The sequence below is a fragment of the Pseudomonas sp. TUM22785 genome, from assembly GCF_028198105.1.
Taxonomy (GTDB): domain Bacteria; phylum Pseudomonadota; class Gammaproteobacteria; order Pseudomonadales; family Pseudomonadaceae; genus Metapseudomonas; species Metapseudomonas solani.
In genome coordinates, this window is record NZ_CP116239.1 from 1,959,877 (window position 1) to 2,017,547 (window position 57,671).

Below are 57,671 nucleotides of genomic sequence, written 5' to 3' on the forward strand. Positions count from 1 at the left end.
AGTGCAGGCTGCCGTCGGGCCAGCGGATGCGGTGGCGGAAGGCGCGGTCCGGGTGGGCGCCGGACAGCACCCGGGCGAAGAGTTCGAGCACGCCGGCGCGGTCTTCCTCGGGAATCAGTTCGATGTAGTCGACCTGGGTGCGCAGCGGGCGCTTGGGGTCCAGGCCGAACAGCGCCTGGGCGCCGCGGGACCAGTTGACCCGGCCGCTGGCGATGTCCCAGTCCCAGGCGCCCAGGCGCGCGCCATTGAGCGCGGCGAGCAGGCGTTGCGTGTCCTGCCAGCTCTGTTCGAACTCGCCGGGGTCGAGGGCGGGGATGAAGGGCAGTGGCGGGCGATCAGATGGCTTGGTCATGGCGGCCCTTTCCGGTCCGGAGGCTGCAGTGTGGCGCGGTGCGGGCGGAGAGTGGGCGGGGTGGCTGGGGCATGCACGGGCCTTTTCTTATCGTTATGCGGCTCACGTTAGCCCCTGGTTCGGGGACTACGCAAGATTGTCGCGCTGGGCGTCGAGCAGGGCCATGAAGGCCTTGGCTGCGTTCGACAGGGTGCGGTCGGTGTGCAGGATGTAGCCGAGCTTGCGGCTCAGCTGGATGTCCTGCAGCGGCAGGCGCACCACCTGCTCGTCGAGCATGGTGCGCGGCAGCACGCTCCAGGCCAGGCCGATGGAGACCATCATCTTGATGGTCTCCATGTAGTTGGTGCTCATGCCGATGTTCGGCGTCAGACCTTCGGCCTCGAACAGGCGCCGCACGATGTGGTGGGTGAAGGTGTTGCCGCCGGGGAACACCGCCGGGTGCTTGGCCACGTCGGCGAGGAAGATGGTCTTGTCGCGGGCCAGCGGATGTTCGGGGGCGGCGACGAAGTCCAGGGCGTCGTCCCAAACCGGCACCGCCTGCACGGGCAGGGCGGTTTCCGGGGCCAGGGTGATCACCGCCAGCTCGGCGCGGCCATGGAGGATCTCTTCATAGGCGACTTCGGAATCGAGGAACTGGATATCCAGCGCCACCTGCGGGTAGGCACGGGTGAAGGCCCGCAGCAGCGGCGGCAGGCGATGCAGGCCGATGTGGTGGCTGGTGGCCAGGGTCAGGCGGCCGCTGATGTCACCGGAGAGGTTGCTCAGGGCGCGACGGGTGTCGTCCAGCACATTGAGGATCTGGTAGGCACGCGGCAGCAGGGCGCGGCCGGCTTCTGTCAGGCCCACTTCGCGGCCGAGGCGGTCGAACAGGCGCACGTTCAACTGCTGCTCCAGGGAAGCGATGCGCTTGCTCACCGCCGGCTGGGTCAGGTGCAGGCGTTCGCCGGCCTCGGAGAAGCTGCCGGTTTCGGCGATGGCGATGAAGGCATTGAGGCTGGCGAGGTCCATTGGCGCTTGAGCTCCAGGCAGAGGGCGTGGCTGAGGTTATTCCTGAGGGGAATCCATTGGATGAAAAATATGAATTTGAGTTATTCATGTCAAATCCCTAGGATCATCCCCACAAGCCAAGGGGCCTTTTTATCCATGAGAGCCCCGGCATAGAAACACGCTGATGAGGACCCACCGATGGCCGGCAAGACGCTGTACGACAAGCTCTGGGAATTGCACGAGGTGAAGCGCCGCGACGATGGTTCGTCGCTGATCTACATCGACCGTCACATCCTCCACGAAGTGACCTCGCCCCAGGCATTCGAAGGCCTGCGTCTGGCCAGCCGCAAGCCTTGGCGCATCGACGCCAACATCGCGACCCCGGACCACAACGTGCCGACCACCCGCGCCGAGCGCCAGGGCGGCCTCGAAGCCATCGCCGACGAGGTGTCGCGCATCCAGGTGCAGACCCTCGACGAGAATTGCGACGACTTCGGCATCCTCGAGTTCAAGATGAACGACGTACGGCAGGGCATCGTCCACGTGGTCGGCCCGGAGCAGGGTGCCACCTTGCCGGGCATGACCGTGGTCTGCGGTGACTCGCACACCTCCACCCACGGCGCCTTCGGTGCGCTGGCCCACGGCATCGGCACCTCCGAGGTGGAGCACGTGCTGGCCACCCAGTGCCTGATCGCCAAGAAGATGAAGAACATGCAGGTGCGCGTGGAGGGCACGCTGCCCTTCGGTGTGACCGCCAAGGACATCGTGCTCGCGGTGATCGGCAAGATCGGCACCGCCGGTGGCAACGGCCACGCCCTGGAGTTCGCCGGCAGCGCCATCCGCGACCTGTCCATGGAAGGCCGCATGACCATCTGCAACATGTCCATCGAAGCCGGTGCCCGCGTGGGCATGGTGGCGGTGGACGAGAAGACCATCGCCTATGTCGAAGGCCGCCCCTTCGCGCCCAAGGGCGCCGACTGGGAAAAGGCCGTGGCCGCCTGGAGGGACCTGGTTTCCGACGCTGATGCGCACTTCGACACCGTGATCGAGATGCGCGCCGAAGACATCATTCCTCAGGTCAGCTGGGGCACCTCGCCGGAGATGGTGCTGCCAGTCGACCAGCGCGTGCCGGACCCGGCCGTCGAGGCCGACCCGGTCAAGCGTGATTCCATCACCCGTGCCCTGAAGTACATGGGCCTGGCCGCCAACCAGGCGATCACCGATATCCAGCTGGACCGCGTGTTCATCGGTTCCTGCACCAACTCGCGCATCGAAGACCTGCGCGCCGCTGCCGAAGTGGCCAAGGGCCGCAAGGTCGCCACCACCGTCAAGCAGGCGATGGTGGTACCGGGCTCCGGCCTGGTGAAGCAGCAGGCCGAACAGGAAGGGCTGGACAAGATCTTCATCGAGGCCGGCTTCGAATGGCGTGAGCCGGGCTGCTCCATGTGCCTGGCGATGAACCCGGACCGCCTCGAAAGCGGCGAGCATTGCGCCTCCACCTCCAACCGCAACTTCGAAGGCCGCCAGGGCGCCGGTGGTCGTACCCACCTGGTCAGCCCGGCCATGGCCGCCGCAGCCGCCGTCAATGGCCGCTTCGTCGATGTTCGCGAGATGCTCAAGTAAGGAGAGCGAGATGAAAGCCTTTACCCAACACACCGGTCTCGTCGCTCCGCTCGATCGTGCCAACGTCGACACCGACCAGATCATCCCCAAGCAATTCCTCAAGTCGATCAAGCGCACCGGCTTCGGCCCCAACCTGTTCGACGAGTGGCGTTACCTCGATGTCGGCCAGCCCAACCAGGACAACTCCAAGCGCCCGGTGAACCCGGACTTCGTCCTCAACTTCCCGCGCTTCCAGGGCGCCAGCGTGCTGCTGGCCCGTGAGAACTTCGGTTGTGGCTCCTCCCGCGAGCACGCACCCTGGGCCCTGGAGGAGTACGGCTTCCGCGCCATCATCGCGCCGAGCTACGCCGACATCTTCTTCAACAACAGCTTCAAGAACGGCCTGCTGCCGATCATCCTCAAGGATGAAGAGGTGGACGAGCTGTTCAAGCAGTGCGAAGCGGAGGAGGGCTACCAGCTCACCGTCGACCTCGCCGCACAGACCGTGACCCGCCCGGACGGCAGGCAGTACAGCTTCGAAGTGGACGCGTTCCGCAAGCACTGCCTGCTCAACGGCCTCGACGACATCGGCCTGACCCTGCAGGACGCGGACGCCATCCGCGCCTTCGAGGGCGGTCATCGCCAGGCGCAGCCCTGGCTGTTCCGCGACGCCTGAGGCAGGGGAGCGAGATGAGCGACAAGGCCCATGCCCAGGTGGTGCAGCGCCAGTTCGGCGAACAGGCCAGTGCCTACCTGAGCAGTGCCGTGCACGCCCAGGGCACCGAATTCGCGCTGCTGCAGGCGGCGGTCGATGGCCGGGGCGACGCCCGGGTGCTCGCCCTCGGCTGTGGCGCCGGGCATGTCAGCTTCCATGTCGCGCCGCTGGTCGGCGAAGTGGTGGCTTACGACCTCTCCGAGCAGATGCTGGAGGTGGTCGCAGCGGCCGCTGCCGAGCGTGGGCTGGGCAACCTGCGCGCCGAGCGCGGGGCGGCCGAGCGCCTGCCCTTCGCCGATGCCAGCTTCGATTTCGTCTTCAGCCGCTATTCCGCGCACCACTGGAGCGACCTGGGCCTGGCCCTGCGCGAGGTGCGTCGAGTGCTGAAGCCGGGCGGCACCGCTGCCTTCATCGACGTGGCGTCGCCGGGCAGCCCGCTGCTCGACACCCACCTGCAGGCCGTGGAAGTGCTGCGCGACACCAGCCATGTGCGCGACTATTCCGTCGCCGAGTGGCTGCGCCAGGTGAGCGAGGCCGGTCTGTTCGTCGATCGCCATGCGCGTCAGCGGCTGCGCCTGGAGTTCGCCTCCTGGATCACCCGCATGCGCACGCCGGATGTATTCCGCGACGCCATCCTTGCCCTGCAGAAGGCGGTGGGCGAGGAAGTGCGCGAGTATTTCGAAATCACCGAAGACGGCTCCTTCAGTACCGACGTGCTGGTGCTGTGGGCCACTAAATAACTGAGCGTCAGGCTGCAAGCTCCAAGCGACAAGTACTTGGGGCCTGCGACTTGGGGCTTGAAGCTTTTTTTTCCGAAGGAAAGACTCATGAGCAAACAGATTCTGGTTCTCCCTGGCGACGGTATCGGCCCGGAAATCATGGCCGAGGCGGTCAAGGTGCTGGAGCTGGCCAATGACAAGTTCCAGCTCGGCTTCGAGCTGACCCACGACGTGATCGGCGGCGCTGCCATCGACAAGCACGGCGTGCCCCTGGCCGACGAGACCCTGGAGCGTGCGCGCCAGGCCGACGCCGTGCTGCTGGGCGCCGTGGGCGGCCCGAAGTGGGACAAGATCGAGCGTGACATCCGCCCGGAACGCGGCCTGCTGAAGATCCGCTCGCAGCTGGGCCTGTTCGCCAACCTGCGCCCGGCCATCCTTTATCCGCAACTGGCCGATGCCTCCAGCCTCAAGCCGGAAGTGGTCGCGGGCCTGGATATCCTCATCGTCCGTGAGCTGACCGGCGGCATCTACTTCGGCCAGCCCCGCGAACAGCGCGTGCTGGAAAACGGCGAGCGCCAGGCCTATGACACCCTGCCCTATGCCGAAAGCGAAATCCGCCGCATCGTCCGCGTCGGCTTCGACATGGCCCGCGTGCGCGGCAAGAAGCTCTGCTCGGTGGACAAGGCCAACGTGCTCGCCTCCAGCCAGCTGTGGCGTGAAGTGGCCGAGGAAGTGGCCAAGGACTACCCGGACGTCGAGCTGTCGCACATGTACGTCGACAACGCCGCTATGCAGCTGGTGCGCGCACCCAAGCAGTTCGACGTGATGGTCACCGACAACATGTTCGGCGACATCCTGTCGGATGAGGCTTCCATGCTCACCGGCTCCATCGGCATGCTGCCTTCCGCCTCCCTGGATGCGCACAACAAGGGCATGTACGAGCCGTGCCACGGCTCCGCGCCGGACATCGCCGGCCAAGGCATCGCCAACCCCCTGGCGACCATCCTCTCGGTCTCGATGATGCTGCGCTACAGCTTCAACCAGAGCGCCGCCGCGGATGCCATCGAGAAGGCCGTGAGCCTCGTCCTCGACCAGGGCTTGCGCACCGGCGACATCTTCTCCGCCGGCACCACCAAGGTCGGTACCCAAGCCATGGGCGATGCAGTGGTCGAGGCCCTGCGTAATCTGTAATCTGTCGGGCTCGCCGGAATACCGGCGGTCCACTTTTTCCTGAAAGGTGTAGTTGTCATGAAGCGTGTAGGTCTGATCGGTTGGCGTGGCATGGTGGGTTCCGTGCTCATGCAGCGAATGCTTGAAGAGCGGGACTTCGACCTGATCGAGCCGGTTTTCTTCACCACCTCCAATGTTGGCGGGCAAGGCCCGGCGATCGGCAAGGACGTTGCCCCGCTGAAGGACGCCTACAACATCGATGAGCTGAAAAGCCTCGACGTGATCCTGACCTGCCAGGGTGGCGACTACACCAGCGAAGTCTTCCCCAAGCTGCGCGAAGCCGGTTGGCAGGGCTACTGGATCGATGCCGCTTCCAGCCTGCGCATGCAGGATGACGCGGTCATCGTCCTCGACCCGGTCAACCGTCGTGTCATCGACCAGCAACTGGACGCCGGCACCAAGAACTACATCGGCGGCAACTGCACCGTCAGTCTGATGCTGATGGCCCTGGGCGGGCTGTTCGAAGCCGGCCTGGTGGAGTGGATGAGCGCCATGACCTACCAGGCAGCCTCCGGCGCCGGTGCCCAGAACATGCGCGAGCTGATCAAGCAGATGGGCGCGACCCACGCGGCGGTCGCCGATGACCTGGCCAACCCGGCCAGCGCCATCCTCGACATCGATCGCAAGGTGGCCGAAGCCATGCGCGGCGAGGCGTACCCCACCGAGAACTTCGGCGTGCCCCTGGCGGGCAGCCTGATCCCCTGGATCGACAAGGAGCTGCCCAACGGCCAGAGCCGTGAAGAGTGGAAGGGCCAGGCCGAAACCAACAAGATCCTCGGTCGCTTCAAGAGCCCGATCCCGGTGGACGGCATCTGCGTGCGCATCGGCGCCATGCGCTGCCACAGCCAGGCGCTGACCATCAAGCTGAACAAGGATGTGCCCATCGCCGATATCGAAGGCATGATCAGCCAGCACAATCCCTGGGTGAAACTGGTGCCGAACCAGCGCGAGATCAGCATGCGCGAGCTGACCCCGACCGCCGTCACCGGCACCCTTAGCGTGCCTGTAGGGCGTCTGCGCAAGCTCAACATGGGCACGCAATACCTCGGCGCCTTCACCGTGGGCGACCAACTGCTGTGGGGCGCGGCCGAGCCGCTGCGCCGCATGCTGCGCATCCTCCTGGAGCGTTGATCGACAACGGGCGCCGACGAGGCTCGTCGGCGCCCGGTTTCCCTCGATTGCCTGCGTGCGGGGCGACGGTTAAAGTGCCGCTCCCGTTTCGCCAGAGGCAATGTCCATGAGCCAGTCCTTCGATATCGCCGTTGTCGGCGCCACCGGTACCGTTGGCGAAACCCTCGTCGAACTCCTTGCCGAGCGTGAGTTCCCCGTCGGAACCCTGCACGTGCTGGCCAGCATCGAGTCTGCCGGCGCCTCCGTGCAGTTCCGCGGCAAGAACCTGCGCGTGCGTGATGTCGCCGAATTCGATTTCTCCCAGGTGCGCCTGGCCTTCTTCGCCGCCGGCGAGGCGGTGAGCCGCAGCTTCGTCGTGCGCGCCAGCCAGGCGGGCTGCGCGGTGATCGATCTTTCCGGTGTTCTGGACGACGCCCAGCCGCTGGTGCCGGAAGCCAATGCCGGCCTGCTCGGCGAACTGGCCCCTCCTTATAAGTTGTGCAGCCCGAGCGCTTCTGCCGTCGCCCTGGCCTGCGCCCTGGCGCCGCTGGCGTCCCTGGGCATCGAGCGGGTCACGGTCACCGCCTGCCTGGCCGTTTCCAGCCGTGGCCGCGAGGGGGTCACCGAATTGGCCCGGCAAACCGCCGAGCTGCTCAACGCCCGTCCGCTGGAGCCGCGCTTCTTTGATCGCCAGGTTGCCTTCAACATCCTCGCCCAACCCGATGCGGTGGATGAGGCGGGCCACGCCCAGCTGGAGAAGAGACTGGCACGCGAATTGAAAGCACTGCTGGCTGCCCCGGCCCTGGATGTGGCCGCCACCTGCGTGTTGGCACCGGTGTTCTTCGGCGACAGCCTGAGCGTCTCGCTGCAGGTGCGCGAGGACGTCGACCTGGCCGTCGTGCTGGAAAAACTGGAGGCGGCGGAGGGCATCGAACTGGTGGAGCAGGGCGACTATCCGACGGCGGTAGGTGACGCTGTGGGGCAGGATGTGATCTACGTCGGCCGCGTGCGAAAAGGGCTGGAAGACCCGCGCCAAGTCAATTTGTGGATTGCGTCTGATAATGTGCGAAAAGGCGCTGCACTCAACGCCGTACAGTCCGGCGAGTTATTGATAAAACACTATCTGTAAAAGATACTTACCTGAAAATTTGAAGAACTTTTCTAGCTTGACAATACTGGTTTAGTTTTCATCGCTGACGGGGAACCGCTATGGCGTGTTGTGGCAGCGATCAAAATACTCTCTCGTTCGGCCGAGAAAAAAAGATAAAACAAGGGATTACGCTATGATTCGGGTTCGCAAACTGGTGCTGGCAATTGCGGCTGCTTCGGCGCTGACCTCCGGCATGGCTCACGCTTTGGGGCTCGGGGAAGTGACCCTGAAGTCCGCCTTGAACCAGCCGCTGGTCGCTGAAATCGAGCTGCTCGAGGTCCGTGATCTGGCCTCCAACGAAGTCGTTCCGAGCCTGGCTTCGGCCGAAGAGTTCAGCAAGGCCGGCGTCGATCGCCAGTACTTCCTGACCGACCTCAAGTTCACGCCGGTGCTCAAGCCCAATGGCAAGAGCGTGATCCGCGTAACCTCCAACAAGCCGGTGCGCGAGCCCTACCTGAACTTCATGGTGGAAGTGCTGTGGCCCAACGGTCGCCTGCTGCGCGAATACACCCTGCTGCTGGACCCGCCGACCTACTCCGCTGAAACCACCGCTGCCGTCGTGCCGAGCATGCCCATCGCCGCTCCGGCCCAGGCTCCGCGCCCGGCTGCTGCACCGCGTCCGAGTGCCAGCCCGGCTGCCCAGGCACCGCGTCCGTCCACGCCTGTCGCCTCGGCCGCTTCCACCGCCAAGGCGGGCGCCGAAGAATACAAGACCACCGGCAGCGACACCCTGTGGGAAATTGCCCAGCGCAACCGCTCCAGCGGTTCCGTGCACCAGGCCATGCTGGCCATCCAGGACCTGAACCCGGATGCCTTCGTCGGCGGCAACATCAACCGCATGAAGAGCGGCCAGGTGCTGCGCATGCCGACCGATGCGCAGATCGCCAGCCGTTCCCAATCCGAGGCTATTGCCCAGGTCGCAGCGCAGAACGCCGCCTGGCGTGATGGCAGCGCCGTAGCCGGTACCGCCGGCCAGCGCCAGCTCGACGCCACCAAGCGCGCCAGCGCCGGTGCCGCTCCGGCCAAGACCGAAAGCAAGGATAACCTGCGCCTGGTATCCGCCGAGAGTGGCAAGTCCACTGCCGGCAGCGAGAAGGGTGCTGGCAATGGCAACAACAAGGCGCTGGCCGAGAAACTGGCGGTGACCCAGGAAAGCCTGGACACCACCCGTCGCGAGAACGACGAGCTCAAGGGCCGGATGACCGACCTGCAGAGCCAGCTGGATAAACTGCAACGCCTGATCCAGCTGAAGGATGATCAGCTGGCCAAGCTGCAGGGCGACCTGGCGAAGAAACCCGAGGCCGCCGCTCCGGCAGCACCGGTCACGCCGACAGCGCCAGCCGCTTCCGCCACCCCGGCCACTCCGGCTGCCGAACAACCTGCAGCGGTGCCGGCTACTCCGGCACCCGATGCGACTCAGGCCACTCCCCCGGCCGGGCAGGCACCGGACTACAACTACAACGAGGAGCCGGCTGCACCTGATGCAGCCGCCCAGTCCCAGAACCAGCAGCCGGCCAGTGAGCCGGCTGATGCCGTTGAAAAACCTGCTGCTCCGGCAGAAGCCGCCAAGCCGGTCGAGCCCGCTCCGGCGGCCGTGGCGCCCGTGCAGCCGGAACCTGAAGCCGAACAGCCTGGCTTCGTCGACGACCTGATGGGCAACCCGATGCTGCTGGGCATCGCCGGTGGCGGCGCGCTGCTGCTTCTGCTGGTCGCACTGATGATCCTCTCCCGTCGCAACGCCATGAAGGAAGCCGAGCTGCAGAACAGCCTGGCCGCCCAGGATGACGACACCGGCTTCGACAACGACCTGGACATCCAGGACAACGCCTTCGCCGGCCTCGAGAACGAGCCTGCTGCGGTCGCCGCTGCTCCGGCCCAGGCCGAGGAGCGTGTCACCGCCCAGACCGGCGATGCCATCAGCGAAGCCGACATCTACATCGCCTACGGCCGCTTCAACCAGGCTGCCGAGCTGCTGCAGAACGCGATCAACGACGAGCCGCATCGTGCCGACCTGCGCCTGAAGCTGATGGAGGTCTACGCCGAACTGGGTGACCGCGACGGCTTCGCCCGCCAGGAAAGCGAGCTGCGTGAAATCGGTGGTGCCTATGCCGAAGTCGACCAGCTCAAGGCCAAGTACCCGGCCATGGCGCTGGCCGCCGCTGCCGGCCTCGGCTTCGCCGCCGGTTCCGCCAGCGACGACCTCGACAGCTTCAGCCTCGACGACCTGACCCTGGACGAGCCTGCTGCTCCGGCTGCCCAGGCGCCTGCCGCCCAGGACGACATGGACGATGCCTTCGACCTGAGCCTGGATGAGCTGGAAGCCGACCTCGACCGCGACCTGCAAGCTGCCTCCGGCAACGATGCCCTGGCCGGCCTGGACGAGATCGACCTGGATGCCGACCTCAACCTCGACGCTCCGAGCGCCCCGGCTGCCCGCAGCGACGACGAACTCGGCTTCGACCTGGAGCTGGACGACAAGCCGCTGGGCGAGCAATCGCTGGATCTGGGCGACGACCTGGCCGACTTCAGCCTGGAGCTGGAAGGCGACAGCAAGCCGTCCATCGCCGAGGAAGATGATTTCCTTCTCAGCCTCGACGACGACCTGAACCTGGGCGGCTCCCAGCCTGCTGCCGATCCGGTCGCCAAGGAAGAGCCCGCGTCGGCCTTCGAACTGCCGTCCGATTTCGACCTGTCGATGCCGGAAGACGAGCCCGCCGCCGAAGAGGCGCCGCTCTCCGACAGCTTCGCCGCCAAGCTCGATGAAGTGACCGCCGAGCTCGACCAGCTCGCCGAAAGCCTCGACCAGCCGCCGGCCGATAGCGCACCTGCCAGCACCGCCGCTCCGGCAGTGGACCTGGATGGCGACGATGATTTCGACTTCCTCTCCGGCACTGACGAAACCGCCACCAAGCTCGATCTGGCCCGTGCCTACATCGACATGGGTGACACCGAAGGCGCCCGCGACATCCTCGACGAAGTGATGTCCGAGGGCAGTGAAAACCAGCAACAGGAAGCGCGCGAGCTCATCGCCCGTATCAGCTGATCAATGACCCAAGCAGTACCCACAACGGCAGCCGACTCGGCTGCCGTTGGCATTTACAGAATCGCCCTCGGCATCGAGTACAAGGGCTCCCGCTACCGTGGCTTCCAGCGTCAACGCGCCGGGGTGCCCTCCGTCCAGGAAACCCTGGAAACGGCCTTGTCCAAGGTGGCCGGCGGTGCTCCCGTCACCCTCAGCTGTGCCGGGCGTACCGACGCCCTGGTGCATGCCAGTGGCCAGGTGGTGCATTTCGACACGCCGGTGCAGCGCTCCATGCATGCCTGGACCATGGGCGCCAACATGAACCTGCCGAACGACATCAGCGTGGCCTGGGCCCAGGAAATGCCCCGGCATTTCGATGCGCGCTTCAGCGCCATGGCGCGGCGTTATCGCTATGTCATCTACAACGACCAGATCCGCCCGGCGCACATGGCCGAGGAAGTCACCTGGAACCATCGCCCGCTGGATATCCAGCGCATGCGCGAGGCCGCCGCCCATCTGGTCGGCACCCATGACTTCAGCGCCTTCCGTGCCCGCCAGTGCCAGGCCAAGTCGCCGATCAAGACGGTGCACCACCTGCACCTCAGCGAGCACGGGCGCTTCATCGTGCTGGATATCCGCGCCAACGCCTTCCTTCACCATATGGTGCGCAACTTCGCCGGCGTGCTGATGACCATTGGTGCCGGCGAGCGCCCACCGGAATGGGCCCGTGAAGTGCTGGAAAGTCGCGTGCGGCGTGCCGGCGGTGTCACCGCCCATCCCTACGGGCTGTACCTGGTGCAGGTGGAGTACCCCGAGGAGTTCCAGCTGCCGCACCGTTACATCGGGCCGCATTTTCTATCCTGGTTACCGGAAAACCCGGGCTGACGCTCCGCCGAGCCTTTGCTACCATCCAGCATCTTTTACCCACCGGTGCCTGCAACTTGCCAGCCGTTCGCATCAAAATCTGTGGCATCACCCGCGTCGAGGACGCTCTCGCCGCGGCAGCGGCCGGTGCCGACGCCATCGGCATGGTGTTCTATGCCGCCAGCCCGCGAGCGGTGAATGTCGAGCAGGCCCGGGCGATAGTCGCGGCGCTGCCTCCCTTCGTGACCAGCGTGGGCCTGTTTGTCGATATGCCCGCCGCTGAACTGGCGGCGATTCTCGAAGCGGTGCCCCTCGACCTGCTGCAGTTCCACGGCGACGAGACCCCGGCAGCCTGCGAAGGCCATGGTCGTCCCTATATCAAGGCCTTGCGGGTCAAGCCCGGCGACGACGTGGCGGCCCGCGTAAGCGAGTACCCCGGCGCCTCGGGCGTGCTGTTGGATACCTACGTGCCCGGCATCCCCGGTGGTACCGGCGAAGCCTTCGACTGGAACCTGGTGCCGGTCGGCCTGGGCAAGCCGGTGATCCTCGCCGGCGGCCTCACCCCGGAAAACGTCGCCAGCGCGGTGGTGCAGGTCAGGCCCTACGCGGTCGATGTCAGCGGCGGGGTGGAGGCGAGCAAAGGCATCAAGGATCACGACAAGGTGCGAGCCTTCATCGATGCGGCAAGGGCGGCATGCTGAACCCGTCGTCCACAGATGTGACGGCGCCGCCTGCGCTGCCGTCCATAACCCAGTTGCCCGGGCACGCGCGTATGCGCACGGTGTCGGATCGGGCCGATTTTGCTTTTCGCGACGGCACCCTGGCGGTGCCCGTCGCCCAGATGGCCGGGGCCTTCCCGGCGTCACCGTGCGGGGCCGGGCGTACTGTCGCCATCCCGCCGATGCCGCCAACCCCGTCCGCAATCGTGAATTCGCTCAAGAACATGCGCAGGGCTCCGGGCCGCTAGCGCGTGTTCGGGCCTGAAGCTATGGAGAACGAGAGCATGAGCAACTGGCTGGTAGACAAGCTGATCCCTTCGATCATGCGTTCCGAGGTGAAGAAGAGCTCGGTTCCTGAAGGCCTCTGGCACAAGTGCCCGTCCTGCGAGGCCGTGCTGTACAAGCCCGAACTGGAGAAGACCCTCGACGTCTGTCCCAAGTGCAACCACCACATGCGTATCGACGCGCGTGCTCGCCTGGACATCTTCCTCGACGCCGACGGCCGCGAGGAACTGGGTGCCGAGCTGGAGCCGGTGGATCGTCTGAAGTTCCGTGACAGCAAGAAGTACAAGGACCGCATCACCGCGGCCCAGAAGGACACCGGCGAGAAGGATGCGCTGATCGCCATGAGCGGTAGCCTGGAAGGCATGCCCATCGTCGCCTGCGCCTTCGAGTTCTCCTTCATGGGCGGCTCCATGGGCGCTGTGGTCGGCGAGCGTTTCGTACGCGCTGCCAACGTGGCGCTGGAGAAGCGTTGCCCGCTGGTGTGCTTCTCCGCCTCGGGCGGTGCGCGCATGCAGGAAGCGCTGATCTCGCTGATGCAGATGGCCAAGACCTCCGCCGTGCTGGCGCGCTTGCGCGAAGAGGGCCTGCCCTTCATCTCCGTGCTCACCGACCCGGTCTACGGTGGCGTGTCCGCCAGCCTGGCCATGCTCGGTGATGTAATCGTCGCCGAACCCAAGGCGCTGATCGGCTTTGCCGGCCCTCGCGTGATCGAACAGACCGTTCGCGAGAAGCTGCCTGAAGGCTTCCAGCGCAGCGAGTTCCTGCTGGAGCACGGCGCCATCGACATGATCATTCCCCGCGATGAACTGCGTGCCCGCCTGTCGCGGCTGCTCGCGCAGTTCATGCATCTACCCTCACCGGCCACTGCATGACCCAACGAACCCTCGCCGACTGGCTCGCCTACCTCGAGCAACTCCACCCCACAGCCATCGACATGGGGCTGGAACGCAGTCACCAGGTCGCCCAGCGACTTGGCCTGCACAGGCCGGCGCCGCGGGTGGTCACGGTCACCGGGACCAACGGCAAGGGTTCGACCTGCGCCTTCCTCGCTTCACTGCTGAGGGCGCAGGGCCTCAAGGTCGGCGTGTACAGCTCGCCGCACCTACTGGCCTATAACGAGCGCGTGCAGATCGATGGCGTCGATGCCAGCGACGAAGCGCTCTGCGAGGCATTCGTGGCCGTGGAAGCGGCCCGTGGCGAAACCTCCCTGACCTATTTCGAAATGGGCACCCTTGCGGCCTTCTGGCTGTTCGAGCGCAGCGGCCTCGACGCCGTGGTGCTAGAAGTCGGCCTGGGTGGCCGGCTGGATGCGGTCAACCTGGTGGACGCCGACCTGGCGCTGGTCACCAGCATCGGCATCGACCACGCCGACTGGCTCGGCGATACCCGCGAAAGCGTGGCGTTCGAGAAAGCCGGCATCTTCCGTGCCGGCAAGCCGGCGCTCTGTGGCGATCTCGACCCACCTGCACCGCTCGCCGAGCGGGCTGCTGTCCTCAACGCTCCCTTCATCCTGCGTGGTCGTGACTACGACCTGGCGGTCGGGGAGGGTGCCTGGCACTGGCGTGGCCTGGACCGGAATGGTCAGGGTCGCCAGCTCCATGATTTGCCGCTGCTCGACCTGCCCCTGGAAAATGCAGCGCTGGCCCTGCAAGCCTATGCGCTGCTCGACCAGCCCTGGGACGAAGCCGTCATCACCCAGGCGCTGCAAGCCACCCGGGTCACCGGGCGCCTGGATCGCCGCGCGCTGAATTGGCGCGGCAAGTCACTCACGCTGCTGCTGGATGTTGGGCATAATCCCCACGCGGCCAGCTACCTGGCCGAGCGCTTGCGCAGCCGCCCGGTCGCCGGTCGGCGCCTGGCGGTGTTCGGCTTGTTGGCCGACAAGGACCTGGCCGGTGTGCTCGCGCCGCTCAAGGACGTGCTGCCGGACTGGGCCGTGGCCACGCTGCCGTCCACGCGCAGCCGGCCGGCGGCCGAACTGCAGGCCGCGTTGCTCGCGCTGGGCGTTACCGCCAGCAGCCATGGCGATATCGCCGCGGCGCTGGAGGCACAGTGCGAGAAAGCCGGGGAGGGCGATGAAATCCTGGCGTTCGGATCTTTCTATTGCGTGGCCGAGGCGCTGGCCTGGCTCGCGCATCAGGTTTAAGGGGGAGTGGCTGTGCTGGACAAGGGACTCAAGCAACGCATCGTCGGTGCCCTGGTGCTGCTGGCGCTGGCGGTGATCTTCCTGCCGATGCTGTTCACCCGCGAGGACGAGTTGCGCCAGGTGCGCATCGACGCGCCGGCCATGCCGCAGACCCCGGAGATGCCGCCGGTGGAGATGGAAACCGTCGAGGTGCCCGAGCCCCAGGTGCTGCCGGAAGAGCCGGTCCCGTCGCTGGATGCCAACGGCCAGGCCAGCGCCCTGCCCATTGCCCCCACCGAACAGCCCGCAGCACCCGCGCAGCCGGCCCAGCCCCAGGCTCCCGCACAACCGCCGGCCCAGCAACAGGCCCAGGCCGTGCCGCCGGCCGCCACGCCGCCCAAGGCCGATGAAAAGCGCCTCGACCCGAATGGCCTGCCGGTCAGCTGGTCCATCCAGCTCGCCAGCCTGTCCAGCCGCGCCGGCGCCGAGAAGCTGCAGCAGACCCTGCGCAGCCAGGGCTACAACGCCTACATCCGCAGTGCCGAAGGCATGAACCGGGTGTTCGTCGGCCCGGTGATCGAGCGCGCGGAGGCCGACCGGCTGCGGGATTCCCTGAGCCGCCAACAGAAGCTCAATGGCTTCATCGTGCGTTTCCAGCCTGAAAAGGGCTGATTCGCTCTCTCTATCAGAGCAATCTGATCCGCGGGTTACCGGAGCGACGGGGCTCTGCTAAAATGCAGCGCCTTTTCTGTTCGTGAGCTGCATACGTGGCATTCACCTGGGTCGATTGGTCGATCATCGCCATCATCGCCATTTCCAGCCTGATCAGTCTGAAACGCGGCTTCGTCAAGGAAGCGCTTTCACTGCTCACCTGGATCATCGCCGGCATAGTCGCCTGGATGTTTGGCGGGGCCTTGTCACAGCACCTCACCGAGTTCATCGAAATGCCGTCGGCGCGCGTGATCGCGGCCTGCGCCATTCTCTTCATCGCCACCCTGCTGGTGGGGGCGTTGGTCAATTTCCTGATCGGTGAGCTGATCAGGGTCACCGGCATGGACGGCACCGACCGCTTCCTCGGCATGGTCTTCGGCGCAGCGCGCGGGGCTTTGCTGGTGGTGGTACTGGTCGGCCTGCTGAGCCTGGCGCCGGTGCAACAGGATCCATGGTGGCAGCAGTCAACGTTGCTACCGCATTTTCTGATGGTCGCCGACTGGTCGAAGAACCTGATTCTGGGTTTCACCAGCCAGTGGCTCGCCGGCAGCGTCAGCGCACCAAGCTGAGCCGCCAAACAAAGGGTGGCGAGCGGGGCACCAACTGCCCGGCCCGTCGCCCGGTATTAGCCTGAACTACTAGCAGCAGGGGTTGCACCGCATGTGTGGCATCGTCGGTATCGTCGGTAAGTCGAACGTCAATCAGGCGCTGTATGACGCGCTCACCGTTCTCCAGCATCGCGGCCAGGACGCTGCCGGCATCGTCACCAGCCATGACGGCCGGTTGTTCCTGCGCAAGGACAACGGCCTGGTCCGTGACGTCTTCCAGCAACGCCACATGCAGCGCCTGGTAGGCCACATGGGCATCGGCCACGTGCGCTACCCCACTGCGGGCAGCTCCACCTCCGCCGAGGCGCAGCCGTTCTACGTCAACTCGCCCTACGGCATCACCCTGGCGCACAACGGCAACCTGACCAACGTCGAGCAGCTGGCCAAGGAAATCTACGAATCCGACCTGCGCCACGTGAACACCAGTTCCGACTCGGAAGTGCTGCTCAACGTGTTCGCCCATGAGCTGGCCCATCGCGGCAAGCTGCAGCCCACCGAGGAAGACGTGTTCGCCGCGGTCTCCGGCGTGCATGACCGCTGCCGTGGTGGCTACGCCGTGGTGGCGATGATCACCGGCTACGGCATCGTCGGCTTCCGTGACCCCAATGCCATCCGCCCGATCGTCTTCGGCCAGCGTCACACCGACGAAGGCGTGGAGTACATGATCGCCTCCGAAAGCGTCTCCCTCGACGTGCTCGGCTTCACCCTGATCCGCGACCTGGCGCCGGGCGAAGCGGTGTACATCACCGAAGACGGCAAGCTCTACACCCGCCAGTGCGCCAAGGCGCCGAAGCTCGCCCCGTGCATCTTCGAACACGTTTACCTGGCGCGCCCGGACTCGATCATGGACGGCGTCTCGGTCTACAAGGCACGCCTGCGCATGGGCGAGAAGCTCGCCGAGAAGATCCAGCGCGAGCGCCCGGACCACGACATCGACGTGGTCATCCCGATCCCGGACACCAGTCGCACCGCGGCCCTGGAACTGGCCAACCACCTGGGCGTGAAGTTCCGCGAGGGCTTTGTCAAGAACCGCTACATCGGCCGTACCTTCATCATGCCGGGCCAGGCCGCGCGCAAGAAATCGGTACGCCAGAAGCTCAACGCCATCGAGCTGGAATTCCGCGGCAAGAACGTGATGCTGGTGGACGACTCCATCGTTCGCGGCACCACCTGCAAGCAGATCATCCAGATGGCCCGCGAGGCCGGCGCCAAGAACGTCTACTTCTGCTCGGCCGCCCCGGCGGTGCGCTACCCGAACGTGTACGGCATCGACATGCCCAGCGCCCACGAGCTGATCGCCCACAACCGCACCACCGAGGAAGTGGCCGAGCTGATCGGCGCCGACTGGCTGCTCTACCAGGACCTGCCGGACCTGATCGAGGCGGTCGGTGGTGGCAAGGTGAAGATCGACCAGTTCGACTGCGCGGTATTCGACGGCAAGTACATCACCGGCGATGTCGACGAGCACTACCTGAACAAGATCGAGCAGGCGCGCAATGACGCCAGCAAGGCCAAGGTCAACGTGGTCAGCGCGATCATCGACCTGTACAACAATTGAGTTCGCGGCCTCGTGCCGCACGCTGAACGTTGCCAGCCCGGGCCCTGTCCCGGGCTTCGTTTCCAAGAGGTGGGGATATGACGCAGGAATGGGAAGCCGGCCGGCTGGACAGTGACCTCGAAGGCGCGGCCTTCGACACCCTGGCGGTACGCGCCGGGCAGCACCGCACGCCGGAAGGCGAGCACGGCGAGGCGATGTTCCTCACCTCCAGCTACGTGTTCCGCACCGCCGCCGACGCCGCCGCGCGTTTCGCCGGCGAGGTGCCGGGCAACGTCTATTCGCGCTATACCAACCCCACCGTACGGGCCTTCGAGGAGCGCATTGCCGCCCTGGAAGGTGCCGAGCAGGCCGTGGCCACCGCCTCGGGCATGTCGGCGATCCTCTCCATCGTCATGAGCCTGTGCAGCGCCGGCGACCATGTGCTGGTGTCGCGCAGCGTGTTCGGTTCGACCATCAGCCTGTTCGAGAAGTACCTCAAGCGCTTCGGTGTCGAAGTCGACTACCCGCCGCTGGCCGACCTGGCGGGCTGGGAAGCGGCCTTCAAGCCCAACACCAAGCTGCTCTTCGTCGAGTCGCCGTCCAACCCCCTGGCCGAGCTGGTGGACATCACCGCCCTGGCCGAGATCGCCCATGCCCGTGGTGCGCTGCTGGCGGTGGACAACTGCTTCTGCACCCCCGCGCTGCAGCAGCCGCTGAAGCTCGGTGCCGACATCGTCATGCACTCGGCCACCAAGTACATCGATGGCCAGGGCCGCAGCATGGGCGGCGTGGTCGCCGGTCGCAAAGCACAGATGGAAGGCGTGGTCGGCTTCCTGCGTACCGCCGGGCCGACCCTCAGCCCGTTCAACGCCTGGATCTTCCTCAAGGGCCTGGAAACCCTGCGTGTGCGCATGCAGGCCCATTGCGCCAGCGCCCTGGAACTGGCCCGTTGGCTGGAGCAGCAGCCTGGCATCGAGCGTGTCTACTACGCCGGCCTGGAAAGCCACCCGCAGCACGAACTGGCCAAGCGTCAGCAGAGCGCCTTCGGCGCCGTGGTCAGCTTCGAAGTGGCCGGCGGCAAGGAAGCGGCGTGGCGTTTCATCGACGCCACCCGGGTGATCTCCATCACCACCAACCTGGGCGACACCAAGACCACCATCGCCCACCCGGCCACCACGTCCCACGGGCGCCTGTCGCCGCAGGAGCGTGCCAACGCCGGCATCGCTGACAACCTGATCCGCGTCGCCGTGGGCCTGGAAGACATCGCCGACCTCAAGGCCGACCTCGCGCGTGGCCTTGCCGCGTTGTGATCGACTGGTCCATGGAATCGGCGCCTGCCCATAACGGCAAGGTCGCGCTGGTCACCGGCGCGGCCCGTGGCATCGGCCTGGGCATCGCCGCTTGGCTGATCGCCGAAGGCTGGCAGGTGGTGCTCGCGGATATCGACCGTGCTCGGGGCAGCAAGGTGGCCAAGGCACTGGGCGGCAACGCCTGGTTCGTCGGCATGGACGTGGCCCATGAAAGCCAGGTCGCCGTGGGCGTTGCCGAGGTCCTCGGCCAGTTCGGCCGGCTCGACGCGCTGGTGTGCAACGCCGGCGTCGCCGAAGCCCATGGCGCGCCGCTGGAAAGCCTCGAACTGATGCAGTGGAACCGCACCCTGTCGGTCAACCTCACCGGCCCGATGCTGTTGGCCAAGCACTGCGCGCCCTACCTGCGTGGGCATCGCGGGGCCATCGTCAACATCGCCTCGACCCGCGCCCATCAGTCCGAAGCCGATACCGAAGCCTATGCCGCGAGCAAGGGCGGGCTGGTGGCGCTGACCCACGCGCTGGCCATCAGCCTGGGGCCGGACATCCGCGTCAACGTGGTCAGCCCCGGCTGGATCGACTCCCGCGACCGCGCCGCCCGTGAAGAGGCGCCGTTGTCGGAATGGGATCACGACCAGCACCCGGCCGGCCGTGTCGGCAAGGTGGAGGATGTCGCTTCCATGGTCGCCTGGCTGCTCTCGGACGGCTGCGGCTTCGTCACCGGCCAGGAGTTCCTGGTCGACGGCGGCATGACCCGCAAGATGATCTACCTGGACTGATCCGCTTAGTAGGGTTCAGCCCACCGCTCCACGCTCCATTCCCCAAAACGAAAACGGGCGGCAGTGCCTGGCACTGCCGCCCGTTCGCTTTTCTGCGTCCCCTCAGGGCAGCGGAGCCTCCGGCGGGCGCACATCGATGGCCGGGGTGCCCTGGCCGCCGTCGAACAGCTGCGCCGGCGTGCGCGGCAGGATGCTCGGGCGGCTTTCCTTGTCGGTCTGGTCGCCGAGCACGCGGATGTCGCTGTACTTCTTGCCCGAGAGTGCGGCCAGCCCGGCGCGGTCGCGGACCACGGTCGGGCGCAGGAACACCATCAGGTTGCGCTTCACGTGGCTGTCCTTGGTGGAGCGGAACAGGCGGCCGAGGAGGGGGATGTCACCGAGCAGCGGCACCTTGGAGTCGGTGGTGGTGACGTCGTCCTGGATCAGGCCGCCGAGCACGATCACCTGGCCGTCCTCGGCGAGGATGGTGCTCTTGATCGAGCGCTTGTTGGTGATCAGGTCCACCGCCTGGGCAGTGAGCGTGGCGCTGGGGGCGATGGAGGAGATTTCCTGCTCGATCTCCAGGCGCAGGGTGGCGCCCTCGTTGATGTGCGGGGTGACCTTGAGGGTGACGCCGATGTCCTTGCGCTCGATGGTGGTGAAGGGGTTGTTAGCCCCGGCCGCATCGGTGGTGTAGGAGCCGGTCTGGAACGGCACGTTCTGGCCCACGAGGATCTCCGCCTTCTGGTTGTCCAGGGTCAGCAGGCTCGGCGTGGACAGCAGGTTGCTCTTGCTGTTGGCCGAGAGCGCGGTCACCAGCGCGGCGAAGTGGTCGGTACCGATGCCGATGATGGCGCCATCGGGCAGGGTGGTGGGCAGCTTTTCGTCCTTGATGGCGTTGAGCACGGTGCCCACCGAGAGCCCGGTGTTGCCGAAGTTGACCCCGCCGAGGCCGCCGGTCTTGCCGCGGGCATCCACGGCCCACTGCACGCCGAGGGCGTCGGTGATATCGCCAGAGATTTCCACGATGGCGGCTTCCACCATCACCTGGGCTCGGGGCACGTCGAGCTGGCGGACGATGTCTTCCAGCGCGTTGACCGTATCCGGCTCGGCCAGCAGCACCAGGGCGTTGAGGCTCTCATCGGCGCGGATCAGGATGTTCTGTGGCTTGCCTTGCTGCTCGCCGCCACCTTCCGGGGTCTTCAGGCCTTCGGAAATCTCGCCCAGGGTGGTGGCCAGGGCCTTGGCGTCGTTGTGGCGCAGGCGGATGACGCGCGTATTGGCCGAGCGCGAGGTCGGGGTGTCGAGGGACTGCGCCAGCGCCACCAGCTTGGCCCGCGCCGAGGGCGGGCCGACGATGATCAGGCGGTTGGTGCGGGCATCGGCGATCACCTGGGCGGCGTTGGTGCCTTTGGCCTGGCCCCGGCTGACGGCGCTGTTGAGCACCTCGGCGGCGTCCATCACCCAGGCGTTCTGCAGGTTGAGCACGGTGTAGTCGCGGTCGCCCTTCTGGTCCAGCTGGCGCATCAGGCTTTCGATGCGCGCGATGTTGGCGCTGCGGTCGCTGATGATCAGGGCGTTGGACGAGGTCACCGCCGCCAGGTGGCCGTATTGCGGCACCAGTGGGCGGATCAGCGGGATCAGCTCGGTCACCGGTGTGTGCTGGACCTGGATCACCCGGGTCTCCAGCTTGTCCGGCGCTGCCGGCCCGCCTTCGGCTTCGGCCTTGGCCTCGGCGTTGGGGATGATGCGGGCCTGGTCACCCTGGGTGACCACGGTGAAGCCGTGGGTGGCCATCACCGAAAGGAACAGCTGGTAGACCTCGGACAGGTTCAGCGGCGCCTTGGACACCACGCTGACCTGGCCCTTGACCCGGGGATCGACGATGAAGGTCTCGCCGGTGATGTCGGCCACCTGGTCGACGAATTCGCGAATGTCCGCGTCCTTGAGGTTGATGGTCCAGCCTTCCTGCTGGCTGTTTTCGGCCTGGGGTTGCGGATCGGCGGCCAGCAAGGGCAACGGCGCGGCAGCGAGGCCGGCGGCCAGCAGGGCGATACTCAGGCGCGAGAGAAGTGTGGGCATTGATTCATTCGCTTTCCAAGGGCTGTTCGGGCGGTGATTCCGGCGAGAGGCCGCCGGATTCTTCCATCTGTTTTCTCAGTGCTTCCATGCGTTCGCGCAGTTCGGCGGCGTTGTCCTCCTGGAGGCCGCCGAGGTCGTTGACAGCATCATTTGCCGGCTCCGCCTCCATGGCGGGCGAGCTGGGCACGGCGAGGCGTGCCCGGGGGAAGGTCAGGGTCTCGAGGCGGCCGCCCCGGTCGATTTCCACGCGATCACGGTAGATGGCATGGAGCTTCACGCCTGGGCTAAGTTCCTCACCGCTGTGCAGGCGCTTGGGTTTGTCGCCCTCGCTGCGGATGATCACGCTGGAGCGTGCCTCATCGGCGTTGATGAAGCTGCCCAGCAGGGTCAGGCGCAGGTTGGTCGCTGGTGGTGGCGCATCGCTCTGCGCGCGGTTCGGACCGAACAGCGGTTCGAGGCGTTCCAGGCTGGCTGGAACCACCGCCGTGCTGGTGGGGTCACTGCTGGTATCGGGGGAATTGCGGAGCAATCTGATCCAGTCGGCGGATTGCCAGGCGAGGCTCAGGCTCATGGCAATCACCAAGCCCGCGCCCAGAAGCGCGGGCGAATGCTGTTGCAGCCAGTGTCGAGCACCAGTTGTGGGCAAGTGGGGGTCTCCGCGAGTTGTTCTTGATTTTCTGATTCGGCGAAAGCTCTGAATCATAGCAGTACGACGCATTCACGCTACAACCCGACAGCAGGTGTATCGCGGAGGTCTATGTGCTAAAGATATTCCGGTTTTTTTACGGGTTTGCGTGCGTGCCCGATCACAACGACAAGAAAATGGCAGGGATCTGCTGCACAACGGTCAGACAGCGTTGTGATAATTGCCCCGGTGAATTCATGAAGGCATTACACGGATGAACTCTTCGATCGAGGCGCCTCTGCGGCGCCTGCCGTTCGGCTTTGCCAAGCGTCACGGCGTCTTCCTGCAGGATGGCGTCGAGCCCTGTCTGGCCCATCGCCAAGGCGCCGAACTGGTGGCCCTGGCCGAGGCGCGTCGCTTCGTCGGCCGCTCGCTGCCATTCCGGCCGTTGCCGGTCGAATCGTTCGACCAGGCGTTGGCCCAGGCTTACCAGCACGACTCCTCCGCCACCATGCAACTGGCCGAAGACCTCGGCGGCAGCCTCGACCTGGCCGCGCTGGCCGAGCAGATGCCCGAGACCACCGACCTGATGGAGCAGGAGGACGATGCGCCGATCATCCGCCTGATCAACGCCATCCTCGGCGAGGCGATCCGCGAGAACGCCTCGGACATCCACCTGGAGACCTTCGAAAAACGCCTGGTGGTGCGCTTCCGCGTCGACGGCATCCTGCGCGAGGTGCTCGAACCCAAGCGCGAGCTGGCGGCGCTGCTGGTGTCGCGGATCAAGGTCATGGCCAAGCTGGACATCGCCGAAAAACGCGTGCCCCAGGACGGCCGTATTTCCCTGCGCGTTGCTGGCCGCGAGGTGGATATCCGCGTCTCCACGCTGCCCTCCGCCAACGGCGAGCGCGTGGTACTCCGCCTGCTGGACAAGCAGGCCGGGCGCCTGACCCTGCAGCACCTGGGCATGAGCGCGCGTGACCGCGAGCTGATGGAGGCCACGGTGCGAAAGCCCCACGGCATCCTGCTGGTCACCGGCCCCACCGGCTCGGGCAAGACCACCACGCTCTACGCCAGCCTGGTCACCCTCAACGACCGCACCCGCAACATCCTGACGGTGGAAGACCCCATCGAATATCACCTGGAAGGCATCGGCCAGACCCAGGTCAACGCCAAGGTGGAGATGACCTTCGCCCGCGGCCTGCGCGCCATCCTGCGCCAGGACCCGGACGTGGTGATGGTGGGTGAGATCCGCGACCACGAAACCGCCGAGATCGCCGTCCAGGCGTCCCTCACCGGTCACCTGGTGCTTTCCACCCTGCACACCAACAGTGCCATCGGCGCCATCACCCGTCTGGTGGACATGGGCGTCGAGCCCTTCCTGCTGTCGTCCTCCTTGCTCGGCGTGCTGGCCCAGCGCCTGGTGCGCGTGCTCTGCAACCACTGCAAGGTGCCCTACAGCGCCGATGCCGCCGAGTGCACATTGCTGGGCGTCGACCCGGCGGCACCGCCGACCCTCTACCACGCCCGTGGTTGCCCCGAATGCCATCAGCAGGGCTATCGCGGCCGTACCGGTATCTACGAACTGGTGGTCTTCGACGACCACATGCGCAGCCTGATCCACAACTCCGCGGCGGAGCAGGAAATGACCCGCCACGCCCGCCGTTTCGGCCCCAGCATCCGCGATGACGGCAAGCGCAAGGTGCTCGAAGGCGTGACCACGGTGGAAGAGGTTCTGCGCGTGACCCAGGAAGAATAATGGCCGCCTTCGAATACCTCGCCCTCGACGCCCGTGGGCGTCCGCAGAAGGGTGTGCTGGAAGCCGACAGTGCCCGTCAGGTGCGCCAGCTGCTGCGTGAAAAACAGCTGGCACCCCTGGAGGTCAAGGCCACCCGCACCCGCGAACAGGCCGCCAGCGGTGGCCGTCTTGGTTTTACCCGTGGCCTGTCCGCCCGCGACCTGGCGCTGGTCACCCGGCAACTGGCGACCCTGGTGCAGGCCGCGCTGCCCATCGAGGAAGCGCTGCGCGCCGCTGCGGCCCAATCCACCTCGCCGCGCATCCAGTCGATGCTGTTGGCGGTACGCGCCCGGGTGCTGGAAGGTCACAGCCTGGCCGGCAGCCTGCGCGAGTTTCCCGCCGCCTTCCCCGAGCTGTACCGCGCCACAGTCGCGGCGGGGGAGCACGCTGGCCACCTCGGCCCAGTGCTGGAACAACTGGCCGACTACACCGAGCAGCGCCAGCAGTCGCGGCAGAAGATCCAGCTCGCGCTGCTCTACCCGGTGATCCTGATGTGCGCCTCCCTCGGCATCGTCTCCTTCCTCCTGGGCTACGTGGTCCCGGACGTGGTGCGCGTGTTCATCGATTCCGGGCAGACCCTGCCGCTGCTCACCCGAGGCCTCATCGCCCTCAGCGACCTGGTCAAGCACTGGGGCTGGCTGGCGGCCTTGCTCGCCATCGCCGCCTTCATCGGTGCCCGCGTGGCGCTGCGCGAGGAGGCGATACGCGCCCGTTGGCATGGCCTGGTGCTGCGCATTCCGCTGGTGGGCGGCCTGGTTCGCGCCACCGACACCGCGCGCTTCGCCTCCACCCTGGCGATCCTCACCCAGAGCGGCGTGCCGCTGGTGGAGGCGCTGGGTATCGGTGCCGAGGTGATCGCCAACCGGGTGATCCGCACCGACGTGATACTGGCCGCGCAGAAGGTGCGCGAAGGCGGCAGCCTGACCCGCGCGCTGGAGGCCAGCGGTCAGTTCCCGCCGATGATGCTGCACATGATCGCCAGCGGTGAACGCTCCGGCGAGCTGGACCAGATGCTGGCCCGTACCGCGCGCAACCAGGAGAACGACCTGGGTGCGCAGATCGCGCTGCTGGTGGGGCTGTTCGAGCCCTTCATGCTGGTGTTCATGGGCGCGGTGGTGCTGGTCATCGTCCTCGCCATCCTCCTGCCGATCCTTTCTCTCAACCAACTCGTGGGGTAATCGCGTGAAACTGCGCCGCAAACAGTCGGGCTTTACGCTCATTGAAATCATGGTGGTGGTGGTCATCCTCGGCATTCTCGCCGCGTTGGTGGTGCCCCAGGTGATGAACCGCCCGGACCAGGCCAAAGTCACGGTCGCCAAGGGCGACATCAAGGCCATCGGCGCCGCGCTGGACATGTACAAGCTCGACAACTTCGCCTACCCCAGCACCCAGCAGGGCCTGGAAGCGCTGGTGAAGAAGCCCAGCGGCAACCCGCAGCCGAAGAACTGGAACAAGGATGGCTACCTCAAGCGCCTGCCGGTCGACGCCTGGGGCAACCCCTACCAGTACCTGGCCCCCGGCACCAAGGGCCCCTATGACCTGTACTCCTTCGGCGCCGACGGCAAGGAAGGCGGCACCGACGCCGATGCCGATATCGGTAACTGGGAAAACTGATGCCCCCACGGTCGCGCTGCCCAGGCTGCCCGCCCGCCAAGGGGCAGGGCGGCTTCACCCTGATCGAGCTGCTGGTGGTCCTGGTGATCATCGGCTGCCTCGTCGGGCTGGCGGTGCTCAGCACCGGCGTGGCCGGCCCCTCCCGTGAGTTGAACAACGAAGCCGAGCGCCTGGCCGGGCTGATTGGCGTACTGGTGGACGAAGCCGTGCTCGACAACCGCGAATACGGCCTGCGCCTGGACGCCGATGGCTACCGCGTGCTGCGCTTCGACGAAGCCAAGGCCCGCTGGCAGGAAGTGGGGGAAGAAAGCCACAAGCTGCCGGCCTGGGCCGAGCTCAAGTTCGAGCTGGAAGGCGCCGCGCTGGCATTGCCCAGCCCGGTGGCCGATGACGACGAGAAACCCAAGGAACAACCCCGTGCACCGCAATTGCTGATCCTCTCCAGTGGCGAACTCAGCCCTTTCCGCCTGGAACTGGGGGAGCGTCGCAAGGACGGTGTGCGCCTGCAGATGAGCAGCGACGGCTTCCGCCTGCCCAAGGTCGAAGCCTTGGCCGGCAAGGGGCGGGCAGGATGAAGGCCCAGCGCGGTTTCACCCTGCTCGAAGTGTTGGTGGCCCTGGCGATCTTCGCCGTGGTCGCCGCCTCGGTGCTGGCCACCAGCGCGCGCAGCCTGCAGAACGCCGCACGCCTGGAAGACAAGACCCTGGCGATGTGGATCGCCGACAACCGCCTGGCCGAGATGCAGCTCGCCGCCACGCCGCCGAGCGAGGGACGTGACCAGGGTGAGCTGGATTTCGCCGGGCGCCGCTGGGAGTGGCAGAGCCAGGTCGATGCCACCTCCGACCCGGCTTTGCGCCGCGCCACCCTCTGGGTCGCCCAGCGCAACGACCGCGGCCCCCGGGGCAAGCTGGAAGACCGCGCCGCCGCGCGCCTGGTCGGCTTCATCGAGACCCAGCAATGAAGCGCAGCGCCGGCTTCACCCTGCTGGAACTGCTGATCGCCATCGCCATCTTCGCGCTGCTGGCCCTGGGCACCTACCGCATGCTCGACAGCGTGCTCGCCAGCGACCGCGCCACCCGCGCCCAGGAGCAGCAACTGCGTGAGCTGGTGCGGGCCATGGCCGCCATCGAGCGCGACCTGCAGCAGGTGAATCCGCGACCGGTGCGTGACGCCTATGGCGAATGGCGCGGCGCACTGGTGGGCGAGAGCGGCGACAACGACAGCGTCGAGCTGAGCCGTGGCGGCTGGCGCAACCCCCTTGGCGCACCGCGCTCACGCATGCAGCGGGTGCGCTGGCAGCTCTCCGGGGAGAAGCTCGAGCGGCGCTACTGGACGGTGCTCGACCAGGCCCAGGACAGCCAGCCGCAAGTGCAGCAGGCACTGGACGGGGTGACCCGCCTGAAGCTGCGTTACCTAGACAAGTCCGACAACTGGGTGGAGGTCTGGCCCGCCGACGGCGAGACCGGCGACAAGAGCCTGGAGAAGTTGCCCCGGGCCATCGAACTGACCCTCGAGCATCGCCGCTACGGCGAGCTGCGCCGGGTGCTGCGCCTGGTGGACGAGCCTCCGCAGCAACAGCCCCAGGTGCCCAATGGTGACGACAACAATGATGACGGCGGCGGCGACGTGCCGGCTGACGAAGGCGGTACGCCATGATGCGGCAACGGGGCATGGCCATGATCACGGTGCTGTTGGTGGTGGCCGTGGTGACCGTCGTCTGTGCCGGGATGATCGCCCGGCAGCAGCTGGCGATCCGTTCCAGCGCCAACCAGCTGCATGCGCGCCAGGCCCTGCAGTACGCCTTGGGCGGCGAGGCGCTGGCCCGTGGCATGCTGCTCCGCGACCTGCGCGCCGGTGACCCGCGCACGCCGGTGGATCACCTGGGCGAGGCCTGGGCCCGGCCGCTGAACAACTTCCCCCTGGACGATGGCGGCGAACTGCTGGTGCGCATCGATGACGCCACCGCGCGCTTCAACCTCAATTCCGTGGTGCGCCAGGGCAAGGTCAGCGAGCAGTCGCTGCTGCAGTTCCGCCGCCTGCTGCTGCGCCTGCAGATCGAGGCGCCCTATGCCGAGCGTCTGGTGGATTGGCTCGACAAGGACCAGGAGCCCACCGGTGCCAACGGCGCCGAAGACAACGAATACCTGCTCAACCAGCCGCCCTACCGGGCAGCCAACCGCGCCATGGCGGATGTCTCCGAACTGCGCCTGCTGGCAGGCATGACCGAGGCGGACTATCGTCGCCTGCTGCCTTACGTCGCAGCGCTGCCGGACAATGCCACGCTCAACGTCAACACCGCGGGCGCGATAGTGCTTTCCAGCCTGGCCGACACCCTGACGCCCAGCGTGGGTGAGGCGCTGGTGGCGGCCCGCGGCAAGGCCGGCTTCCAGACCCTGGACGCCTTCCTGGGGCAATCCGCCCTGGCCGGCATGGGCATGGAGGCACAAGGGCTGGCGGTGGGCAGCGAATATTTCCGGGTGACCAGCGAAGTGCACCTTGGCGGAAGACGCCAGGTACTGGTCAGCACCCTGCAGCGTGGCAACGACGGCCGCGTGCGGGTGCTTTCCCGCGACATGGGGCAGGGCGGCTTGCCGCCGGCCCTTCTCAAGGAAAAGGACGAAGAATGAAGCAGGCAAGTATTTTCCTGCCGGCGGCGGCGGTTACTCGCGTCGATGGCGAACTGGAGGTCTGGCTGGTGCAGGGCGGTGATGCCCGGCAACTGCCGTTCGCCGCTGCGGTAACGGCGCTCTCCGGTGATTGGCGCTTGGTGTTGCCGGTGGAGGCGGTGACCGCCTGCGCCGCGCGCCTGCCCACGCAAAAGGCGCGCTGGTTGCGCCAGGCCCTTCCCTTCGCCGTAGAAGAGTTGTTGGCCGAGGACGTCGACAGCCTGCACCTGGCACTGGGGGGGGAGCTGCCGGATGGCCTGCATCGTATTTTCGCCGTGCGCCGCAGCTGGTTGAGCGCCTGGGTCGACCTGGCCGCTGAGCTGGGCTCGGTGCCCGCCAGCCTGCAGGTGGATGCCGACCTGTTGCCGGAGGAGGGCACCCAGCTGTTCTGGCTGGACGGCCGCTGGCTGCTGGGCGGCGAACAAAGCGCCCGCCTCGGTCTGCAGGACGAGGATTGGCCACACCTGCGCGAGGCCTGTGCCTTGCCGCTGCATGGCCGGGCGCCGCGTGAACGCCAGGTGCTGGAAGGCATCGACGAATGGCAGGAGCAGGCGCAACCCTATCAATGGCTCGCCTCGCACCTTGGCAGCGAGTTGGCCCAGGCGGAATTCCAGGTGCGCCAGGAACATCGCCACCAGCGCTTCCTGCGTCCGGTGCTGGCCCTGGTGGGGCTCTGGGTGGTGCTGCAGTGGGGCTTCTACCTGGCCCAGGGCTGGCACCTGCGCCATGAGGGCGACAACTATGCGGCGGCCAACGAGGCGCTGTACCGGGAGCTGTTCCCCCAGGACAGCAAGCTGATCAACCTGCGCGCGCAGTTCGACCAGCATCTCGCCGCCGGAACTGCGACGGGGCAGGGGCGTTTGCTCGGCCTGCTCGACCAGGCGGCCGACGCCCTGCTCGCCGAGGGGGCGCAGGTGCGGGTGCAGCAACTGGATTTCAGCAACACACGGGGCGACCTGTCGATGCAGGTGCAGGCGCCGGGGTTCGATGCCCTGGAGCGCCTGCGCGAGCGATTGATCGCCGCCGGGCTCGCGGTGCAACTGGGGTCGGCCAGCCGTGAAGGCACTGCCGTGAGTGCGCGACTGGTGATCGGGGGATGAACATGACCATGGCTTTCAAGGATCGTCTGCAGACGCAATGGCAAGGGTCGGCCCTGGCCACCCGCTGGAAGGCGATGCCACCCCGGGATCGCCTGGCGCTGGCAATGCTGGGGGGCTTCCTGTTGCTGGTGCTGCTCTACCTCGCCCTCTGGCGCCCGGCCCAGCTGGGGGTGATCAGTGCCCGTGACTATTACGAGCAACAGCGTGCGCTGCATCAGTACATGCAGCAGCAGGCGCCCCGTGCCCGTGCGGCCGAGGAAGCGCCACAGGCCACCGTCGAGCCGGAGCGCCTGCAAGGGCTGGTGACCGCCAGCGCTGCCGAGCAGGGCCTGTCGGTGGAGCGCATGGACAGCGATGCCCCCGGGCAGGTGCAGGTCAGCCTGGAGCCCACCGCGTTCGCCAAGCTGCTGCGCTGGTTCGCCGGCCTCGAAGCGCAGGGTGTGCGCATCGAAGAGGCCGGGCTGGACCGTGGTGAGGATGGCCAGGTCGCTGCACGGCTGACCCTGCGCGTAGGCGGCTGAGCCTGCACCCTGTTGAGGCTCGCTGCCCCCGGCTGTGCACCAGCTTGGTGGGCGGCGCTCCTTCACCCGTCTCCCCAGGGCCATGCGTCGTCAGTGCGGAACGCTGCCAACGGAGCATTGGCGAAGGGCACGAAAATCAGCTTTTTAGAAAAAACTTCAAGCAGGGTGTTGACTTAGGTAAGCCCTCTGCGTAAATTGCGCGCCTCGCAAGGCGATGGGTGATTAGCTCAGCCGGGAGAGCATCTGCCTTACAAGCAGAGGGTCGGCGGTTCGATCCCGTCATCACCCACCATCCCTTGTGAATTCGGACGAAAGTCCGGCCGACGCGCAGCGGTAGTTCAGTCGGTTAGAATACCGGCCTGTCACGCCGGGGGTCGCGGGTTCGAGTCCCGTCCGCTGCGCCATATTTTCCATGTCAGGTTCAGGCCAGGCATGAGGTAACGAGTAGCTCGAAACGCTCGCTGCCAGACGAAGCAAAGGTTCCATCGGACGAAAGTCCAACCGACACGCAGCGGTAGTTCAGTCGGTTAGAATACCGGCCTGTCACGCCGGGGGTCGCGGGTTCGAGTCCCGTCCGCTGCGCCATATAAAGGAAAGCCCTCAGGTAGAAATACCTGGGGGTTTTTTCTTTGCCTGGAAAAAAGTGCGCCTCGCACCTGCTCATCGCACCGGGCATTGCCCTGGATTAATTTTTCGGTCACCCGCGCTCGTTACCCTATTGGCACGTTCCTTGTTTCATTCAGGGGACGACAGAAAAAGGAGAGCGACGATGGATGACTATCAGGAAGAGATTCTCGACTTCCACGCCAGCGAGCAGGACGCGGTGGAGCCGGCGGACGACGCCACCGAGATGTGATCAGCCCGCCTGGCGTTGGGCGCGGCGGAATTCCCCGGGGGTACTGCCACTCCAGCGCTTGAAGGCGCGCTGGAAGGCCTCGGCCGAGGCGAAGCCCAGCAGGTAGGCGATTTCCCCGAAGGCCAGCTCGGTGTCGCGGATATAGGCCATGGCCAGGTCGCGGCGGGTGTCATTGAGGATGCTGCGGAACTGCGTGCCTTCCTCGGCCAGCTTGCGCCGCAGGGTCCAGGTCGGCAGTTGCAGGCGTGCGGCCACTTCTTCGAGATCGGGTTCGCGCCCGTGCAGCAACGGCCCCAGCAACTGGGTGATGCGCTCGCGCAGGCTGCGGGTGCGGGTGCGCTGCTCCAGATCCTGTTCACAGAGCTCCAGCAACTGCCGCCAGGTGCTGGGGCAATGCTCGCGCCCGCGCAGGGCCAGGGTCGGTTGCGACAGGCGCAGCTGATTGGCATTGGCACCGAACTCCACCGGGCAGCCGAGCAGCTCCGTGTAGCGCTCGGCGTAGTCGGGGGCGGGAAACTCGATCTCCACCTTCTCCACCACCAGCGGCTGGCCCACCAGGGCGCCGAACTGGCAGGCCCAGCTGGCCAGCACGGAATCCACCACGAAGCGGTTGTAGGCGTTGTAGGGGCTGATGGAATAGAAGCGCAGCCAGGCACCGCCGGCGTCCTCGTGGAAGCTCGATTGGCCCCGGTAGTTGTGGGCATAGAGCGGTTCGAAGCGGATCAGCGTTCGCGCCGCCTCGCGCACGTTGGGCGCCTGCATGGCGGTGACGCCGGTGAGGCCGACCTGGCTGAGGCGGCTGATGCGCCCCATGAGCAGGCCCAGGGCCGGGTCGCCGATCAGTTGCATGGCGGCATGGCCCAGGCGCATGTAGCGGGGGATCGACAGGCGCCCACGTGGCTCGGCCAGGCGCGCGGCATCCAGGCCGTACTGGGCGAGCAGGGGGCTTGGGTCCTGGCCGGCCTCGCGCACCGCGTCGGCGAGGTTCTGCACGAAGCCCACCGAGAGGTCGCCGAGGCGAACCCGTGTCGGCTTCATAGCCAGATGTTCAACAGCCGGGCGCCACGCCCGGCATCGGCCACGCGGGTGCCGTTGGCATCGGTACCCAGGCCGGGGCCGTCGCTGCCAAGGTCCCACAGCTGGCCGCGGAGGAACACCGTCAACCCGGCACGGGCACCGCTGTCCGGCAGGCGCCCGGCCATGGCCAGGCGCTGCCAGGCTTCGCCTTCGCTGAGTTCGCCGGCGCGCAGCTTCACGTCGCTCGGTGCCGGTGCGCCGTTATAGCCGTTCCAGGGTTTGCTCCAGCTGCCGTTGCCGCTGAGGAAGGCCGGCACCGCCAGCAGCTCCACACCTTGTTCGCGCAGTGCTGCGTAGCCCGCCGGGTACCAGCTGTCGGCGCAGATCAGCACGCCCAGGCGCCCGGCCGGGGTGTCGAGCACCTTGAGTTGCTCGGCGCCTGCGGCGGCGGTGAAACCCTGTTCGTCGCGGATCGGGTAGAGCTTGCGCTGGGGCTGGCCGATGGGCAGGCCCTTGTGGTCGAACACCAGGCTGACGTTGTACAGCGGGCCGCTCTCGGCGAGCAGGTTGCCGCCTTCGATGCGTGGTTCGGGCAGGAGGATGGAGCCCGCCACCAGGGTGATGCCGAAGTCCCGGGCGAGGCCGCCGAACAGGGCCTGGTAGTCGCCCGCCATGCGCGTCGCCTTCATGCGGAAGAGTGCATCGACCAGGCGCTGTTCGCCTTCGGCCGCGACCAGCGCGCGAGCCAGTTTCATCGGGTTGGCGGCCGCCAGCCAGAGCATGGCGTCGTCGAGGCTGTGGGCGCTGTAGACCTGGTTCTTCTCGCCGGCGGCCACCAGCCAGGTGCCGATGTGCTCGGGCAGCACGACGATGGTCCGTTCGTTGAGCAGCCCTTCGCTGCGGGCCTTCTCCAGGTAGGCGGCGAGCTTCAGGCGCAGGCGGTCCACACTCTGGTAGTCGGCGGCGAAGAGTTCGGGCTGGATGCCCAGCAGGTTACCGCGCTCGCCGGGCTCGCCGAGGTTGAGGGCGACCTCGCTGCGCAGGTCGGAGAGGTAGTGGCCGACCGGGCGCTCGTCGGTCCAGATCGCATAGCTGACCAGCACGCCTGCGAACAGGGCGGAGGCCAGGACAATCAGCAGTTTGCGCATGGGATTCGGCATCGAGGAATGTGCCGGTCAGGGTAGGGGAGCGCATGGCGCTTGCCAAGTCGCCCTGTGCGTTTGGATCAATAAGTTGTCACTTTCGATCATTGAGCGCGCCCGGCTGGCTGACTATCGTCTGCCCCATAAACCGACCGTGGCCCAAGACGCTGCGGCATTCCGTGAATGCAACGCCCGCTGTGGAGACATCCATGACCGCTTCCGCCTACCCGAACCTGCTCGCGCCCCTCGACCTGGGCTTCACCACCCTGCGCAACCGCACCCTGATGGGCTCCATGCACACCGGCCTGGAAGAGAAGCCCAACGGCTTCGAGCGCATGGCCGCCTACTTCGCCGAACGTGCCCGTGGCGGCGTCGGCCTGATGGTCACCGGCGGCATCGGCCCGAACGAGGAAGGTGGCGTCTACTCCGGTGCGGCCAAGCTGACCACCGAGGAAGAGGCCGAGAAGCACCGCGTCGTCACCCAGGCGGTGCACGAGGCGGGTGGCAAGATCTGCATGCAGATCCTCCACGCCGGCCGCTATGCCTATAGCCCCAAATCCGTCGCGCCGTCCGCCATCCAGGCACCGATCAACCCGTTCAAGCCCCGCGAGCTGGACGAGGAAGGCATCGAGAAGCAGATCCAGGACTTCGTCACCTGCTCGGTACTGGCGCAGAAGGCCGAATACGACGGCGTCGAGATCATGGGTTCCGAGGGCTACTTCATCAACCAGTTCCTCGCCGCCCATACCAACCAGCGCAACGACCGCTGGGGTGGCAGCTACGAGAACCGCATGCGCCTGCCGGTGGAGATCGTCCGCCGCGTGCGTGAGGCCGTGGGCCCGAACTTCATCATCATCTACCGCCTGTCGATGCTCGACCTGGTGGAAGGCGGCAGCACCTGGGAAGAGATCGTCATCCTGGCCAAGGCCATCGAAGCCGCGGGCGCCACCCTTATCAACACCGGTATCGGCTGGCACGAGGCACGCATCCCCACCATCGCCACCAAGGTGCCGCGCGCGGCCTTCACCAAGGTCACCGCCAAGCTCAAGGGCGAGGTGTCGATCCCGCTGATCACCACCAACCGTATCAACACCCCGGAAGTGGCCGAGCAGGTGCTCGCCGAAGGCGACGCCGACATGGTTTCCATGGCCCGCCCCTTCCTTGCCGACCCGGACTTCGTCAACAAGGCCGCCGAAGGCCGCGCCGACGAGATCAACACCTGCATCGGCTGCAACCAGGCCTGCCTGGATCACACCTTCGGCGGCAAGCTCACCAGCTGCCTGGTCAACCCGCGTGCCTGCCACGAGACCGAGCTCAATTACATCCCGGTCACCCAGGCCAGGAAGATCGCCGTGGTCGGTGCCGGCCCGGCGGGCCTGTCCGCCGCCACCGTGGCCGCCGAGCGTGGCCACCAGGTGACCCTGTTCGACGCCGCCGCCGAGATCGGTGGCCAGTTCAACGTCGCCAAGCGCGTGCCGGGCAAGGAAGAGTTCTATGAGACCCTGCGCTACTTCAAGCGCAAGCTGGAAACCACCGGCGTCGACCTGCGCCTGAACACCCGCGTCAGCGTCGATGACCTGGTCAAGGGCGGCTACGACGAGGTGCTCCTCGCCACCGGCATCGCCCCGCGCACCCCGGAAATCCCCGGTGTCGACAACCCCAAGGTGATCAGCTACCTGGACGCCATCCTGCAGCGCAAGCCGGTGGGCCAGAAGGTCGCGGTGATCGGCGCCGGCGGCATCGGCTTCGACGTCTCCGAGTTCATCACCCATGAAGGCGAGGCCACCAGCCAGAACCGCGACGCGTTCTGGAAGGAGTGGGGCATCGATGGTGACCTGGAAGCCCGTGGCGGCGTTGCCGGGATCAAGGCCCAGCCGCACCCGGCGGCCCGCCAGGTGTTCCTCCTGCAGCGCAAGAAATCCAAGGTCGGCGACGGCCTGGGCAAGACCACCGGCTGGATCCACCGCACCGGCCTGAAGAACAAGAACGTGCAGATGCTCAACGCGGTCGAGTACCTGAAGATCGACGATGCCGGCCTGCACATCCGCATCGCCGAAGGCGAGCCGCAGGTGCTGCCGGTGGACACCGTGGTCATCTGCGCCGGCCAGGACCCGCTGCGCGAGCTGCACGACGGCCTGGTCGCCGCCGGCCAGAGCGTGCACCTGATCGGCGGTGCCGATGTGGCGGCGGAGCTGGACGCCAAGCGCGCCATCAACCAGGGCTCGCGCCTCGCCGCCGAACTCTGATGGAAAGACGCCCCGCCTCGTGCGGGGCGTTCTCTTTAAGGGCATCTCTAAAAACGTAGGCGATGACAACGCAGGTAGTTTTTGAGGTGCCCTTTACAGGCTGACAAAAACAAGGAGTAGCTGATGTCCCTCGAAGCCCGATTGAATCCCGCCGTGGTCGCCAGCCTGCAGCGCTGGCACCAGTTCATCGCCAGCCAGGACCTGAGCCAGTTGCCCGAGCTGCTGCACCCGCAGGCGGTGTTCCGCTCGCCCATGGCGCACACGCCCTACCCGGGCGCGCAGGCGGTGAACCTGATCCTCAACACCGTGATCAAGGTGTTCGAGGACTTCGCCTACCACCGCGAACTGGCCAGCGCCGATGGCCTCAGCGTGGTGCTGGAGTTCAGTGCCCGGGTCGGTGAGCGCGAGCTGAAGGGCATCGACATGATCCGCTTCGACGAACAGGGCAAGATCGTCGATTTCGAGGTGATGATCCGCCCGATGAGCGGTCTCGCCGCCCTCGGCGAGGAGATGGGAAGGCGTCTGGCGCCCTATCTCGCCGCGATGAAAAGCTGAAAGTCTCCAACCCCATCACATTTTCACTGTGCGCCCGGTCCGCTCCCCGATGGGGGCGGGTCGAGTGCCAACCCAGTCACATTGCCCGTTGCGCTTTTTCCCCTAGACTCCGTGAATCAGGATGTACGCCTGTCTCCCAGGCGTAGCACCACCGACAGGAATGTCACCCGTCCCGCCCAGGGACTCACCGCGTTGGCCTAGAGGGAAACCGATGAGCATGCAGAACAAGCCGCAGATGGTTGAAGCCGTGCTGTTCTTCAATGAGCGTGGCGTCTGCAAGGAAATGCTCTTCCCCGAATTCGAGGCGATGCTCGACGGTGTGGTGAACATGCCCGAGTACGCCGATGAGCAGATGCGCCTGGCGTATGTGCTGATCAACCCCCGTTTGCTGGTCCGTTCCCTGGTGTTCTTCTACCTGGACTTCGATGAGAAGGGCCAGGCCGACACCGGCTGGAACATGCCCCTGCGTCACCTCGCCGAGCGCGCCGGCCGTGGCCCCGACCTGGGTGCCGGGCCGATCCGCCTCGCCTGCCGCAGCCAGTGCCCGGTGTCCTGGCACCAGATGCACATGTGGGACCCGAACCTGGCCCCGGGCAGCAATGACCTGGCCCTGGTCCGGGATACGGTCAAGCGCAACGGCCTCGGCCTGATGGTGGAGGACGACCAGCCCCAGGCGGTCGAGCCCCAGCGCCTGCAGATGGCCCCCGAAGACAAGTGGTACGCGCCGCCGGATGCGTCCGCCGAAGTGGCCGAGCAACTGGCGCAGAAGCTGGAGCAGGAACATCGCCTGAAGACCGCGCAGCTGATCAAGCAGCAGCGCCTGCGCATCGCCAGCCTCGGCCAGCAGAACGAAGAGGCTTTGGCCAAATACCGCCTCTCCGCCGAAGAACAGGCGCGCAGCCTGCAGGAGCAGATCCAGGGCCTGCAGCAGAACCTGCGTCAGCAGGAAGAACTCAACGCCGACCTCAAGCGCCAGCTGCTCACCCAGACCGACGGCTTCCAGAAGTCCCGCGAGGAAATGAGCCAGCAGCTGCGTGCGCTGGAGCGTCACGGCCGCACCGAGGTGGACATCCTGCGCTCGCAGTTCGACAGCGAGATGCAGGCCAAGATCGCCGCTGCGGTGATGGACTACAAGGAGCAGATCGCCATCCGCGATGTCGAGCTCGCCTACCGCAACGAGCTGGACGCCCAGCTGCAGCAGGAGATCGACCGCCTCAAGCAGGAACGCGAGCAACTGGTGAACCAGGGGGGCGACCAGATCCTCGAGCGCCTGGCCCGTCTCGGCGTGGTCTTCGTGGTCTATCACCCGGGCGCCGGGCACCTGACCATCCCGCTGCAGGATGTCGCCCGCTACCAGGACAACCCGCTGGCCTACGCGGCGTCCAAGTGCTTCGTCTCCGAAGCCCAGTACCGCCAGTGGCTGACCCACTACCAGCAACCCACCTGCGAAGCGGCCCTGCCCAGCGGCGAGCGTTGCTCCATGCCCATCGACCGGGTGGATTCGCCCAGCCGCTTCGTCGCCGGTGATTCCAACTGCTGCGCGCGCCACAAGGCCAGCAGCCGCCTGCGCACCGTCAGTTGATCTCGCGGCGGGGCGGCGCCTGCCGTATCCTGCCGCTCTTCACCGCTCCGTTGCCGGACTCCGCCTTGCCCCTTCGCTTGCCCGACTGGACGCCCAGCGCCAGCCTCGACCCCATCCGTCTCGATTGGCTCGACCGCGCGTCGGTGAGCCTCGCTTTATTGCGCCTGGAGCGCATCGACCCGCTGGTGAGCGGCAACAAGTGGTTCAAGCTGGCGCCCCACCTGGCCCGTGCTGCCGAACAGGGCGCCGAGGGCGTGATCAGCCTGGGCGGCGCCCATTCCAATCACCTGCATGCCCTGGCGGCGGCGGGGCGGCGTTTCGGTTTCCCCTGTGTCGGTTTGCTGCGTGGCGAACCCGTGGAGACGCCGACGGTGAGCGACCTGCGCGAGCTGGGCATGGAATTGCACTGGCTCGGCTATGGCGGTTACCGCGCACGTAACCTGCCGGGGTTCTGGGAGCCCTGGACGGCGCGCTATCCGGGCTTCGTCCAGGTGCCCGAAGGGGGCGGCGGCCTGCCGGGCGCCCTGGGCTGCGCACCGCTGGTGACGATGATCAACCAACAATTGCCGAGCCTCGGCTGGGATGACTACGACGCGCTCTGGCTGGCGGCCGGCACCGGCACCACCCTGGCCGGCCTGGTGCTGGGGGAGAGCGGGCGCCACCCGGTGTTCGGTGCCCTGGCGGTGCCGCCCGACCATGGCGTCGCCGAGCAGGTGCGGGCGTTGCTGGCTGAGGCCGGCGCCACCGATACCGGCTATCGGTTGCTGGACGCCAGCCGTGGCGGTTTCGCCCGGGTGGATGCCGAGCTGGCGACGGCGCTGTTCGACTTCGAGGCCCGCACCGGCATCGAGCTGGACCCGCTCTACACCGCCAAGGCGTTAATAGCGTTGCGCCAGTACGTGGAGGCCGGTTACCTTGCCGCCGGCAGTCGCGTGATCATGTTGCATACCGGTGGCCTGCAAGGCCGTCGAGCCATGTTGCCGCGCCTGTTGCAACTGGCTGGCTACACTGCCACCTCAGCTGATTCCTCAGGATGATGGGATGACCGAACCGCTCAATCCGGACCAACTGCGCAGCCTGACGCCGCTCAATGCCTTGTCCGAGCAGCAGTGGCGCGAGCTGCGCAGCCAGCTGGTACCGCAGCCGCTGCTCGCCGGCCAGGCCCTGTTCCGCCGGGGCGACCAGGCGCGGCTGACCTATTACCTGCTGGCCGGTGAACTGCAGCTGCGCGATGCCGATGGCAGCGAGCAGCGCCTGGTCGCCGGCAGCGAAGCCAGCTGCCATCCGCTGTCCCCCAGCCTGCCGCGCCTGCAGGAAGCCCTGGCGCTGACCGAAGTCAGCGTGCTGGCCATCGACAGCGCCACCCTGGCGCGCCTGATCACCTGGCGCTCGGCTTACCAGGATCTGCTCCTGCAACTGGACCCGGACGGCGACCAGGAATGGCTGGAGCGCCTGCTGGAGAACCCGCTGTTCGCCAAGGTGCCGCCGGCCAACGTGCAGGAGATGGTGGCGCGCCTGCAGCGCGTCGAGATGCCCGCCGGCAGCGAAGTGCTGCGCGAGGGCGAAGCGGGGGATTGCTGCTACTTCCTGCAATCGGGCCGCGCCGAGGTGATCCGTGGTGCCGGCAGCGAGCATCAGGTGCTCGCCGAGCTGGAAGTGGGTGCCTGCTTCGGCGAGGAGGCGTTGCTCTCCGACCGGCCGCGCAACGCCACCGTCACCCTGCTCGAAGACGGCGTGGTGCTGCGCCTGGATCGCCAGGACTTCTTTGCCCTGCTCAAGGCGCCTGTGGTGGACGAAGTCTCCCTCGGCGAGGCGTCGCGTCTGCTGGCCGCTGGCGGCCAATGGCTGGATGTGCGCCTGCAGGACGAATACGAACGCGCCCATGCCCCCCAGGCGCTGAACATGCCCCTGCACCTGCTGCGCCTGAAGGCGCGCCTGCTCGACCGCGAGAAGGCCTACCTGTGCTACTGCGACAGCGGCAAGCGCAGCGCCAGCGCGTTGTTCCTCCTCTCCCAACTGGGCTTCAAGGCCTATGCCCTGCGCGATGGCCTGGATGCGCTTCCCGCCGTGCAGCGCGATGCCTTGCTCTGTGAAGACGGCGCCGGCTATCTGGCCCGTTCCGGCGGGCGGACCGAGCGCAGCCGGTAAACCCGGCTTGGGCTCACCTCTTCGCGAATGAATTCGCTCCCACGGGTGCAGGCCGGGCTCGCTTGCCGCAGGAGCGAGCTCTGCTCGCGAATAGCTGTCGGGTTGCTCCTGGCCTACATACTGGCAAGCTTCCAGCTTCCAGCTTCCAGCTTCTCGCTCTCAGCCTCCCACCGTCTGCGGCCAACGATCGCTGACCAGGAACACCCGCTCCCGCTCTTCCCATCGTTCCCCCGCATCCTCCAGGCTTACCAGCATGCGCGCGGGAGCGTCTGCGGGGAGTTCCAGCAGCCAGTGCTCCAACCGCTCGCGAGGCCAGAGGTCCGCAGGTCCGCACAGCGCGGGCGCCAGCCAGGATTGGCGCTCCAGGGGTTGCCAGACGGCCTCGGTGCTTTGAGCGAGAAAGTCGGTGATGTCGCTGCGTCGCAGCCAGCGTCCATGCAGGTGCTCGCCGTGGGCACCCAGGGGGGCGGTGCAGTCACCGGGCCAGGGGTAGAAGAGGTAGCCGCCTAGCCACAGTTCGGCGCTGGCCGGCCAGGCGCCGAGCTCCTCCAGCAGCGGGCGGCATTCCGGGTTGGAGGAGAGTGGCAGCTGGTGCTGGGCGAGGTGTTCCAGCTTGAGGTCGAGGCGGTCCAGGCTACCCGGGCCGAGCCACTGCGCGGCGTTCTCGCCCTGGCCGTGGCGTGGCCCCAGGTAGAGCTTGATGGCCAGCTCCAGGTGGTGGACGCCTTCCTCATCCTGCAGCAGCAGGTCCAGTTCGCCGAGGGTCTGGCCGGCCACCCGCACCGGCAGGTTGGCACCCAGCAGGCGGATGCCTGGTGCCCGGGCCAGGGCGAATTGCCAGAGGCGCTCGTAGTAGAGGCCGAGGCGCCGGCTGGAGCCCTGGCTCAGCCAGTGCTCCAGCTCGGCGGGCGCGGCGTCCTGCTGTTCCAGCCAGGCCACCAGGCGCGCCGGCTCGGCGGCCCAGGTGCTGGCGCTGAGCGGGTGGCGCTGGCACCAGGGCGCCTGGGCCAGCAGGGGCGGCGACAGCAGCACCCAGGCCAGGTCACGCACGACGTTCTGGCGCAAATGGCGGGGCAGGGCGGCGAGGGCGGCGAAGGGATGCATGCTGCGAGCATAGTCGAGGCTGGTTTGCCGCTGTCACGGGCTTTCGCCCATAATCCGAGCATTCCACCCCGTTGCAGAGCCCTGCTGGAGCCCCATGGAGCAATTCCGCAATATCGGCATCATCGGTCGCCTGGGCAGCCCCCATGTGCTCGATACCATCCGCCGCCTGAAACGATTCCTGCTGGACCGCCACCTGCATGTGATCCTCGAAGACACCATCGCCGAAGTCCTCCCGGGCCACGGCCTGCAGACCTCCTCGCGAAAAATCCTCGGTGAGGTCTGCGACATGGTCATCGTGGTCGGTGGTGACGGCAGCATGCTCGGCGCCGCCCGCGCCCTGGCCCGCCACAACGTGCCGGTACTGGGCATCAACCGCGGCAGCCTGGGCTTCCTCACCGACATCAAGCCGGACGAACTGGAGATCAAGGTCGCCGAGGTGCTCGACGGCCAGTACCTGGTGGAGAGCCGCTTCCTGCTGGAGGCCGAAGTACGCCGCCACGGCGAGGCCATCGGCCAGGGCGACGCGCTCAACGACGTGGTGCTGCACCCCGGCAAGTCGACCAAGATGATCGAATTCGAGCTGCACATCGATGGCCAGTTCGTCTGCAGCCAGAAGGCCGACGGCCTGATCGTCGCCACGCCCACCGGCTCCACCGCCTACGCGCTGTCCGCCGGCGGGCCGATCATGCACCCGAAGCTGGATGCCATCGGCGTGGTGCCCATGTACCCGCACACCCTGTCCAGCCGCCCGATAGTGGTCGACAGCAACAGCGAACTGAAGATCGTGGTCTCGCCGGACATGCAGATCTACCCGCTGATTTCCTGCGACGGCCAGAACCACTTCACCTGCGCCCCCGGCGACACCATCACGGTGGCCAAGAAGCCGCAGAAGCTGCGCCTGATCCACCCGCTGGACCACAACTACTACGAGGTCTGCCGCACCAAGCTGGGGTGGGGCAGCCGCCTGGGTGGTGGCGACTGATGAACCTCGATGCCGTGCGCGGCTACGACCTGATCGGCGATGTGCACGGCTGCGCGCACACCCTGGAGCGTTTGCTCGATCGCCTCGGTTACCGCAAACACGGCGATGTCTGGCAGCACCCTCGGCGCATGGCGCTGTTCCTCGGCGACATCATCGACCGCGGCCCGCGCATCCGCGAGGCGCTGCACCTGGTCCACGCCATGGTCGAGGCCGGGCAGGCGCGCTGCATCATGGGCAACCACGAGTTCAATGCCATCGGCTGGAGTACCCCGGCGACGCCTGGCAGCGGGCGCCAGTTCGTCCATGAGCACACGCCGCGCCACGCACGCTTGCTCAAGGAGACCCTGGAACAGTTCGAAGGCCACCCGGGCGACTGGCGTGACTTCCTCGGCTGGTTCCAGGAGCTGCCGCTGTTCATCGACGGCGGTCACTTCCGCATGGTTCACGCCTGCTGGGACAACGAGCTGATCGAGCCGCTGCGCGCCCTGCACCCCGATGGTCGGGTCGACGAAGCCTTCATCAAGGCCGCCGCCGAGCGTGGCAGCTTCGCTTTCCGCGTGTTCAACCGCTTGCTGCGCGGCACCGACATGCCCTTGCCCAGTGGCATGACCCTGACCGGCAGCGACGGCTTCACCCGCTCGGTGTTCCGCACCAAGTTCTGGGAGGAAGACCCGCAGACCTACGGCGATGTGGTCTTCCAGCCCGATGCGTTGCCCGAGCAGGTGGCCCGCCAACCGCTCTCGGCGGCGCAGAAGTCCGCGCTGCTCAATTACGGCGCCGACGAGCCGCTGCTGTTCGTCGGTCATTACTGGCGCCGGGGCCGCCCGGCACCGATCCGCCCCAATCTCGCCTGCCTCGACTACAGCGCGGTGATGTACGGCAAGCTGGTGGCCTACCGGCTGGATGCCGAAACCCGGCTGGACCCGGACAAGTTCGTCTGGGTCGAGGTGGAGCGCCCGGAAGCGCCGCATTGAGCGGCGCCCGCCCTGAATCGTTCAATGGAGTCCTCGCGCACTATGGATGACGCGACACTGGTTCAACTGGAGGCGGCGCTGTCCGCCTCGCCCGACAACGACGCACTGCTGGGGCTGCTGCTGCCGGCCTGGATCGAGCGCAACGAATGCGTCCGGGGCATGGCCTTCCTGCCCGAGGGGCTCGCCGCACGGCTCGATGCCACGTCGCTGCGCCAGCAAGCTGCGCGCCTGTGCCTGGGGGCCGGTGAGGCCGAGCGGGCATTGGCCCTGCTGGGCGGTGACGAGCCGGCCGAGCGCCTGCTGCGCGCCCGTGCCCTGGCCGACCTGGAGCGCCGCGAAGAAGGCCTGCGCGAGTACCGCGCCGCCGTCGAGGCCAGCCCGGCGCTGGAGGACGTCGCCCTGCAGCGTCGCCTCAGCGCCTCGGTGGTGGACTTCCGCGGCGGCGAGGGGCGCCCGCGCCTGCGGGTCATCTCCAACGACGACACCGACAAGGCCGAGACCACCCGCCTGCTAACGCCGAACGCCGAGACCCTGACCTTCGACGATGTCGGCGGCCTCGACGAGCTGAAGAAGACCATCCACAAGAAGATCATCCTGCCGTACCAGAAGCCGGGGCTGTTCCAGCGCTTCCGCAAGCGTGTCGGCGGCGGCATCCTGCTCTACGGTCCGCCGGGCTGCGGCAAGACCATGCTGGCCCGCGCCACGGCGGGGGAGTGCAAGGCCACCTTCCTCAACGTCGCCATTTCCGACGTGCTGGACATGTACATCGGCGAGTCCGAGCGCAAGCTCCACGCCCTGTTCGAGGAAGCCCGGGCCAAGGCGCCGGCGGTGCTGTTCTTCGATGAGGTGGAGGCCCTGGGCGGGCGCCGCACCAACACCCGCGAAGCCACCTCGTCCAAGCTGGTGAGCCAGTTCCTCACCGAGATGGACGGCTTCGCCCAGTCCAACCACGGTGTGCTGATCCTCGCCGCCACCAACGTGCCCTGGTCGGTGGATGCCGCCTTCCGCCGTCCCGGTCGTTTCGACCGGGTGCTGTTCGTGCCGCCGCCGGACCGCTCCGCACGTGCCAGCCTGCTGCGCATGCTGATGGCTGATCGACCCAGCGAAGGGGATATCGACTACGAGTTCCTCGCCCGCAGCACCTCGGGCTTCTCCGGCGCCGACCTGCGCGAGCTGGTGGAGACGGCGGTGGACGAGGCGATCGAGGAATCCATCGCCGAAGGCCGCGAGCAGCCGGTGACCGACCGCCACCTCAAGGCGGCCCTCAAGGAGGTGCGCGCCACCACCCTGGAATGGCTGACCACCGCGCGAAACTACGCGCGCTATTCCAACGAGGGCGGCCAGTACGACGAGGTGCTGGCCTTCCTCGACAAGCACGGCAAGGGGCGCTGATGGACAACCGCAACCTCTATCGGCTGGACGATGAGCCCCGCCCCGGCGCCCTGGCGCGCCTGGCGGTGGAGCCACTGTGGCCCTTGCTGGGCCTGATGCTGGGCGGCGCCTGGCTGGGCCTGCCCTGGTTCGTGCTCAACGGCATGGCCGTGGGCAGCCCGACACGTGTCCGTGAGGCGGCACTGGCCGCCATCGGCCTGCTGGGCAGCCTGGGCCTGGCCTTCGGCCTGCTCTACCTGTGGCAGGGCGGCATCCTTGACAAGGGCAGCCTGCAGTACGCGATGCTGGTGCTGGTGGTGTGGAAGCTGGCCATCGGCTACGCGCTGTTCGTCATGCAGGCCTCCACCATCGAGCTCTACCAGTACTACGGCGGCGTGCTCAATCGCTTCGGCCTGCCGGTGGTCCTGCTGGGCGCCTTCTTCCTGCGTGGAATGGTGCTCAACCTGCTGCCCTTCACCCTCTGGTTCCTGGTGCTCAGCTGATGAACGAAACCAACCTGCTGCACCTGGCTTATCAGCGCCTGCAAAGCGGCCATGCCGAGGGTGCGATCAACAGCCTGCGACAACTACTCAGCGATGACCCGGAGCACGCCGAGGCCCATGCGTTGCTCGCCCTGTGCCTGCTGCTGATGCGCCGTGCCTACGCCGCCGAGCGCGAAGCCGGGTTGGCCCTGGCCGCTGACCCGCAACTGGAATTCGCCCATTACGTTGCGGCCCGTGTGGCCATGGCGCGGCGGCGCTTCAAGCTGGCCGAGAAGCACCTGGACCAGGTGTTGGAGATGAACCCCCAGGAAGCCGGCTACCACCTGGCCCGTGCCGAGCTCGCCGACCTGATGGGCCGTCGCGCCCAGCAACTACCCAGCCTGCAGCGGGCCCTGGAGCTGGCGCCGGACAACCCCGACTGCCTGGCCGCCCTGGCCCACTACCATCGCCTGCGCGGCGAGGTGGAACCGGCGGAGCGCTACGCCCGCGAGGCGCTGCAACTGCGCGCCGACCACCCTGGTGCCATCGTCACCATGGGCCACCTGCTGCTGCGCCGGGGTGACCTGCAAGGTGCGCGGGAGCATGCGATCTGGGCCCTGCGCGAGAACGCCAACGACGTTGCCGCGCTCTACCTGATGTCCGCCGTCAAGGCGCGCAGCAACCCCTTCATGGGGCTCTGGTGGCGCTACAACTCGTGGATGTCCGAGCTGGGGCCGACCCGTTCGATCATCGTGCTGCTGGGCATGTTCGTGCTTTACCGGGTGGTGGTGATCGCCAGCAACCAGCATGGCCACGAGACGCTGGCCCAGGCCATCGAATGGGTCTGGCTGGGCTTCGTGGTGTACAGCTTCGCCGGGCCGCAGATCTTCCGCCGCTCGCTGGAGACGGAACTGGAGCAGGTGAAGCTGTCACGCGACTTCTAGGACTCGCACAAAAAGTGCCTGCGCTCGGTGATGCGGCGTTGAAATTGCCCTCAGAATGCTCATTTACAGCACGTAAACTGCGCTTCTTCGGCCAATTTCGCCTTGCCTGACCTTCGCTCGGCGACTTTTTGTACGAGTCCCTTCTTTAGGTGTTGGCGCTCTGACCGGCGTCGATGCGCAACACCGGCAGTGTCGCTAGAATGTGCGCTCGTTTTCGCCGCCCTTCAGGAAACCGCCGTGTCCGATTTCGCCAAGCTAATCAGCAACATCACCGAGGATGTCTACCAGAGCCTCAAGCTCGCCGTGGAGATCGGCAAGTGGTCCGACGGCCGCAAGCTGACCCAGGAGCAGAAGGAGCTCAGCCTGCAGGCGGTCATCGCCTGGGAGCTGAAGAACCTGCCGGAGGAAGAGCGCACCGGCTACATGGGCCCGCAGGAGTGCGGCTCCAAGTCCGAGAAGATCGAGAACATCCTGTTCAAATCCGACTCGATCCACTGATGAGCGAGTCCACCATGCAGGAACTGGGGCGCGGTGCGCTGAGCAAGATGTCGGCGCAACTGGGGTCCCCGGTCGTGCAGTACGCCTTCCGCCTGGGCGATGAACAGGTGGCGGTCAACCCGCTGCTGGGCCGGCGCATCCGCCTGGAGTTCCTCGGCGCCATCCATTGCTCCCATTGCGGGCGCAAGACCAAGAAGAGCTTCGCCCAGGGCTATTGCTACCCCTGCTTCACCAAGCTGGCGCAGTGCGACAGCTGCATCATGAGTCCGGAACGCTGCCACTACGACGCCGGTACCTGCCGCGAGCCGGCGTGGGGCGAGTCGTTCTGCATGACCGACCACGTGGTCTACCTGGCCAACTCCTCGGGCATCAAGGTGGGGATCACCCGTGCCACCCAGGTGCCGACCCGCTGGATCGACCAGGGTGCCCGCCAGGCGCTGCCCATCATGCGCGTCGCCACCCGCCAGCAGTCCGGCCTGGTGGAGGACCTGCTGCGCAGTCAGGTGGCCGATCGCACCAACTGGCGCGCCTTGCTCAAGGGCGAGGCCGAGGCGCTGGACCTGCCCGCGGTGCGTGAGGCGATATTCGAGGCCTGCGATGCCGGCATCCTGGCGCTGCAGCAGCGCTTCGGCCTGCAGGCGGTGCAGAAGATCGAGGACATCGAGCCGCTGGAGATCAGCTACCCCGTCGAGGCCTACCCGACCAAGGTGGTGAGCCTCGATCTGGACAAGACGCCGGTGGTGGAGGGTACCCTGCGCGGTATCAAGGGCCAGTACCTGATCCTCGACACCGGGGTCATCAACATCCGCAAGTTCACGGCCTACCAGGTGGTGGCGAGCTGCGAGTCGTAAGGCTGCACCGCCCCGCCCGGCAGGGTCACACACCGCAGCCGGGGCATGGCGCCCGGGCTGCCTCGGAGAGGCAAGCATGCGAACCGAACAACCGAAAGTCATCCACCTCAAGGACTATCAGGCGCCGGACTACCTGATCGACGAGACCACCCTGACCTTCGAGCTGCACGAGGACCACACCCTGGTCCACGCCCAGCTGGTGATGCGCCGCAACCCGGAGCGCGCCAACGGCAGCCTGCCCGCGCTGGTGCTGGACGGCCAGCAGCTGGAGCTGCTGGCGCTGTCCATGGACGACCGTGAGCTCGGCGCCGCCGACTACCAGCTGACCGACAGCCACCTGACCCTGCAGCCCGTCGCCGACGCCTTCACCCTCGACAGCACGGTGCGCATCCACCCCGAGAGCAACACCGCGCTGGAAGGCCTGTACAAGTCCGGCAGCATGTTCTGCACCCAGTGCGAGGCCGAGGGCTTCCGCAAGATCACCTACTACCTCGACCGCCCGGACGTGATGAGCACGTTCACCACCACCCTGAGCGCCGAACAGCATCGCTACCCGGTGCTGCTGTCCAACGGCAACCCGGTGGCCAGCGGAGCGGAGGAGGGCGGTCGCCACTGGGCGACCTGGGAAGACCCGTTCAAGAAGCCGGCCTACCTGTTCGCCCTGGTGGCTGGCGACCTCTGGTGCGTGGAGGACGTCTTCACCACCATGAGCCAGCGTGAAGTCACCCTGCGCATCTACGTCGAGCCGGAGAACGTCGACAAGGTGCAGCACGCCATGGACAGCCTGAAGAAGTCCATGCGCTGGGACGAGGAGGTCTACGGCCGCGAGTACGACCTGGACATCTTCATGATCGTCGCGGTCAACGACTTCAACATGGGCGCCATGGAGAACAAGGGGCTCAACATCTTCAATTCCAGCTGCGTGCTGGCCAGGGCGGAAACCGCCACCGACGCCGCCCATCAGCGAGTCGAGGCCGTAGTGGCCCACGAGTACTTCCACAACTGGTCGGGCAACCGCGTCACCTGCCGCGACTGGTTCCAGCTGTCGCTGAAGGAAGGTTTCACCGTGTTCCGCGACGCGGAGTTCTCCGCCGACATGAACTCGCGCACGGTCAAGCGTGTCGAGGACGTAGCTTTCCTTCGCACCCACCAGTTCGCCGAGGACGCCGGCCCCATGGCCCACCCGGTGCGCCCGGACTCGTTCATCGAGATTTCCAACTTCTACACCCTGACCGTCTACGAGAAGGGTTCGGAAGTGGTACGCATGATCCACACCCTGCTGGGCGCCGAAGGCTTCCGCAAGGGCTCCGATCTGTACTTCGAGCGCCACGACGGCCAGGCCGTGACCTGTGATGACTTCATCAAGGCCATGGAGGACGCCAACGGCGTCGACCTCACCCAGTTCAAGCGCTGGTACAGCCAGGCCGGCACCCCGCGCCTCGCCGTCGAGGAAGCCTTCGACGCCGCCGCCAAGACCTACAGCCTGACCTTCCGCCAGAGCTGCCCGGCCACCCCCGGCCAGACCGAGAAGCTGCCCTTCGTCATCCCCGTGGAACTGGGCCTGCTGGACGCGACGGGCAGCGACCTGCCGCTGCGCCTCGCCGGCGAAGACAAGGCCCAGGGCGGCAACCGGGTGCTCTCGGTGACCGAGGCCGAGCAGACCTTCACCTTCGTCGACATCGCCGAGAAGCCGCTGCCCTCGCTGCTGCGTGGGCTGTCCGCCCCGGTGAAGCTGAGCTTCCCCTATGGCCGCGACCAACTGATGTTCCTCATGCAGCACGACAGCGACGGGTTCAACCGCTGGGATGCGGGCCAGCAGCTCTCCGTGCAGGTGCTGCAGGAGCTGATCGGCCAGCACCAGCGTGGCGAGGCCCTGGCGCTGGATACCCGCCTGCTGCATGCCTTCCGCACCCTGCTGGAGGACGAATCGCTGGACCAGGCGATGGTCGCCGAGATGCTCTCGCTGCCCAGCGAGGCGTACCTGACCGAGATCAGCGAGGTGGCCGACGTCGATGCCATCCACGCCGCCCGCGAGTTCACCCGTCGTTCGATCAGTGACGCGTTGTTCCCGCAGCTGCTGGCGCGCTACCAGGCCAATCGCGCCCTCTCGCGGGAGACACCCTATGTCGCCTCCGCCGAGCATTTCGCCCGTCGCGCCCTGCAGAACATCGCGCTGTCCTACCTGATGCTCAGCGGCAAGGCCGAGATCCTCGACGCCTGCCTGGAGCAGTTCGAAGCCTGCGACAACATGACCGAACGCCTCACCGCGCTCTCGGTACTGGTCAATTCCAGCTTCGAGGAGGAGAAGGCCAAGGCCCTGGCGAGCTTCGCTGACCACTTCAAGGACAACCCGCTGGTGATGGACCAGTGGTTCAGCGTCCAGGCCGGCAGCACCCTGCCAGGTGGCCTGGAGCGGGTGCAGGCGCTGATGGGCCACAAGGCCTTCACCCTGAAGAACCCCAACAAGGTGCGCGCGCTGATCGGGGCCTTTGCCAACCAGAACCTGGTGAACTTCCACCGGGCCGATGGTGCCGGCTATCGCTTCCTCGCCGACCACGTCATCACCCTCAACGCGCTGAACCCGCAGATCGCCTCGCGCCAGCTGGCGCCGCTGACCCGCTGGCGCAAGTACGACGAGGCGCGGCAAAAGCTGATGCGCGCCGAGCTGGAACGCATCCTCGCCTCCGGCGAACTGTCCAGCGACGTCTATGAAGTGCTGAGCAAGAGCCTGGCCTGACCCCTCCCGGAACCACGCTCGTGGTTCCGCTGCCGTTTCCCTGGCGTCAACAAGTGTTACTGGCAATCTGCCGGTAACACTTTTTTGTTACTCAAAGGAATATCCCCTCGAACGTTGAGGCGTAAATGGCCTGTTCCGTGGCATTTCCTGCTTGACGGGGTGATCGAGGTATGAGCGCGCAAGCGCTATAGGTGTGGTTTTGAGTGACAAATCGAGCCAGCTTGTAGGACAAAATCGGCCGATTCGTCGGTTTTGATCAGTGGATGATCAGTCACTCGTTTGAAAATTATCTGGCCCTTCGTTCAGAAAAATATAACGCCCCGGAAATGTGCACTTGGCACCATGGTTGCAGGTCTCGACGCCGTTCCAGGCCCTTTCAATGCGAGCAATCGCTGGAGGGCGCGGTTCAGACGCGTTGGGGCCAGCCCCACGCCACTAACAAGGTCGCTCGAGCGGCTGAACAGCGTCCCTGCCAGACGGGGCCGTAATAACAAATGAATGATCTGTCCACGGAGTAAAGTCTCGATGGAACTCAAGTCCCGCAAGCCCCTGTTGCGCTTCGCGCCGGCCAAGGCCGGTTTCGCCCTCGCCGGTCTCCTGCCCCTGATGTGCGCCGTCCAGGCCCAGGCGGTCGAATTCAGCTTCGCCGACGATGAGATCAGCGGTTCCATCGACACCACCGTCTCCTACGGTCAACTGTGGCGCGTCCAGGGCCAGGACAAGACCAACAACGACATCAACACCAACGACGGCAACCGCAACTTCGACACTGGCCTGGTTTCCGAGGTGTACAAGATCACTTCCGACCTGGAAGCGACCTACAAGAACTACGGTCTGTTCGTCCGCGGCACCGCTTTCTATGACACCCAGATCATGGACAAGCGCAACGACTATTACGACAACAACAGCCCGCGCCAGCCCAGCCAGAACTATCCGAATGATGACAGCTTCACTCACGGCACCCGCCACAAGGCCGGTCGCGATGCGCAGATCCTCGATGCCTATGTCTATGGCAACTGGGATGTAGCGGACATGCCGCTGACTGCTCGTTTCGGTAAGCAGGTATTCAACTGGGGTGAGGGCATCTTCTACCGCGGCGGCATCAACACCACCAACCCGGTCGATGCTGCGAAATTCCGCCTTCCGGGCTCTGAGCTGAAAGAGGTTCTGGTGCCGGTCGAAGCGTTGAGCTTCAACTTGGGCCTGACCGACAACCTGTCGATGGAAACCTTCTACCAGTTCAACTGGAAGGAAACCGCTGTCGATCCGGTCGGTACCTACTTCTCCGAGACCGATCTTTTTGCAGAGGGCGGAGATCAGGCATATACCACCAGTACTGCTCTGATTCCTGCGTTCGCCGGCTATAACAACATTGCGGGTAACGCGACCCTTGCCGGGCTTACTGGCCTTGGCCGTGGTCCGAACGGCCGCAACAGCTTCATGGATGCCTCGACTGGCGTATTCAAGGTGGCGAACGTTGGGTCCGACCTGAATGCCAAGAATGATGGTCAGTATGGCGTTGCCTTCCGCTATATCGCCGAAGAGCTCAACTCCAGCGAGTTTGGTTTCTATTTCGTCAACTATCACACCAAAGAGCCGCAAATCGCCGTCGATTTCGAAGGGTATCAGGGCGTCAATATGACGACTCTCGGCGGCATTGCAGGCGCGAACGCTGGTGCTATTGCAACTCTCGACGCTGCTAGTAACGCAGTGGCTCGCCGTGAGTACGTAGAAGACGTTCGCATGTACGGTTTCAGCTTTAACACCACTATCGGTGATGCATCCGTATTCGGTGAGTTGGCCTATCGTCCGAACATGCCCATCGGCATCAGCACCACCAACGATATTCTTGGCGACCTGCTGGGGCAGGGTGTGACTGGTCAAACCAACCTGTATAACGGCGCAGTTCCGGGCTCTCAGGCTTGTGCGCGTGTTTCGGGTGGGCAAATGTGCCGTGGCAGCGTCTTCCACAACTATGAGCGTGTAGAGGCGTTTAACACCTCGCTCGGCACCATCTACAACTTCGGGCCTTCTCTGAGCTTCGATTCCCTGATTGGTGTGGCTGAACTGGCATCCGAGCACATTCGTGGCAGCAGCCTGAAATACATGGGCTTCAACCCGCTGACAGGTGGTCTGCAGGAACGTACCTATGCTGGGCGCGCTAACAACTCCTATGTTTCCGGCTTCGGTAACGAAGACCAGATCGACCGTGACTCGTACGGTTACACCCTGGTTCTTTCTGGTACATGGAACGATGTATACGCCGGCGTGAACGTGTCTCCGTTCGCCATCTACAAAGACGACTTCCAAGGCAACTCCCACCAGACCGGCAACTTCATCGAAGGTCGCAAGGCCTACACCGTCGGCCTCAAGGCGAGCTACCTGAACAGCCTGGAAGGCGAGATCCAGTACACCGAGTTCTATGGCGCCGGCCAGAACAACTCCAGCCGCGATCGCGACAATATCGGCGTCAACGTCAAGTACTCCTTCTAACTAGAAAGAATGCGGGCACCTGCGGGTGCCCGCCGCTGAACCCTCACGGAGAACCAACATGCTGAAAAAGCTTTCGCTGGTTGGCGCGGCAGTCGCGTTCGCACTGTCCGCCGGTAGCGCACTGGCCGCGGTGTCGGCTCAGGAAGCCGCCAAGCTGGGCACTAGCCTGACCCCCTTCGGTGCCGAGAAGGCCGGCAACGCTGCCGGCACCATTCCGGCCTGGACCGGTGGCATCACCCAGGCCCCGGCCGGTTACAAGGCAGGCCAGCACCATGTCGATCCGTTCCCGGAAGACAAGCCGCTGTTCACCATCACCAAGGCCAACCTGGACCAGTACAAGGCCAACCTGACCCCCGGTCAGATCGCCCTGTTCAACGCCTACCCGACCACCTTCCAGATGCCGATCTACCCGACCCGTCGTTCCGGTTCGGCGCCGCAGTGGGTGTATGACAACACCGTCAAGAACGCCACCACCGCCAAGCTGCTGGATGGCGGCAACGGCTTCGCCGACGCCTACGGCGGCATCCCGTTCCCGATCCCGCAGAACGGTGTCGAGGCGCTGTGGAACCACATCGTTCGCTACCGCGGTTCCTACATCGTGCGTCGCGCCTCCGAAGTGGCCGTGCAGCGCAACGGCGACTACTCGCTGGTCACCTCGCAGCAGGAAGCCCTGTTCAAGTACTACAACCCGAAAGGTTCGTACGCCGACCTGAACAACATCCTGTTCTACTACCTGTCCTTCACCAAGAGCCCGGCACGCCTGGCCGGTGGCGCGGTACTGGTACACGAGACCCTGGACCAGGTGAAGGAGCCGCGTCAGGCCTGGGGCTACAACGCCGGCCAGCGCCGCGTTCGCCGTGCGCCTAACCTGGCCTACGACACCCCGATCGCTGCCGCCGACGGCCTGCGCACCGCCGACGACACCGACATGTTCAACGGTGCCCCGGATCGCTACGACTGGAAACTGGTGGGCAAGAAGGAAATCTACATCCCGTACAACAACTACAAGGTCTCCAGCCCTGAAGTTAAGTACAAGGACCTGCTGCAGCCCGGCCACCTGAACCCGGCCGTGACCCGCAACGAACTGCACCGCGTGTGGGTCGTCGAGGGCACGCTGAAGTCCGGCGCCCGCCACATCTACTCCAAGCGCACCCTGTTCCTCGACGAGGACAGCTGGCAAGCTGCCGTGGTCGACCAGTACGACGGTCGTGGCGAGCTGTGGCGCGTATCGATGGCCTACCTGAAGAACTACTACGACCTGCCGACCACCTGGTCCGCGCTGGACGTGTTCCATGACCTTCAGGCCCGTCGTTACCACGTGCAGAACCTGGACAACGAAGAACCGACCACCATCGACTTCACCCAGGCCATCCCGGACGACGGCTACTTCAAGCCTTCGGCACTGCGTCGCCGCGGTACCCGATAAGGGATTCGCAGCGTGATCGAAAGGCCGCTACCCAGGTAGCGGCCTTTTTGCTATCAGGGCTTCTGATAAGGCCTCAATCACGCGGGTTTGCCTTAACAAAACATAACGTCCAGCCGATTGTCAGGGCTTTCCAAAGCTGGATAGCATAGGCGGCCTGCCAAAAGGCAAGGTCCACCTATAACAATAAGGGGGAAAGGTGTATGAGTGAGCCCGTCCTGCGGCGCACCCAGTCCGGTCATGACGTGCAGTCCCTGGCGCAACCGGCGTTCCGCTTCCACTCGCCGCTGGCCAAAGCGCTCTCGCTGTTCAGTGTGCTCTCCGTCCTGACTCTCGGTGCCGCGCCTCTCGCGCAAGCCGCCGAATCAGCACCCGTGTTCTCCATCGAATCGCCCAAGGCGGCGAGCAGCCTGCTGCTGGATATCGCCCATGCGGGCAAACGCCTGGTCGCCGTCGGTGACCGTGGCCACATCCTTTACTCCGACGACGACGGCAAAAGCTGGACCCAGGCCAAGGTGCCGACCCGGCAGATGCTGACCGCCGTCTATTTCGTCGACGACAACAAGGGCTGGGCCGTCGGCCACGACGCGCAGATCCTCGCCAGCGAAGACGGTGGCGCCACCTGGACCCAGCAGTTCGAAGACCTGGAGCGTGAGGCTCCTCTTCTCGATGTCTGGTTCAAGGACGCCAACACCGGCTTCGCCGTCGGCTCCTACGGCGCCCTGCTGGCCACCGAAGACGGTGGCAAGAACTGGGAAGACGTCAGCGACCGCCTGGACAACGAAGACCAGTACCACATCAACGCCATCACCGCGGTGAAGGACTCCGGTCTGTTCATCGTCGGCGAAATGGGCAGCATGTTCCGCTCGCCCGACTGGGGCCAGACCTGGGAGCGCCTCGAAGGCCCCTACGAGGGTTCCCTGTTCGGCGCCACCGGCACCAACGAGCCGGGCGTGGTCGTCGCCTATGGCCTGCGCGGCCACCTGTTCCGCTCCGCCGACTTCGGCAAGACCTGGGAAACCATCGCACTCAAGAATGCCCGTGGCGGCACCCTCGAGTTCGGCCTTTCCGGCGGCACCCTGCTCGATGACGGCACCCTGCTGGTGGTCGGCCATGGTGGCAGCGTCCTGAAGAGCACCGATGCCGGTCGCACCTTCAGCGTGGTCAACCGTTCCGATCGCCTGTCGCTGGCCAGCGCCACCGCAGATACCAAAGGCAACCTGATCCTGGTGGGACAGGGCGGAGCGCGCGTCGCCTCGCCGACTGGCGCCGAGCTGGGCCAACAATAACAAGCCGGGGGAGTTTCGATGAGTAACCATCACCAGGACAAGGCGACCTTCCTGGAACGCCTGATCTTCAACAACCGGCCGGCCGTGATCGTCATCTGCCTGCTGGTCAGCATCTTCCTCTTCTGGCAGGCCACCCAGGTGCGCCCGTCCACCAGCTTCGAGAAGATGATCCCGCTGCACCACCCCTTCATCCAGAAGATGATGGAGCACCGCAACGACCTGGCGAACCTGGGCAACACCGTGCGCATCTCGGTGGAAGCCAAGGACGGGGACATCTTCAGCAAGGAGTACATGGACACCCTGCGTCAGATCCACGACGAGGTGTTCTACATTCCCGGCGTCGACCGTTCCGGCCTGAAGTCCCTGTGGAGCCCCAGCGTGCGCTGGACCGAGGTCACCGAGGAAGGCTTCGCCGGTGGCGAGGTGATCCCGCAGACCTACGACGGTTCCGACGACAGCCTCGACGAGCTGCGCAACAACGTGCTCAAGTCGGGCCAGATCGGCCGCCTGGTGGCCAACAACTTCAAATCCAGCATCGTCGACGTGCCGCTGCTCGAGTCCTACCCGGACCCGAACGACCAGGGCAAGCTGCTGAAGCTCGACTACCGCCAGTTCTCCCATGAGCTGGAAGCCAAGATCCGCGACAAGTACCAGGCCCAGAACCCCAATGTGCAGGTGCACATCGTCGGTTTCGCCAAGAAGGTCGGTGACCTGATCGACGGCCTGATCATGGTCGTGGCCTTCTTCGGTATCGCCTTCCTCACCACCCTGGTGCTGCTGTACTGGTTCACCTGGTGTATCCGCAGCACCATCGCCGTGCTCTCCACCACCCTGGTGGCGGTGATCTGGCAGCTGGGCCTGATGCACTCGGTAGGCTTCGGTCTCGACCCCTACTCGATGCTGGTGCCGTTCCTGATCTTCGCCATCGGCATCTCCCACGGGGTGCAGAAGATCAACGGTATCGCCCTGCAATCCAGTGATGCGGACAACGCCTTGACCGCTGCGCGGCGTACCTTCCGCCAGCTGTTCCTGCCGGGCATGATCGCCATCCTGGCCGACGCCGTGGGCTTCATCACCCTGCTGATCATCGACATCGGCGTGATCCGCGAGCTGGCCATCGGCGCCTCCATCGGTGTGGCGGTGATCGTGTTCACCAACCTCATCCTGCTGCCGGTCGCCATCTCCTATGTCGGCATCAGCAAGAAGGCCATCGAGCGCAGCAAGAAGGACGCGACCCGTGAACACCCGTTCTGGCGCCTGCTGTCCAACTTCGCCCATCCGGTGGTGGCCCCGATCTCCGTGGTCATCGCCCTGGTCGCCTTCGGTGGTGGCCTCTGGTACGGCCAGAACCTGAAGATCGGCGACCTCGACCAGGGCGCGCCGGAACTGCGTCCTGACTCGCGCTACAACAAGGACAACAACTTCATCATCAGCAACTACTCGACCAGCTCCGACGTGCTCGTGGTGATGGTCAAGACCAAGCCGGAAGGCTGCTCCACGCACGAAGCGCTGGCGCCGATCGACGAGCTGATGTGGACGATGGAGAACACCCAGGGCGTGCAATCCGCCATTTCGATGGTCACCGTTTCCAAGCAGGTGATCAAAGGGATGAACGAAGGCAACCTGAAGTGGGAAACCCTGTCGCGCAACCAGGACGTGCTGAACAACTCCATCAGCCGTGCCGATGGCCTGTACAACACCGACTGCTCCCTGGCGCCGGTACTGGTGTTCCTCAACGACCACAAGGCCGAGACCCTGCAGCGCGCGGTCAAGGCGGTGGAAGGCTTTGCCAAGGAGCACAACAAGGAAGGGCTGGAATTCATGCTCGCCGCCGGTAACGCCGGCATCGAAGCGGCCACCAACGAGGTGATCGCCCAGTCCGAGCTGACCATCCTGATCCTGGTGTACATCTGCGTGGCGGTGATGTGCCTGATCACCTTCCGCTCCGTCGCCGCGACCATCTGCATCGTGCTGCCGCTGATCCTCACCTCGGTGCTGGGTAACGCGCTGATGGCCTTCCTCGGCATCGGCGTGAAGGTGGCGACCCTGCCGGTGGTGGCGCTGGGTGTGGGTATCGGTGTCGACTACGGCATCTACATCTACAGCCGCCTGGAAAGCTTCCTGCGTGCCGGCCTGCCGCTGCAAGAGGCCTATTACCAGACGCTGAAGTCCACCGGTAAGGCCGTACTCTTCACCGGCCTGTGCCTGGCCATCGGCGTGGCGACCTGGATGTTCTCGGCGATCAAGTTCCAGGCCGACATGGGCCTGATGCTGACCTTCATGTTCATCGTCAACATGTTCGGTGCGCTCTGGCTGCTGCCTGCCCTGGCACGCTTCCTGATCCGCCCCGAGAAGCTGGCGGGCAAGACCGGCGGTTCGCTGCTGGCCCACTAAGCCTCAAGGCAATGAAAGAACCGCGGCCCAGGCCGCGGTTTTTTTATGGGCGATCGACTACCCGCAAACCACGCGTACAACCCTGTAGGGGCAAGCCTGTAGGGGCGACTTCAGTCGCCCAGCAACCCCAAGGGTTGCCGCTCCATTGGGGGCGGGTGAAATCCGAAAGGGGTCGTCCCAACACGCGGGTTCCACCCGCCCTACGCGAATGCCCTCGGCACCGTAGCCCGGGAGTGCGGCCCACACCTTCCCCGCGCTGAAGCACGGGCTACGAGGCGGTCACAGGTTTTAGGTGGGTCGGGTGCAACCCGACAGGCTTGGCACGAGATTTCGGCGGGTTCCACCCGCCCTACGCGAACACACCCGGCACCGTAGC

The 57,671-nt window shown here is 65.9% G+C and carries 50 protein-coding genes and 3 tRNA genes (1 of these 53 running past the window's edge); 46 read left to right on the plus strand and 7 right to left on the minus strand.

The window, feature by feature from the left end; genetic code table 11:
• Both PI990_RS09215 and PI990_RS09220 read right to left on the minus strand, forming a co-directional pair.
• On the minus strand, positions 1-352 hold the 5' end (the start) of the coding sequence (locus PI990_RS09215; RefSeq protein WP_271660437.1) for a sensor domain-containing protein. The gene continues 3,332 nt to the left of window position 1, outside the view; the window shows 352 of its 3,684 coding nt (coding positions 1-352); it begins with the start codon at positions 350-352; its stop codon lies beyond the left edge, outside the window.
• 126 nt (positions 353-478) lie between these two features.
• Positions 479-1,360: a LysR family transcriptional regulator gene (locus tag PI990_RS09220; protein ID WP_021218583.1), complete on the minus strand. Its 882-nt coding sequence runs from the start codon at positions 1,358-1,360 to the stop codon at positions 479-481.
• Between the two features lie 177 nt (positions 1,361-1,537).
• Between PI990_RS09220 and leuC the strand changes: the two genes are divergently transcribed.
• The 16 genes from leuC (at position 1,538) to PI990_RS09300 (ending at position 19,822) form a co-directional block, all read left to right on the plus strand.
• Positions 1,538-2,962, plus strand: coding sequence for a 3-isopropylmalate dehydratase large subunit (leuC, locus tag PI990_RS09225; RefSeq protein WP_271660438.1), 1,425 nt, complete (start codon positions 1,538-1,540; stop codon positions 2,960-2,962).
• Between the two features lie 10 nt (positions 2,963-2,972).
• The gene (leuD, locus tag PI990_RS09230) at positions 2,973-3,617 is read left to right on the plus strand and encodes a 3-isopropylmalate dehydratase small subunit (protein ID WP_271660439.1); all 645 of its coding nucleotides are present in this window, start codon (positions 2,973-2,975) and stop codon (positions 3,615-3,617) included.
• Positions 3,618-3,631: 14 nt separating this feature from the next.
• Entirely contained in the window at positions 3,632-4,396 is a 765-nt protein-coding gene (locus tag PI990_RS09235) for a class I SAM-dependent methyltransferase (RefSeq protein ID WP_271660440.1), read from the plus strand.
• A gap of 87 nt (positions 4,397-4,483) precedes the next feature.
• Positions 4,484-5,566, plus strand: a complete 1,083-nt coding sequence (gene leuB / locus PI990_RS09240; protein ID WP_021218579.1) for a 3-isopropylmalate dehydrogenase — start codon at positions 4,484-4,486, stop codon at positions 5,564-5,566.
• Positions 5,567-5,623: 57 nt separating this feature from the next.
• The gene (gene asd, locus PI990_RS09245) at positions 5,624-6,736 is read left to right on the plus strand and encodes an aspartate-semialdehyde dehydrogenase (RefSeq protein ID WP_021218578.1); all 1,113 of its coding nucleotides are present in this window, start codon (positions 5,624-5,626) and stop codon (positions 6,734-6,736) included.
• Positions 6,737-6,842: 106 nt separating this feature from the next.
• Entirely contained in the window at positions 6,843-7,844 is a 1,002-nt protein-coding gene (locus PI990_RS09250; protein ID WP_271660441.1) for an aspartate-semialdehyde dehydrogenase, read from the plus strand.
• A gap of 154 nt (positions 7,845-7,998) precedes the next feature.
• A complete protein-coding gene (locus PI990_RS09255; RefSeq protein ID WP_271660442.1) occupies positions 7,999-10,908 on the plus strand; it encodes a FimV/HubP family polar landmark protein in 2,910 nt (969 codons plus the stop codon).
• 3 nt (positions 10,909-10,911) lie between these two features.
• A complete protein-coding gene (truA, locus tag PI990_RS09260) occupies positions 10,912-11,772 on the plus strand; it encodes a tRNA pseudouridine(38-40) synthase TruA (RefSeq protein ID WP_271660443.1) in 861 nt (286 codons plus the stop codon).
• 56 nt (positions 11,773-11,828) lie between these two features.
• Positions 11,829-12,452, plus strand: coding sequence for a phosphoribosylanthranilate isomerase (locus PI990_RS09265; RefSeq protein WP_043243356.1), 624 nt, complete (start codon positions 11,829-11,831; stop codon positions 12,450-12,452).
• Between the two features lie 302 nt (positions 12,453-12,754).
• Entirely contained in the window at positions 12,755-13,627 is an 873-nt protein-coding gene (gene accD / locus PI990_RS09270) for an acetyl-CoA carboxylase, carboxyltransferase subunit beta (RefSeq protein ID WP_021218572.1), read from the plus strand.
• A complete protein-coding gene (gene folC / locus PI990_RS09275) occupies positions 13,624-14,901 on the plus strand; it encodes a bifunctional tetrahydrofolate synthase/dihydrofolate synthase (RefSeq protein WP_271660444.1) in 1,278 nt (425 codons plus the stop codon). Before accD ends, folC begins: the two co-directional genes overlap by 4 nt.
• Positions 14,902-14,907: 6 nt before the next feature.
• Positions 14,908-15,552, plus strand: coding sequence for an SPOR domain-containing protein (locus PI990_RS09280; RefSeq protein WP_271660445.1), 645 nt, complete (start codon positions 14,908-14,910; stop codon positions 15,550-15,552).
• A 95-nt stretch (positions 15,553-15,647) separates the two neighbouring features.
• Positions 15,648-16,160 (plus strand): CvpA family protein, encoded by a 513-nt coding sequence (locus PI990_RS09285; protein WP_021218569.1) that lies wholly within the window; start codon positions 15,648-15,650, stop codon positions 16,158-16,160.
• A 91-nt stretch (positions 16,161-16,251) separates the two neighbouring features.
• Entirely contained in the window at positions 16,252-17,757 is a 1,506-nt protein-coding gene (purF, locus tag PI990_RS09290; RefSeq protein WP_021218568.1) for an amidophosphoribosyltransferase, read from the plus strand.
• Between the two features lie 77 nt (positions 17,758-17,834).
• Positions 17,835-19,046 (plus strand): O-succinylhomoserine sulfhydrylase, encoded by a 1,212-nt coding sequence (locus PI990_RS09295; RefSeq protein WP_271660446.1) that lies wholly within the window; start codon positions 17,835-17,837, stop codon positions 19,044-19,046.
• Positions 19,047-19,057: 11 nt separating this feature from the next.
• Positions 19,058-19,822: an SDR family oxidoreductase gene (locus tag PI990_RS09300; protein ID WP_021218566.1), complete on the plus strand. Its 765-nt coding sequence runs from the start codon at positions 19,058-19,060 to the stop codon at positions 19,820-19,822.
• 102 nt (positions 19,823-19,924) lie between these two features.
• Here PI990_RS09300 and gspD read toward each other — a convergent pair whose 3' ends face one another.
• Positions 19,925-21,883 (minus strand): type II secretion system secretin GspD, encoded by a 1,959-nt coding sequence (gene gspD, locus PI990_RS09305; protein WP_184490670.1) that lies wholly within the window; start codon positions 21,881-21,883, stop codon positions 19,925-19,927.
• A gap of 4 nt (positions 21,884-21,887) precedes the next feature.
• A complete protein-coding gene (locus PI990_RS09310) occupies positions 21,888-22,454 on the minus strand; it encodes a type II secretion system protein N (protein WP_021218564.1) in 567 nt (188 codons plus the stop codon).
• A gap of 328 nt (positions 22,455-22,782) precedes the next feature.
• On the opposite strand from PI990_RS09310, the gene gspE reads away from it, so the two are divergent.
• The 13 genes from gspE (at position 22,783) to PI990_RS09375 (ending at position 31,063) form a co-directional block, all read left to right on the plus strand.
• Positions 22,783-24,267, plus strand: a complete 1,485-nt coding sequence (gene gspE, locus PI990_RS09315) for a type II secretion system ATPase GspE (protein WP_271660447.1) — start codon at positions 22,783-22,785, stop codon at positions 24,265-24,267.
• Positions 24,267-25,484, plus strand: a complete 1,218-nt coding sequence (gene xcpS / locus PI990_RS09320) for a GspF family T2SS innner membrane protein variant XcpS (protein ID WP_271660448.1) — start codon at positions 24,267-24,269, stop codon at positions 25,482-25,484. The genes gspE and xcpS overlap by 1 nt, the downstream gene beginning before the upstream one ends.
• Positions 25,485-25,533: 49 nt before the next feature.
• A complete protein-coding gene (gene gspG, locus PI990_RS09325; protein WP_021218561.1) occupies positions 25,534-25,920 on the plus strand; it encodes a type II secretion system major pseudopilin GspG in 387 nt (128 codons plus the stop codon).
• Entirely contained in the window at positions 25,920-26,495 is a 576-nt protein-coding gene (gene gspH / locus PI990_RS09330) for a type II secretion system minor pseudopilin GspH (RefSeq protein WP_021218560.1), read from the plus strand. The genes gspG and gspH overlap by 1 nt, the downstream gene beginning before the upstream one ends.
• Positions 26,492-26,881: a type II secretion system minor pseudopilin GspI gene (gene gspI, locus PI990_RS09335; protein ID WP_043243344.1), complete on the plus strand. Its 390-nt coding sequence runs from the start codon at positions 26,492-26,494 to the stop codon at positions 26,879-26,881. Before gspH ends, gspI begins: the two co-directional genes overlap by 4 nt.
• Entirely contained in the window at positions 26,878-27,576 is a 699-nt protein-coding gene (gene gspJ / locus PI990_RS09340) for a type II secretion system minor pseudopilin GspJ (protein WP_184490675.1), read from the plus strand. Before gspI ends, gspJ begins: the two co-directional genes overlap by 4 nt.
• Complete coding sequence (gene gspK / locus PI990_RS09345; RefSeq protein ID WP_271660449.1) at positions 27,573-28,547, plus strand: type II secretion system minor pseudopilin GspK; 975 nt, start codon at positions 27,573-27,575, stop codon at positions 28,545-28,547. The genes gspJ and gspK overlap by 4 nt, the downstream gene beginning before the upstream one ends.
• Positions 28,544-29,686: a type II secretion system protein GspL gene (gene gspL, locus PI990_RS09350; RefSeq protein WP_184490676.1), complete on the plus strand. Its 1,143-nt coding sequence runs from the start codon at positions 28,544-28,546 to the stop codon at positions 29,684-29,686. Before gspK ends, gspL begins: the two co-directional genes overlap by 4 nt.
• A 2-nt stretch (positions 29,687-29,688) precedes the next feature.
• Entirely contained in the window at positions 29,689-30,207 is a 519-nt protein-coding gene (locus PI990_RS09355) for a type II secretion system protein M (RefSeq protein WP_184490677.1), read from the plus strand.
• Between the two features lie 216 nt (positions 30,208-30,423).
• A tRNA-Val gene (locus PI990_RS09360) sits at positions 30,424-30,499 on the plus strand.
• Between the two features lie 35 nt (positions 30,500-30,534).
• A tRNA-Asp gene (locus PI990_RS09365) sits at positions 30,535-30,611 on the plus strand.
• Positions 30,612-30,715: 104 nt separating this feature from the next.
• Positions 30,716-30,792 (plus strand) — tRNA-Asp (locus PI990_RS09370).
• Between the two features lie 145 nt (positions 30,793-30,937).
• Entirely contained in the window at positions 30,938-31,063 is a 126-nt protein-coding gene (locus PI990_RS09375; protein WP_265167956.1) for a hypothetical protein, read from the plus strand.
• Here PI990_RS09375 and PI990_RS09380 read toward each other — a convergent pair whose 3' ends face one another.
• Together PI990_RS09380 and PI990_RS09385 are read right to left on the minus strand one after the other, a co-directional pair.
• The gene (locus PI990_RS09380) at positions 31,064-32,101 is read right to left on the minus strand and encodes an AraC family transcriptional regulator (RefSeq protein WP_271660450.1); all 1,038 of its coding nucleotides are present in this window, start codon (positions 32,099-32,101) and stop codon (positions 31,064-31,066) included. It abuts the gene before it with no gap.
• Positions 32,098-33,228, minus strand: coding sequence for a carbon-nitrogen hydrolase family protein (locus tag PI990_RS09385; protein WP_271660451.1), 1,131 nt, complete (start codon positions 33,226-33,228; stop codon positions 32,098-32,100). The genes PI990_RS09380 and PI990_RS09385 overlap by 4 nt, the downstream gene beginning before the upstream one ends.
• 203 nt (positions 33,229-33,431) lie before the next feature.
• On the opposite strand from PI990_RS09385, the gene PI990_RS09390 reads away from it, so the two are divergent.
• From PI990_RS09390 to PI990_RS09410, 5 genes are all read left to right on the plus strand, one after another.
• Entirely contained in the window at positions 33,432-35,468 is a 2,037-nt protein-coding gene (locus PI990_RS09390) for an NADPH-dependent 2,4-dienoyl-CoA reductase (RefSeq protein WP_184490680.1), read from the plus strand.
• Between the two features lie 123 nt (positions 35,469-35,591).
• Positions 35,592-36,023, plus strand: a complete 432-nt coding sequence (locus PI990_RS09395; protein ID WP_271660452.1) for a nuclear transport factor 2 family protein — start codon at positions 35,592-35,594, stop codon at positions 36,021-36,023.
• A gap of 211 nt (positions 36,024-36,234) precedes the next feature.
• Complete coding sequence (locus tag PI990_RS09400; RefSeq protein WP_263403359.1) at positions 36,235-37,605, plus strand: chromosome partitioning protein ParA; 1,371 nt, start codon at positions 36,235-36,237, stop codon at positions 37,603-37,605.
• A 65-nt stretch (positions 37,606-37,670) separates the two neighbouring features.
• A complete protein-coding gene (locus PI990_RS09405) occupies positions 37,671-38,642 on the plus strand; it encodes a 1-aminocyclopropane-1-carboxylate deaminase/D-cysteine desulfhydrase (RefSeq protein ID WP_271660453.1) in 972 nt (323 codons plus the stop codon).
• A 4-nt stretch (positions 38,643-38,646) separates the two neighbouring features.
• Positions 38,647-39,753 (plus strand): cyclic nucleotide-binding domain-containing protein, encoded by a 1,107-nt coding sequence (locus PI990_RS09410; RefSeq protein ID WP_271660454.1) that lies wholly within the window; start codon positions 38,647-38,649, stop codon positions 39,751-39,753.
• Positions 39,754-39,912: 159 nt separating this feature from the next.
• Here PI990_RS09410 and PI990_RS09415 read toward each other — a convergent pair whose 3' ends face one another.
• Positions 39,913-40,857, minus strand: coding sequence for a DUF1853 family protein (locus PI990_RS09415; RefSeq protein ID WP_271660455.1), 945 nt, complete (start codon positions 40,855-40,857; stop codon positions 39,913-39,915).
• Positions 40,858-40,951: 94 nt separating this feature from the next.
• Here PI990_RS09415 and PI990_RS09420 point away from each other — a divergent pair, with 94 nt between their 5' ends.
• The 12 genes from PI990_RS09420 (at position 40,952) to PI990_RS09475 (ending at position 57,295) form a co-directional block, all read left to right on the plus strand.
• Entirely contained in the window at positions 40,952-41,839 is an 888-nt protein-coding gene (locus tag PI990_RS09420) for an NAD(+) kinase (RefSeq protein ID WP_021217395.1), read from the plus strand.
• Positions 41,839-42,813, plus strand: coding sequence for a metallophosphoesterase (locus PI990_RS09425; protein ID WP_271660456.1), 975 nt, complete (start codon positions 41,839-41,841; stop codon positions 42,811-42,813). Before PI990_RS09420 ends, PI990_RS09425 begins: the two co-directional genes overlap by 1 nt.
• Before the next feature lie 42 nt (positions 42,814-42,855).
• Positions 42,856-44,205, plus strand: a complete 1,350-nt coding sequence (locus PI990_RS09430; RefSeq protein WP_184490686.1) for an ATP-binding protein — start codon at positions 42,856-42,858, stop codon at positions 44,203-44,205.
• Entirely contained in the window at positions 44,205-44,687 is a 483-nt protein-coding gene (locus tag PI990_RS09435) for a hypothetical protein (protein ID WP_021217392.1), read from the plus strand. The genes PI990_RS09430 and PI990_RS09435 overlap by 1 nt, the downstream gene beginning before the upstream one ends.
• Positions 44,687-45,610: a tetratricopeptide repeat protein gene (locus tag PI990_RS09440; protein WP_271660457.1), complete on the plus strand. Its 924-nt coding sequence runs from the start codon at positions 44,687-44,689 to the stop codon at positions 45,608-45,610. Before PI990_RS09435 ends, PI990_RS09440 begins: the two co-directional genes overlap by 1 nt.
• 237 nt (positions 45,611-45,847) lie before the next feature.
• On the plus strand, positions 45,848-46,108 hold the full coding sequence (locus PI990_RS09445; protein ID WP_021217390.1) for a YeaC family protein: 261 nt from the start codon (positions 45,848-45,850) through the stop codon (positions 46,106-46,108).
• A gap of 14 nt (positions 46,109-46,122) precedes the next feature.
• Positions 46,123-46,959 (plus strand): DUF2797 domain-containing protein, encoded by an 837-nt coding sequence (locus PI990_RS09450; protein ID WP_271661283.1) that lies wholly within the window; start codon positions 46,123-46,125, stop codon positions 46,957-46,959.
• A gap of 76 nt (positions 46,960-47,035) precedes the next feature.
• Positions 47,036-49,696 (plus strand): aminopeptidase N, encoded by a 2,661-nt coding sequence (pepN, locus tag PI990_RS09455; RefSeq protein WP_271660458.1) that lies wholly within the window; start codon positions 47,036-47,038, stop codon positions 49,694-49,696.
• A gap of 525 nt (positions 49,697-50,221) precedes the next feature.
• Positions 50,222-52,189, plus strand: coding sequence for a DUF1302 domain-containing protein (locus tag PI990_RS09460; protein ID WP_271660459.1), 1,968 nt, complete (start codon positions 50,222-50,224; stop codon positions 52,187-52,189).
• Positions 52,190-52,247: 58 nt separating this feature from the next.
• On the plus strand, positions 52,248-53,615 hold the full coding sequence (locus tag PI990_RS09465) for a DUF1329 domain-containing protein (protein WP_021217386.1): 1,368 nt from the start codon (positions 52,248-52,250) through the stop codon (positions 53,613-53,615).
• Between the two features lie 200 nt (positions 53,616-53,815).
• The gene (locus PI990_RS09470; protein ID WP_271660460.1) at positions 53,816-54,901 is read left to right on the plus strand and encodes a WD40/YVTN/BNR-like repeat-containing protein; all 1,086 of its coding nucleotides are present in this window, start codon (positions 53,816-53,818) and stop codon (positions 54,899-54,901) included.
• Positions 54,902-54,919: 18 nt separating this feature from the next.
• Entirely contained in the window at positions 54,920-57,295 is a 2,376-nt protein-coding gene (locus PI990_RS09475; protein WP_021217384.1) for an efflux RND transporter permease subunit, read from the plus strand.
• Positions 57,296-57,671: the final 376 nt, after the last annotated feature.

Excerpts from the sequence above, each read along its gene's own strand:
- leuB (WP_021218579.1), top strand. The coding sequence starts at position 4,484 with ATGAGCAAACAGATTCTGGTTCTCCCTGGCGACGGTATCGGCCCGGAA.
- PI990_RS09395 (WP_271660452.1), top strand. The coding sequence starts at position 35,592 with ATGTCCCTCGAAGCCCGATTGAATCCCGCCGTGGTCGCCAGCCTGCAG.
- PI990_RS09465 (WP_021217386.1), top strand. The coding sequence starts at position 52,248 with ATGCTGAAAAAGCTTTCGCTGGTTGGCGCGGCAGTCGCGTTCGCACTG.
- PI990_RS09235 (WP_271660440.1), top strand. The coding sequence starts at position 3,632 with ATGAGCGACAAGGCCCATGCCCAGGTGGTGCAGCGCCAGTTCGGCGAA.
- PI990_RS09430 (WP_184490686.1), top strand. The coding sequence starts at position 42,856 with ATGGATGACGCGACACTGGTTCAACTGGAGGCGGCGCTGTCCGCCTCG.
- PI990_RS09460 (WP_271660459.1), top strand. The coding sequence starts at position 50,222 with ATGGAACTCAAGTCCCGCAAGCCCCTGTTGCGCTTCGCGCCGGCCAAG.
- accD (WP_021218572.1), top strand. The coding sequence starts at position 12,755 with ATGAGCAACTGGCTGGTAGACAAGCTGATCCCTTCGATCATGCGTTCC.
- PI990_RS09300 (WP_021218566.1), top strand. The coding sequence starts at position 19,058 with ATGGAATCGGCGCCTGCCCATAACGGCAAGGTCGCGCTGGTCACCGGC.
- gspH (WP_021218560.1), top strand. The coding sequence starts at position 25,920 with ATGCCCCCACGGTCGCGCTGCCCAGGCTGCCCGCCCGCCAAGGGGCAG.
- PI990_RS09400 (WP_263403359.1), top strand. The coding sequence starts at position 36,235 with ATGAGCATGCAGAACAAGCCGCAGATGGTTGAAGCCGTGCTGTTCTTC.
- gspJ (WP_184490675.1), top strand. The coding sequence starts at position 26,878 with ATGAAGCGCAGCGCCGGCTTCACCCTGCTGGAACTGCTGATCGCCATC.
- PI990_RS09470 (WP_271660460.1), top strand. The coding sequence starts at position 53,816 with ATGAGTGAGCCCGTCCTGCGGCGCACCCAGTCCGGTCATGACGTGCAG.
- PI990_RS09450 (WP_271661283.1), top strand. The coding sequence starts at position 46,123 with ATGCAGGAACTGGGGCGCGGTGCGCTGAGCAAGATGTCGGCGCAACTG.
- PI990_RS09415 (WP_271660455.1), bottom strand. The coding sequence starts at position 40,857 with ATGCATCCCTTCGCCGCCCTCGCCGCCCTGCCCCGCCATTTGCGCCAG.
- PI990_RS09250 (WP_271660441.1), top strand. The coding sequence starts at position 6,843 with ATGAGCCAGTCCTTCGATATCGCCGTTGTCGGCGCCACCGGTACCGTT.
- gspD (WP_184490670.1), bottom strand. The coding sequence starts at position 21,883 with ATGCCCACACTTCTCTCGCGCCTGAGTATCGCCCTGCTGGCCGCCGGC.
- PI990_RS09440 (WP_271660457.1), top strand. The coding sequence starts at position 44,687 with ATGAACGAAACCAACCTGCTGCACCTGGCTTATCAGCGCCTGCAAAGC.
- PI990_RS09425 (WP_271660456.1), top strand. The coding sequence starts at position 41,839 with ATGAACCTCGATGCCGTGCGCGGCTACGACCTGATCGGCGATGTGCAC.
- PI990_RS09380 (WP_271660450.1), bottom strand. The coding sequence starts at position 32,101 with ATGAAGCCGACACGGGTTCGCCTCGGCGACCTCTCGGTGGGCTTCGTG.
- PI990_RS09385 (WP_271660451.1), bottom strand. The coding sequence starts at position 33,228 with ATGCGCAAACTGCTGATTGTCCTGGCCTCCGCCCTGTTCGCAGGCGTG.
- gspG (WP_021218561.1), top strand. The coding sequence starts at position 25,534 with ATGGTGGTGGTGGTCATCCTCGGCATTCTCGCCGCGTTGGTGGTGCCC.
- PI990_RS09410 (WP_271660454.1), top strand. The coding sequence starts at position 38,647 with ATGACCGAACCGCTCAATCCGGACCAACTGCGCAGCCTGACGCCGCTC.
- pepN (WP_271660458.1), top strand. The coding sequence starts at position 47,036 with ATGCGAACCGAACAACCGAAAGTCATCCACCTCAAGGACTATCAGGCG.
- PI990_RS09255 (WP_271660442.1), top strand. The coding sequence starts at position 7,999 with ATGATTCGGGTTCGCAAACTGGTGCTGGCAATTGCGGCTGCTTCGGCG.
- purF (WP_021218568.1), top strand. The coding sequence starts at position 16,252 with ATGTGTGGCATCGTCGGTATCGTCGGTAAGTCGAACGTCAATCAGGCG.
- asd (WP_021218578.1), top strand. The coding sequence starts at position 5,624 with ATGAAGCGTGTAGGTCTGATCGGTTGGCGTGGCATGGTGGGTTCCGTG.
- PI990_RS09435 (WP_021217392.1), top strand. The coding sequence starts at position 44,205 with ATGGACAACCGCAACCTCTATCGGCTGGACGATGAGCCCCGCCCCGGC.
- gspL (WP_184490676.1), top strand. The coding sequence starts at position 28,544 with ATGAAGCAGGCAAGTATTTTCCTGCCGGCGGCGGCGGTTACTCGCGTC.
- leuC (WP_271660438.1), top strand. The coding sequence starts at position 1,538 with ATGGCCGGCAAGACGCTGTACGACAAGCTCTGGGAATTGCACGAGGTG.
- PI990_RS09220 (WP_021218583.1), bottom strand. The coding sequence starts at position 1,360 with ATGGACCTCGCCAGCCTCAATGCCTTCATCGCCATCGCCGAAACCGGC.
- PI990_RS09295 (WP_271660446.1), top strand. The coding sequence starts at position 17,835 with ATGACGCAGGAATGGGAAGCCGGCCGGCTGGACAGTGACCTCGAAGGC.
- PI990_RS09475 (WP_021217384.1), top strand. The coding sequence starts at position 54,920 with ATGAGTAACCATCACCAGGACAAGGCGACCTTCCTGGAACGCCTGATC.
- xcpS (WP_271660448.1), top strand. The coding sequence starts at position 24,267 with ATGGCCGCCTTCGAATACCTCGCCCTCGACGCCCGTGGGCGTCCGCAG.
- PI990_RS09310 (WP_021218564.1), bottom strand. The coding sequence starts at position 22,454 with ATGAGCCTGAGCCTCGCCTGGCAATCCGCCGACTGGATCAGATTGCTC.
- gspK (WP_271660449.1), top strand. The coding sequence starts at position 27,573 with ATGATGCGGCAACGGGGCATGGCCATGATCACGGTGCTGTTGGTGGTG.
- PI990_RS09420 (WP_021217395.1), top strand. The coding sequence starts at position 40,952 with ATGGAGCAATTCCGCAATATCGGCATCATCGGTCGCCTGGGCAGCCCC.
- PI990_RS09390 (WP_184490680.1), top strand. The coding sequence starts at position 33,432 with ATGACCGCTTCCGCCTACCCGAACCTGCTCGCGCCCCTCGACCTGGGC.
- leuD (WP_271660439.1), top strand. The coding sequence starts at position 2,973 with ATGAAAGCCTTTACCCAACACACCGGTCTCGTCGCTCCGCTCGATCGT.
- PI990_RS09355 (WP_184490677.1), top strand. The coding sequence starts at position 29,689 with ATGACCATGGCTTTCAAGGATCGTCTGCAGACGCAATGGCAAGGGTCG.
- gspE (WP_271660447.1), top strand. The coding sequence starts at position 22,783 with ATGAACTCTTCGATCGAGGCGCCTCTGCGGCGCCTGCCGTTCGGCTTT.
- truA (WP_271660443.1), top strand. The coding sequence starts at position 10,912 with ATGACCCAAGCAGTACCCACAACGGCAGCCGACTCGGCTGCCGTTGGC.
- gspI (WP_043243344.1), top strand. The coding sequence starts at position 26,492 with ATGAAGGCCCAGCGCGGTTTCACCCTGCTCGAAGTGTTGGTGGCCCTG.
- folC (WP_271660444.1), top strand. The coding sequence starts at position 13,624 with ATGACCCAACGAACCCTCGCCGACTGGCTCGCCTACCTCGAGCAACTC.